Genomic DNA, 57,671 nt, shown 5'->3' on the forward strand with positions numbered 1-57,671 from the left:
CTGCTGACGGAAGAAACCAGCTTCAAAGCTGGGATCAAAAGAAAGCAGAAAAAAGCGAACCGTAGCAACAGCTACCTTTCGCAAGTCCTTGCAGGGCAAGGGGTTTCGTAATCTTTCCCTGAGTAGATGGGTTAGTTGATTCGGAGTTACAGCCCAAAATAAGAAGAGTTGACGCGCTAAACAGTACAGTTTTTAAGTACATAGTGAGTATTCAAAGTTAATTATTTAGTGGCATTATCATTTAAAACAATATCATGGGCAATAAAATCATACTTTAATACCTCAATAGTTATTCTATTTCGAAGTTAATATTTTTGATTAGCTACATTGCTAGGTTAATAACAGAGAACGATGCCAGAATGAATTACGTGTTCTAACTCTATACTTAATCATACAAATCCGGCAGTGCGAAACGAATAAAGTGAACGTGTCAAAAGCCCGAATAGCGTTACCCAACAAAAACGCCCTTCACATAAGTAAAGGGCGTTTGTTATTTGAGATTTTGATTAGCGAGCTATAACACCAACCCACCATCAATCTTGAGCACTTGTCCGGTTATAAACGCACTTTTATCAGACGCTAGAAACGCAACGCCATTGGCAATGTCTTGCGCCGAGCCCATGCGTCCCAGAGGCGTTTTACTTTCCATCATTTGAATGACTTTTTCAGGCAAGCTCTTTGTCATGTCGGTAGCGATAAAACCTGGAGCAACACAGTTGACTCGGATTTGAGCGCCTTTTCTTGCGAACTCTTTCGCCCAGCCTTTGCTCATCGCTATCACGCCACCTTTACTCGCGCCATAATTACTTTGACCAATATTGCCATCCGTTCCCACGATAGACGAAATACTGACAATACTGCCTGCGCCTTGCTCTAGCATGACAGGTGCAACGCGCTGGGTGAGTAAAAACACCGCTTTTAGGTTCACTTCGATAACGATGTCCCAGTCTTGCTCTAACATGTCTGGCAGCAGTGCATCTCTCGTTATCCCGGCGTTGTTGACCAGAACATCAATGCGTTGATGTTTCGCGACGATGCGGTCGACCACTTCACTTACCGCTGCGGCCTCACAGAGATTCACTTGATAACTTGAAAGGTTTGGCGACTGACTCCACTCCACAGGCGAGATATCTAGCCCCACGACGTGAAATCCATCTTCGAGTAATTGTTCGCAAATGGCCTGCCCTATACCGCGAGCAGCCCCTGTAACGACGGCGACTTTTTCGTCTTTCATCTTGGTCTTCCTTAAATGTTGAGAGTACAAATCTTGCTTGCTCCTAAGCGCTTATCGTTATGTGGCTCTGTGCTTCTCATACGCAAAGGGGTTTATTTAGATAATGAAACTATAGGAATATTCTGGAAGTAGGGTGTGAATGAATCAAGACAACTTGATGATGTTTCAGCCCGTATTATTCCTAGAATCAAGATAGAAATACGATGGAAAGCCCTAAGCCTTTGAAGAAAAAAGCACCAACAATGCCAGTGGTGCTTTGAGTAAATGCCGTGTTAATGCCTTGTCTCTAACAAGACGTGCCTTTTGAAAGGTGGGAGCAGGTTAAATATCATTCCGATGATAAACAACGTAATAACAATCGTCGCACCGCTCGGTAAATCATACTTTGCAGAAGCTGCTATCCCCAGCAGAATACCAATTGTTCCGATACCTAAACTGGCGATTAAAAAACGTCTACCTTTAAGACTTGCGGCACACAAACCTGGAATCACAAGCAAGGCAAACTCCAAGTAAATCCCTGTCAGTTTGACAGTGATAGGCATCAAAATAGCGAAGATGAGGTAAAAACCACTACCATGCATAAACTCTGGTTTTAGCGTTAGCAACAATAACATTGCCCCCGTAATGACAGCCAAAGGCCAAACATCTTGCCATGTTGACCACAGTAGCTGGCCATTCAAGATCCCTTGAATAAAATCGGCACCGTGTGGGTCTTTGCTAACCAGTAATACTGCCAATGAAGCGGACACAACAAACAAGCTGCCGATCGTCGGTTCTAGGTGAGGATGTTTACGCTTTTCAAGCGCAGCAATAACACCACAAAGCACCAAAGACATCATCCAAGGACCAAGCATGCTGCCAAGCCATGATTCGGATAGCCAAGTAGAACCAGCATACCAAGAAGAAGAGTTCAGCCAATAGTGACTTAGCGCTGCTCCCAATGCTGCGACCTGAGCAACCGCCAGATCGATAAAAATGATCTGCCGCTGTAAGACTTGTTGCCCCAGAACGATGTTGCCAACTAACGCAATTAAGCCACACAAAACCGCTGGCGCTAACCAAAGGTATTCACCCATAATTAAAATTTCACTGAACTGGGTGATACCAACGTGGCGAGCAGATCAGTAATCACTTCATCATAGAGCTCATCTAAGCTTTGCTGTTTTGAGACCGTCAAAGGTAACTGCGCTACAGGCTTATCCGTTTGTTGCTTTAACCACATAGCCGGACGTTGATCTTGATGAGATGAAAACACAATAGCGTCAAACTGTTTGGCATCCAATTGAGTTAAAGATTGCAGATGCGACGTCGTTGGCGATATCCCCGGTTTCGGTTCAAGATCCGCGACTTGAACCATACCTAGCCAATCAAATAGGTATCGGTAAGTGGAGTGATATCCAACGACCCGTTTCCCCTGTAATGGTTGAGCTTTTTGTTCCCATTCATTGAGCTTTTTTTGCCACTTCGCGCGAAACTTCATACCATTAACTTGGTAACTTTGTGCGTTGTCGGGATCAATCGCTTTTAAGCGCTCCGTTACTTTGCGAGACAACGGAATCATGTCATTTGCCGCAAATTGAACATGTGGGTTTCCGTGCGCATGGATATCCCCCATGCTGCGGTCAACATGATCATGAGAGTCCAACATACGCACGAAATCGGTCGCATAAATCATGCTTTGAGCACCATTTTGAACAGCACTATTGCCACTTCTATTTTGAAGCATCGGCAACCAACCTACCTCCAACTCAGCGCCAGAGCACATCGCCATGTCAGCTTGGCGCATCTTGGCAATTAAAGACGGACGAGCTTGAACATAATGCGGATCTTGCTTAGCCGTGGTTGCTGAGTAAATGGTGGCGTTTGGGGCATGACTTTCAAGAAAAGCTTTCCATTCAGGCTCACAAACGAAAATGTTAAGAGCCAAAGCAGGCGAAGAGATGATGGCAGATCCCGCCGCCATCATCACTAAACTGCATTTACTTATCGCAAGTTTAGAACGCATGTGCACCGTGCGCTCCAAATGTCATTACGTATTGCAGAGTAAACACGTTGTCTGTTTCGCTGTCTTGGTTATCAATGCGAGTGAATTGCGCACGGATCGTACCGAAATGAGAAGAATCCCATGCGATCATCGCATCCATCTCTTTATCATTCAGTGCTGTGAAATGCATATGATCGCCGTGTGCGTGGCCATCATAGCTTTCTGCTTCGCCGTAACGTAGGCCTGCAGACCAACTTGGGTTGAAGCGGTAAACGCCCGAAACATAGTATGCGCTTAGGTTGTCTGGTGACTCTGCATCGTTCTTGTATTTGCTGTCTACTACACCGTCTAACAACATGTATTCCGCAGATAGCGTGAAGTTGCTGTACTTGTAGTTACCATCTGGTGCCCACTTCCACACAAAATCTGCGCCGTATAGGTTCGCACCCGTTACAGCCGCAGCGTGGCTGTGGTCATGTTCTTCTTCGTGACCATGGTCGTGATCTTCGAATTCTTTAACTTTGCCATTTTCGTTACGCAGGTAACTTAAACCAAACTGCCAACTTGAAGATTCAGAGAAATCATTACCAAGCTTCATCGTTGTCGTGTAAACACCAACTTTAGAGCCATCTTCAACAGAAGACATCTTGTTGCCGCTTAATGCTTCTACACCAAACTTCACGTAAAGATCGGTTGGCAGAACGATGTTTGCGCGTACACCGTCATCATAGTAATGCGAACCAAGGAAAGTACGGTAAGCAATTGGGCGTTCAACGAAACTGTCAGTGTGCATATGTTGATTGTTGAGGTAACCGAAGTCAGATAGGAATCGGCCTGCGCGCACGTTTACACCGTAAGGCAATGCCAAAGTTTCGATGAATGCTTCTTCAAGCTCTAATTCTGTCTCATCGCCATGACTTTCAAGAACAGCGGTCAACGCACCGTGAAACTTGTCGTCAATATTTGATGATAAGTTCAATTCCGTATGGCCTAGACCAAAACCTTCTTCGCGCTCAGAATTATGACGTTGACCATCTTGGTAGTAGCCATCAACAACAACACCAATCTGTGGGTTCGATAATGTATCGGCAAAAACAGGGGACGCAAAAATGCTGCCGATCGCGAGAGAAACCAATTTCTTATTCACTACTTCTTTTGTTATGTTATAACATTTAATTTTGCGATGTTATAATATAACAATTATCATTACACAAGCAGAAGTTTAACTCGGTTCCGACTGCTAGCTCGTATTCAATCCCTGATTTCGACTATCAACAAGTGAATCAATTGATGTTTTTTATACGTATACTATTGAGAGTCAATCATTAGATAAGTAACGGAATTTCAGTATGTTGAATATGGATTTCTCGAAAAGAATCGTGATAGAAACAGGTGAACAGGAGTGGATCGCCAGCCCTTCCAAAGGCGTGTGGCGTAAACCTTTGGAAAGAGAAGCCAAAGAATCAGGGCACACCACCAGCGTAGTGAAGTATGAGCCAAACTCGCACTTTTCGACTCATCCTCATCCTCACGGAGAAGAAATATTAGTGCTCGAAGGAGTGTTCTCTGACGAACATGGTGACTACCCTGCTGGAACCTACTTGCGTAACCCTCCTGGAAGTCAACATGCGCCCTATAGCAAAGAAGGCTGTGTGATTTTAGTTAAACTAAATCAATTCAATTCTGATGATCTTGAAGCAGTTCGCATCAATACGAACGAAGCGAATTGGTTACCTAGCATTGGTGGGCTGGAAGTCATGCCATTGCATGATTTTCAGCATGAACATGTCGCATTGGTTAAATGGCCGAAAGGCGAGAAGTTTCAAGCACACCGTCACTTTGGTGGTGAAGAAATTTTTGTGTTATCGGGAGAGTTTAAAGACGAGCTAGGAACCTATCCTCCCTACTCTTGGATACGCAGTCCACATATGAGTGAGCACTTTCCTTTTGTAGAGCAAGAAACGGTCATTTGGGTAAAAACAGGCCACCTTCCACTCCAAGCTCCTGCTCAGCAATCCTAATGTTGGAATACTTGGCATCATCCCTTGAAACTAAAATCGGCTCGTAGATTACGAGCCGATGATCATTGCGTCGCTAAGAGCCCATAATTCTCGAGTGGAGCCAATCTTTGAGCTCAGCTCGATTATGTTTTAACACGTTCATTTCGTGATCATCAATCGGGCTTCCTTGCAGTTCTAGTACGCGGATTTCCTTATCTAAAGCATTGTAGTTTTTAACGGTTTCAGCAAATGATGCATCGTTTTCGGCAAGCTGAGTAATGGTATCCAAATGTTCTGGGAATTCATGAGTTAATGAGTGATTTTCACCTAACATAGAGACCTCTTGGCTAGAGTTATTGATGTATATCTCCGCTCATTTTTTGAGCGACACATTCTTAACCATAGCACTTCATTGAGCACAATATCGTCGATTTGAGCACACTTTTACTGAACGTCTTAATGATGGTTCGTCGCTGTTTTCGACCCGGTAACTCCGCTCGTTGTTATTCTGTACTTTGCCAATAATCGGCTACATTTAATACACTTCTCATAAAAAGGTACATCTAATGAACAGCATGAAAATTGGCCTAATCAGTGCATCAATAGCCGTTGCACTTATTGGCTGTAATTCAGACAGTGACTCTGTCAGTACAATGACTCCTGTTACTTTGTCTGTATCAGATGCCCCTATTGATGACGTATCAGAAGTGGTGATCACATATAACAAAGTTGCATTTCTTCCTCTTGATGGTGGCACACCACAAGTATTCGATGTGTATAAAACAAACGAAGAAGGCAATTTGGTCGACGAAGATGGTAACCCCCTTCCCGATGGTGAAGATCCACTCCCCCTAAGTGTTAACTTACTCAACTTCCAAGGCAGTGACGCACAAGAATTGGTGGATGATGAACTGATACCAACTGGTAATTATAAACTCTGCGTGTTTGCTAATGATGGCGATCATCCAAACTACCCATCGTATGTGATTGACGAAGCGACAGGAAATCAAATCCCACTGACCGTCAAAGGTGATGGGGCTTGCCCACAAGGTGTCGGAAAGGATCCTGATTCTGGAGTACTGTTCTTTAACAACACCTTTGCAGTCAACCCTGACAATAATGAGTTCGTAGTTGAATTTGATCTGCGCCGTGGCTTAAAAGACGGAACAGGCCAAAACGAAGGCTACAGCATTCAACGCACCTCCGTCACTTTAATTAACACGGTTACAACGGGGGAGATTCAGGGTGATGTCGCAACATTGACCTATCAAAGCTGCGAAACGGATACCCCAAGTGCAAATGGATATTCGCACGCGGTCTACTTATATCAAGGAAATATCGCCGAAGAAAACATGGGGCCATTTGCCGGCGCAGAAGGCCAAGCAATGCCAATCGCAGCAGCGAACGTGGTTCAAGACGTTGATGATGCAAATTACGAGTACGAATTCGGTTTTGTAGAACCTGGTACTTACTCGGTCGGTTATACCTGTACGGCAAATGACGATTCTGAAGAAGGTATTGTCGCTGGCGAAACTTTCAGCATTTATCAATCAACTAGCGGACTTAACGTATCCGTTGGTACTAATACAGACGCAAACTTTTAAGATCCCCTAGAAATGGCAGAGTCAGCACAAGCTCTGCCTTTTCTTCATGGCGTTCTTGGTCAGCTCTTTGCTCACCACAAATCGACTCACAAGATAATACGTTCGTTTTCATCCTTAGAAGAAGCTAATGGGTAGATAGAAATCCAGCTCAAACGCCTCATCATGGCTGAGAAAGTGATTTTTATGATAATGGACATAAGCGGGCGTAGAACGCTGTTTAAAGCCAGAGTTAGGCAACCACTTCTCTAATACCATACTCAGTTGAGGAAGAAGCTCACCATATACTCCCGTTAAGCGAAAGACGGCATGTAAACCGCCTGGGATAGTCATTTGATTCACGACGCCACGCACTTTGAGCGGCGTATCAATCTCCATACAAGCCACATAGCGACACTTGTCGAGTTCGACCCAAGCAGGGTTGGAGTGATGCAAACCGTATTGAACTGAAAAGTCCCGATTCTCAGAACTTGCCCACGCTTTCAAAATCAGCCACGCATTGCGAATGGAACGGTTATAGCCCTCATGTCGAACATACGCTGCAAAGCGTTGTGGGACCTCCATAATTTTAGGTTCTGGCAACTCGCGTTTCGCAACCCGATGATAACCCGCAGCCACTTCCGGATCCTTCAAATACGGCTTTTCTGCGACTTGTAAATCATGCTTTCGCCACGCACCGGGAGACATAGCGAACGTCGCTTTAAACGCTCGGCTAAAAGAAGATACCGAGCTAAAGCCGCACTTGTTAGCAATATCTAACACCGATGAGCTGGTATCAAACATCAGTTGGTTGGCGGCGTATTCCATTCTTGTACGGCGGATATATTGATGGATGGACTCCCCCACTACATCTTTAAAAATACGATGGAAGTGTTGTTCAGAATAGGCTGCTACATCTGCTAGCTCTTTAGCCGATAACTCTCTGCTAATGTCCTGATGAATGTAAAACAGCACGTCATTGATTCTGGAAACTTGTTGATGGCTCACGGAGTAAACTTTCGCTCAAATAGCATAAATGGACATGTTTAACAGCATAAATGGACACACTAAGCTTGGCAATTTACCTATACTATTTCTGACATAAAAAAAGACAATTACGAGAAGCACAGCACATGGAAATCGCACAGTCATTACAACAAACTAAGTCATCCTACATCCGAGAAATCCTCGCAGCAGCGAGCGATAAGAACGTCATTTCTCTTGCGGGTGGCTTACCGGACGAAAAAACCTTCCCGATCGACTTAATGAAACCGACGCTCGAAAACCTCGCGAACATGCCAGAGGTGTTTCAATATGGCGCAACAGCAGGCTACGCACCGCTACTTAACTTTTTGACCGATTATTACCAGCTACCAGAATCTCATTTGGCGATGATCACAACGGGTTCTCAGCAAGGGCTAGATTTGATTGCGCGTGCGTACGTGAATCCGGGCGATAAAGTGGTGATGGAAGCGCCAAGCTACCTTGGTGCTATGCAAGTATTCGGTTTAGTGCAAGCCAACATCGTGACCGTTTCGCAAACCGAGTGTGGCCCAAACCTTGAAGAACTCGAGCAATGTTTTGCCACGCAGCAACCAAAAATGTTCTACGCCGTGCCCGATTTTCACAACCCAACGGGCGTATGCTGGGCGCTAGAGACTCGCCAAAAAGTTGCCGAGCTTTGTATCCAATACGACGTTGCATTCATTGAAGACGCACCATACCGAGAGCTGCGTTTTTCTGGTGAAGCACTACCGCTGGTTTCGGATTTCTGCCCGCAGCACTCCATCGTGTTGCGTTCATTCTCCAAAATCGCCTCTCCAGGCTTGCGTATTGGTGTGGTAACGGGCAAACGCAGTTACCTTGAGCCACTCATCAAAATCAAACAAGGTGCCGATCTGCACTCTAGTATTCCTATGCAAGCTTTGCTGCATGGTCTACTGCAACATGACAACTTCGAAACGCACATTTCAACCATCTGTGCGCTTTACAAATCGCGTTACGATGTCATGTTTGCTGAGCTGCAAAAACAGCTGCCAGAAAGTTGCGTACTCAAACCTGTCGATGGTGGCATGTTTGTATGGGTCGAAATTCCAGAATGCGACACCTTCGAACTTGCGAAGACTCTTCTCGCAAACTGGGTTGCTGTGGTGCCTAGCCCGGTATTTTATCCGGAAGGTTCAAAGGTAAAAGCCGCTCTGCGTCTTAACTTTACCAATGCCACACCAGAAGAACTGACGACTGCTGTCACTCGACTTGCGGATGTACTCAACGCTTTGTAATTAAGCGCATGCGTTAGAATTTGCCTTTGAGATTCGAAAAAGTCTCAAAGGCAGCATCAAAAAAGTTCCCCAAAAAATTTTATATTTTTCTCTCAAATCAACTCTCTACAGTAAGTGCCTGTTTTCTCTTGATCCTCTCACTCATATAAAAATGAGAACCTAATCACGTATTTGATGGTTAGAAAAGTTACGTCTATCTTTCAAACAAAAGACATCAACTTCGCAGCATTAATGTTCTCAATTTCAGACACTTTACTCAGTCGTGGCTTAGCGATTGAGAAAACGACTAGAAAGCATCTGCGGGCATACCCACTACGAAGGATTGACCAGAACCATTCTGAATGTCGCGAGCCAATCTTTTGATTGGCAATTACGTCAGTGAATCGCACCAAATGACAGAGGGGTTATCAGGATGAACACTCGAACCACGACAGGACTCGTCGCCACTGGCTGGTCCGTTATCTTTTCACTTTTTACCGCATTCGCCGCGTATGCGAATACGTCTCCAAACTGTAGTGATGTTTTAGCGGGCAACACAACCGCCGTATCGCAAAAAATGATGGTTTTACTGGGCGAAGACATCACTAAATCCAACCGCATCACCACAGTGATTCCAGCCGAAAACAATCCATTTGTAACCGAAGAATTGGTCTCGGTTTCCAATGACGTATCGCCCAATGGACGTTTGCCACAAAAGACATTGGAAGAGATCCGAAAAGTACGCTCAGATTTAGAAAAAGCCGCACAGGAAGTAAGCCGATTACAAGGTACTTTTGAAGTCGCATTTGTTAGCTTGATTGATGGCTACTGCCAGTTCTCGAATCACGAACTTACTCAGCATGCCAAAATCGACTTTGACCATTTGGAAGGTCTAACGCTGTATTCAATCCCAGCGCTGTTGGCAATGGTGGATCAATCGTACGCGATGGCTGAAAACCGCCTAGCAAACGAGCAAAACCAATTGAGCAACATTGAAAAAGAAAAACAGAGGCAGAAACAGCAAGCAAGTGCTGCGGCAGCCGCTCGTTACCAAGACGGTAACGTGTTGGTGAAAGTCGAGAATTTTGATGGCTCTAATGTGACGTTTTCCGTCACTAACGTCGGTTCACAAGGTTCATTACAGCCAAACTTCAACACGTTTAATGCCTATCGCACCGAAAGCGGAGAGCTAGTGTATAAATCGGAGTCTTTGTTGAACTTAGCAGATACTGCGGGTAACACACTTGAAACCATGGGGATCGCAGAGCTCTCATCACGAGGGGGAAATAACTTGTCAATCTCTCCGGGTGAAACCCGAAAATTCGTCACCAGTATCGCTTCAGAAGTCGCACCACACGCACAGTTAAGCTTGGAGTTCCCAGCCAAAGTATTAAATACCGAACAAGACTTCACGCTGTCGTTTTCTGACACGACGGCTGTGGCTACAGCGAATGTAAATTAGCTGAAAAGTGCTCATCACAACGCGCACAGACGTAAACTTGTTGTTTGGCAGCAAGATCAAAGACAGGCACATTTCGCCTGTCTTTGCTTTCGGAAAAGTAAAATTATCACTGTTTGCACTTATAAGCATTAGCAAACATAGTAACCGATGTGGAGAAGTCCAACGGCTCATATAAATACAATGTATCTGCGCCCAAATCTGCCGCTTTGATGCGCATTTGGTTTAACGTACCCCAAACCATGTCTTTATCTGCGTGCAGCCAATAATCATAAAAGTGCCCTTCCGAGCCAATTACCGTTCCCATTAGCTCGCAGTTTTCAATCGCATTCACGTTGTCCCAAAGCACTTGGACTTGCTCAGATTCTTGGGTCGGGAACATCACACATCCCGTCAATGATGCCGCTAACGCAAGACACATCACTCGCTTTTTCATAGTCATATCGCCTAAAAATTATTTAGATGGCGGATTTTATGAATTGCTTATGTGATGACCAACAAAATATTTCTATCGCCCCTTTAAATAGAAATAATGGAAGCGAAGAAAACTCTAAAGGCAGCGTATACCGCTAGTAATCACATGGCATCTAAGATAAAACAGTAGCGATAATATACGGATGAGGGATAGAGTTTGGTTTCTAAAAATAAGCTAATTCGCTATACGGCTACGGAAGTCGCTGATGCATTTGAAAAAGAAGATGAGCTCATTAAACAAGTTCAGTCCAACCAACTCTCGCAAGTGCTATTACTTTGGCAAGTAAAAAGCCCGACGCTCGTGCTTCCCGCGGGTAAGAAATGGCCAGTGTCTAATGAGTTAGAACATGCGTTAAATGCGTCTGGCTGGAAACTCTTTTCTCGTAAAACTGGCGGTGCCCCCGTCCCTCAAGTACCGGGTATTATTAATCTATCCCACATCTATCACTGGCCAGACGGTGAGCCTTACGACATCAAGAAAGCGTATCTCGATTTGTGTGCGATTTTGACAGTTTTCTTTGAGCAACTGGGCGTGAAAGTAGATGTCCATGCTACGCCTTATTCCTACTGTGATGGCGAGTACAACCTCAATATTGGTGGTCAAAAAGTTGTGGGAACCGCGCAGCGCGTTTTACTGAAAAAAGGCGGTGGGCAAGTGGTGTTATCACAAGCATGCATTCTGATTGATGCCGACGTTGAAAAGATTGTCGCACCGGTAAAATTGTGTAATCAACTTTGCGGTTACAACGATGATATTCGTGGTGATGTCCACACACCGCTCTTCAATCATATATCCGACCGCCCCTCGATAGATTCACTCTTTCAGCAACTGACTAGCGCGTTTTTAATGCATGCTAAAGGCGACTAAAGGCGCGTTAACAACCAAAAAAGAAAAGGAGCTTTCGCTCCTTTCCTACTCAATCAACCAACGTTAAAAGCGAACTTCCACTTCGACCCCTTCAATCCATCGACTTTTTTCCAACGGCTCATCAAAGCTCAGTGTGACTTTTAAATAGGCTGGCTGCCCTTCAAATGGGCTTTGAAGTTCTGAAGGCAATTTGTTCACAACCTCAACTGGCTTCGATACCGTCGCTCTAAACTTTCGACCATCAGGAAATACGACTTTTGCTTTGGTTTCCATATTACTGTATTCGAGGTATTTAGGATTTAGAAAAGCCGTAATTTCAGGTGTCACGTTGCGAGCAATCGTGAGCAATGGCGTATTTTCCGATACATTTTGCCCCTCATGCACATGAATATCGAGTACACGACCGTTCATCGGGGAACGGAAGGTGAGATCTTCTTGTTGAGCACGCTTTACTACCAGCTCACGCATTAAAGAACGATACTCTTGTGTCACTGGACCAGCTAACTCTAACTCTTCCAAGTTACGCATCGCATCCACATAAGCAATTTTCTGACTGCTTAACTGATTGCTCAGTGAGTTATTCACACTCACAATAGCGGCGTAATCCACCTCAGACACTTGCCCTTTCTTTCTGTAAAGGTCGTATTTTTTCTGAATATCACGGACCTTCTTCAAGCCTTCGGCTGAGCTTTCAATAGCACTTTTGTATAGCTCATCAGTACTTTGCACCTGATTTTTAGACAGTTTCACCAGCTCATCTTTAATGAAATCAATCTCTTTATTCAACGCGTTATCTTTTAACAACAGCAGCGCTTGATCCTGAGTCACTTCCGTACCGACATTCACAGGCACTGGCCCAACAATGGCAGAGCGAGTTGCCGTCACCGTAAGTGGATGTGACGTGATAATGGCAGGCGCCGTCACTAACACTTGCGTTCTAAACAAGTAATAAGCCATAAACAAAAGCGGACTGATTACAATCGCTAAAATCAAGTACCAACGGAGACGATAACCGCCACGCTTTGCCTGTCCGTAGACGACTTTCATCCCGTTCTCAGACTGCGGTTTGTTTTTCTTATCTAAGTGAAAGTTAACTTTCATACTAAAACTTTTTACCTCGCTTCAATACCCACCAAGGTGCCATACTCGACTCTTCATGACTTCTCCTCACAACTTCATTAACCATTGAGAAAGCGGTAATCAAACGCATGAAAAACTGGTAGACAGGGTAAAGAAATAACCATTTCGCTGACTTCAAATCCTCTTTTTTTCTCTCTGATACAAGCCCAATGTAGACAACAAAAATCAGAGCAGATAAAAAGAGGTAGACAAAATAGAGCATTAGCATCAACGCCAATACAAATTTAAGTGGATAGACAATCACCATGTACACGCTAAATATCACCACAAGCAGCGGCAATAAAACGTTTTGAATCACGCCATAAGCCAAAGTGAATAAAAAGTTCCCCCAACCGAGTAGCCGTGGAGACAACCCTTCATTGTGTTTACGCAAAAACAAAAACAATAAATCGCCATCCCAACGCAGCCGCTGCAATACCAAACCTTTCAACGTATCTGGCACATCAGTATGGCCGATGGAGTGCGTCGAAAAGGCCAACTTATTATCAGGGTAACGACGTTTGTATTGCTTCAAGCGCATGGTTAAGTCGAGATCTTCTGCAGTATGCGTATCCCAGCCCCCCACTTGCTTAAGCAGGTTCTTCCGAAACGCTCCGAATGCGCCAGAAATGTTATTGAGAACACCCCATGTCGCCATCCCCGTTTTACCAGCTTGCATCGACAGCATGTACTCCAAGGATTGCATTTTGGTCAACAAGTTGGCGTTATGGTTGCGAACTCTTAACGCACCACCGCTCGCAATCACATTTTTATCCGAAAACTGTTTCATCATGGTGAAGACCATGTCGTTATCGAATGACGTATCTCCATCCACGTTAATGACGATTTCACCACTAGCCATTGATAAGCCAGCATTCAGTGTTGAAACCCGGCCTCCTCGTTGCCATTTTGGCAACACTCGCACTTTACGATTACGAACGCCTGCATGCCTTTTCTCACCATTTAACGCGGCTTGATAGGTATCTTGGTTTTGCACCGCCCCATCAACCACAGCAAGTACTTCAATATGACCTGGGTAAACTTGCTCAACTAACGTATCGATAGTGATCCCAATCGCATCACCTTCACCATAACAAGTAATAACGAAACTCACTGAAGGAAACCGCTTTAATTCTCGGTCTTCTTGCGCATATGACCAACGAAATATCCCTGTTAGCACCAGCAAATATAGAGGTAGCTCGATAATGATCATGACGGGAAACAGCAATAGCCATAACTCTTCGTTGTGAAGTAGCATACCTCGAAGATAGTCGAGCAGAACGAGACTATCTTGCAGCATAAATCTCCCCCATCAGCGATTCCATCCAAACAGAAACACCGTCTTCAATGATCGGATCGGGCAGGTCCCAAGCAAAGACATCCAACTCAAACTCTTCGTCTTCAACAAGTTCACCCAGATCCGATAATTTTTGCTGTAAAATGGACAGGCTCGCGTTGGTCGTATTTGGCATTAGGACAAGCAAAACATCCTGTTTGTACTGACAACAGATATCGGTATCTCTAAACAAGCCGCTAAGACGACGCGTCAGTTGATCCATCAATGAGAATAATTTTGCATCGCCATATTGCTTACCGTATTCATCGATCGTCGGTAAATGCAGTCCAAGTAAAAGGTGCTGTTCTTTGTGTCTCAGCGCGACTTTATTTAACCATGCAAGCAAATTTTGGAAAAAGCTGACTTCCACTTTGCCTTTGATCGATAGTTCAGGAGCTTGAATGGACTTACCGTGTTGGAAAATGTATTCACCCACTTCACCAAGTCGATATTGGTAAATTTTACGGACAACAAGCTCTTCAACTTTGATCTTTGAGTCACAACTTAAACATTGACTGATCGTCGCCGCTTCAACAAATAAACTGGAGCAACTATTACAAACGTGGTTTTCAAGCGGGCGGTCATAATCAACGCCGATATGGCGCAGCTGGGTCAAACATTTAGGGCACTCGAGCTTTCCACGGCGCTGAAAGCTGTGTTGTTCACCAACATGGCCACAAGTGAAACAGTGCAAAGAGCTTTGAGAGTCGATATCGATGCTGCTGCAATCCGGGCACACCTCTACATAATTCAAGTGTCTGCTGTTGCAATGAGAACAAACACGAATTCTATCGATCAGCACTTCCGCTTCTAATACTCCGCGACCTTGCTCTGAGAGCACGTATCGATAAGTCGAATAAATATCAGGAAACAACATATCGATGATTGGATACGAATAAACCGACATAGACTCTAAACTTTTTAAAGCAGTCACTCTTCGCTGACGATTGACCCCAAGCCAACCAATCAAAGGATCTAACACTTCCGGTTCATCAATGGCATCGAGCTTGCTCTGAATGGATCGCCAAATTTTTATTGATTCTCTAGCTTCAAAGACACCGTCGGTAACGCATCGAGAATAAGGGGTTTCCACGGTGACATAAACCGCCCAAGACCAACGCCCTTTCTCCTGATAAAACGCTTTCAGCGCGGTTCTATTTGGTGTGGATCTTGATAAGCAATACACACCATGCCACCGAGTCCCGTTGCCACCTCATCAATATGATTAACCAAAACCATATCTTCAGCTAACTCACTGACAGGCTGTTCACCAACCCAGTAGAAATTGTTATTTATTGACGACATTTTATTAGTTCTCACAACCACAAAATTAATTCATAACATCAGAAATATAGAACTTGCAGTAACAAAGCACTCTAGGTAGACAAGCCTTGTCACCGTTAAATACAACAATAGAACAAATATTTAGAGAGCTTTAACTCAGGCAGTAAAAGCAGAAAGATCTCTGAATAAAGTGTGAGGGAGGCCGTGAGTAGAGAAATCGGATAGCAAAGCGCATAGTACAACCTTTTGTTAGCAAGCTGGGATAATAGTGCGATTTGATGCCGAATGAGATCCTTGCATTCACATCAAGCTCATTGTTTTATATCAGTCGATTCCTTTCTGCTCAGCATTTAACCATACCGTCATGTATCAAATCTGAGACTTGGTAATACTTTACTAACTAATTCCCATTAAAATTGAGTGGCAAAACACTGAATAACATTCAATCATTCTGATTATTTATCAAACAAGTATTTTTAAGCCGTTTGAGTGATTAATAATCACCATTTGTCTCGCTGTTTTTTCCGAAAGAACACGTAACACATTCAAACTACAGAATGAATCTACGTCACTTTTCTATGCTCTTTTTTGTTCAAAAAAGAAATGAGATCCAGTTCAAATATTTATCCACAACAGAATTAGTTGAAGCCAGCGCGTAAAAGCCTCAGAATGTCGCACTTTTCGTACCGATTTGTTTTCGGCGCGTTGTTATCTAACTCTACAATTGAGAATCATACATATGGGTTTTACCTCTTTAGGTCTATCTGCTCCAATCCTTAAAGCTATTCAAGAAAAAGGCTACGACACCCCCTCGCCAATTCAGGCAAAAGCAATTCCTGCTATTTTGGAAGGGAAAGACGTAATGGCAGCAGCGCAGACTGGTACAGGTAAAACTGCAGGCTTTACGCTACCGATTCTTGAGCGTTTATCGAACGGCTCTCGCGTTCGTGCTAACCAAGTTCGTGCACTTATCCTGACGCCAACGCGTGAACTTGCAGCTCAGGTGCAAGAAAACGTGTTTATGTACAGCCGTCACCTTCCACTAAGCAGTGCGGTTGTTTTTGGTGGTGTGAAGATCAACCCGCAAATGCAGCGTCTTCGCAAAGGTGCGGATGTGTTGGTCGCGACACCAGGCCGCCTGATGGATTTGTACAACCAAAATGCAGTGAAGTTCGACCAACTGGAAGTGCTAGTACTGGACGAAGCAGACCGCATGCTGGATATGGGCTTTATCCGCGACATTCGCAAAATCCTAGCCCTGCTACCAAAACAGCGTCAGAACCTACTTTTCTCTGCAACTTTCTCGGATGAAATCCGCGACCTTGCGAAAGGCTTGGTGAACAATCCGGTTGAGATTTCCGTTAACCCGGCAAACTCGACGGCGAGAACGGTTGAGCAAAGCATCTACCCAGCAGACGTGAAGAAGAAAGCACCGATGTTGGTTAAATTGATCAAAGACGGCGATTGGAAGCAAGTGCTGGTGTTTACGAAAACGAAACACGGAGCAAACCGTCTGGCGAAGTTCCTGATCGAACAAAATCTACCTGCTGCTGCCATCCACGGTAACAAGAGCCAAGGCGCGCGTACCAAAGCACTGGCGGATTTTAAATCGGGTGAAATTCGTGTGTTGGTCGCGACGGACATTGCTGCACGCGGTATCGATATTCCTCAATTACCGCAAGTGGTGAACTTTGAGCTACCTAAAGTGGCAGAAGACTACGTTCACCGCATTGGTCGTACTGGCCGCGCGGGCGAAGTAGGTAAAGCGATTTCACTCGTGTGCGCGCTAGAAGCATCTGAGTTGTTTGCGATTGAACGTTTGATTCAAGAAGTACTACCACGTAAAGAGTTGGAAGGTTTTGCGCCAACCAATGTGGTGCCAGAATCTAAACTGGATACTCGCCCAATCAAACCGAAAAAACCTAAGAAGCCGAAAAAACCAAAAGCGCCAAATGCTTCGGGTGAAAACGCTCCAGCAACCGAAAAGAAAGCAGGCAATGGTGCAAACAAACCTAAACGTCGCTTCAACGGCGGTAACAACGGCAACAAAAACAGCACCAACCAAGGCGGTGCGGGTAAGCCTAAAGGTAACCGTGAAGGCCAAGGTCGTGCACACAGCAAACCAGATGACCGTAAACCTAACGGCAATAAACCGAATGGAAATAAACCAAACGGTAATAAGAGTGGCAACGCTGGTAAACCGTCTGGTAACCGCAAGCCAAACAATGCTAAGCCTGCAGGAAACAAACCATCAGGTCAACGCCGTAAGCCTCGTCCGCAGGCTGCAAACTAATCTGTAAACGGCCACCGATAGCAAATACAACAAAGCCGCTGATAATCTCAGCGGCTTTTTTTTCTTAGAACACAGTTTTTAGAACGCAGCTTTGTTAAAACAGCCTACATTAAAGGTGTGATTCGAATATCTGCGATTTGCGCTTCGTTCTTTTCACCCTCAATACCACCAGCGTAGATGTAGGTTTCATTCGATTTGAGGTAACTCATATTGAAGTGGTCCTTCAGCGCGATCTGATAGGTTTTTCCCTGCTCCAACGCTACTTCAATTGGCGTTGAGTAACGCATACCTTGGTTTTCACCAATATGGCCCATCTGCAAGTAACCTTGGCCAACCACCTTACCTGCATCATCCAATACCTCTAACAATTTCACGGTGTTCGTGATGCCGGTATTAAGTTGTCCTAGGTTATTGTTGTACCAAGCATCGAACTGGTAAGTGCCCGTTACAGGAGCTGTAAACGACTCTGCACCTTTTACGAGGCCACTGTCTTTGCTCACCGTAACCACTGAGACATTGTCTTTGAGTGGCTGATATTCGCCATCAAGTTTGATGCGGATCTCTTCACCGACACAAACCGGTTGGCTTGGGTTAGAACGGAAGCCTTTATCGTTAATGCTTTCAGCCAAATAACAAGCAAAACCTGTTGGCGTATCGGAATAAGATTGAGCAATCACGTTCTTTTGAATCAGCTCGCCATTGCGATACAAGTTCACGTTGTACTTGCTCGTCACGTCAATCGAAACCGAATTATCAACGCTTTTTACCACCAATGTTGGCTCTTGCGGAGAATAAACGCGACTGTCTTCACTCACATACGGTTTCACCCCAGAAACTAAAGTAATGCTGCTATCTACATTCACAAGCGCGCCCAGTGTCACGTGGAAATGCCCCTCTTCGTCCATCGTGACATTTTCAACTGGGTAGTAACCTGTTTCATCTTTGCTTACTTCAGGCAAATCAATGGTTACCGAGTAGTTCTTTCCTTTAAAGGCAAAGTTTTCCAACGTGATTTGTTCAGACTGAGCCAACAACTTATTGCGCACCCAACTTGTGATAAATGGCTTCACTTCCAACTTACCTGTTTCGGTATGGATGCCAAATAGGGTCTCTACCACCATGTTCAAGTAGCCACCCACAGACCAAAGCTGACGCTGAGAGTTAATCACTGGGCCATCCAAGCTCGGATCTTCGCCATGATCACTATGGATGATGAATGACTTACCAGAAAGCCACTCTAAGTTTTCCATGTTGGATAAATTGGTTGCTGTACCACGAACCAACGATTGAATGGCATTGTTCGCTGCTGCCACGTTTTGTGTTTGATGCGCGGCGCGCAAGCTGTACGCGGTAACAAATGGCCAAATTGCGCGGTTATGGTACACAGGCACGTCCGGTTGTTGAGGGAAGTAAACCGGCACGCCAAACTCACTGTGTGGGTAATTGGCCATGATTTGTTTCGCCTGTGCATCGCTTGCCACACCACTGATGATCGCAAGTGATTCGCCCAACATATCGTATTTGTCGACCGCGATGTCTTTGCCATTATCAAACAAATAACTTACGTACATACCGCGTTCGGCATTCCAAAACTGCTCGTTGATAGCGGTTTTTAACTTCTCAGCCCACTCGGTGTATTTGACCGCGTTGGTTGAATCGTACTTCTCTGCCAACTTAGCCGCGAGCTGAATCGCGCGGTAGTGAACCACGTTTGTCGATAACGCTTTGCTGCTACCAATCGCATTGACATCGTTTGGCGTCCACGTTGAATACGTTTGCTCACGCCAATCAAGGAATGATTGCTCACCAGTGTATAAACCAGATTTCGCATCAAAAGCCGCCAGGCGATCGGCTTCAAGTGTATTACTGATAGCTTTATATGCGCGCTCAGCAAACTGGTTGTACTCTTCCCCATCCAATGCCGAAAGTAAGCGTTCTGCACCAAGCGCCCAAGTCGTGCGGTCGGTACTAATTGGCCAGCTGCCGCCAGTGCCCGTATCTTGCACAATCTGCTCGCCATCGTATTGCTGATCGGTCGTATCGCGGAAAGCGGACAATTTGAAATTCAAACCATTTTGCACGCGAGTTGGATTCATCAATGCAAGCGAAAGGTCTGCTGCGTACGCCAAATCACGCGTCCATACGTAATGCCACTTCGCGCCCGTCTCAAAAACTTCCGCTTTGATTGGGTTGTTGTAGTTGTAATTGCCGTCTTTGATTTCAGAAACGGCAAGCTGGTCTAGCTCTTTCATCGTCAACGCAAACAACGCATCAAACGCGACATCGCCCGACACCACTCGCGGCCCTGTTTGTTCATTAATCACTAAGCCTTGGTCGAGCGCATCACGCAATTCTGTCGTCGTTGAAATACCAAATTCACGCAGTTCAGCTTTAGGATCTTTCACCGAAAAAATCACGGTATCACTCGAGTCATCGTAATTGGCGAACAGTTTCACTTCTTTATTCTGATGCCCTTCATGCACCATTGCAGGGTCGAGAATCGCATCAGAGTAGTATTTTTCCGCTTCTTCTTGCGTTGCTTTCGTCACAGTCATTGTCGCGCGGCTTTCATCGGCAAAGCTCACAGAAAACTTGTAATACCCTTTGTCTTCAAACGTGATCTCAGAGTTGCAATCATCGTTCATACACGCTTCATTCGTGTCTGGTTTTGGCAGGTACTCTTGAGCTTTATCGAACGCCGCGGGCTCCTCAAAATAGGTGTATTGGATCTGCCAACCCGGATCAGCAATCTTGAACTGATTGCTACCTCGAGCGACGCGCAGTACGGTTTCGTACTCGTTATTACCCAAATAGTTTAGCTTGGCATGCTCTGCCGTGCCCCAATCCCCATTTAAACCACGTAAATATAAGTCGGCTGAAATAATTGGTTTGTCGACCGGCACAGGCGCATCAGAAGAATCTGACCCACATCCAGCAAGACCAATACAAGACGCGACAGCAAGCGCAATAAAACTCGGTTTCATGTTCATCCCTTAGATTGTTGTTTTGGCGACAGTCTAAAGAACACCTTTTTGAGGGGAAAATAGGAAGTCAGGAGCGAGCTATAGATAACATCTATACGTCAAACCCCAACAGTGATGTAGATCTATGAAATGCGCATAATTTCAATCAAATGAGATTACAGATTTGTGATTTATAAATGAAATTGTGCAAAATACCCCTCGTTCTTAGAGGGGAAAGAAAATGGACAAATCTCTGCAGCAATTTTTACTGGTTGCACGCTGCCAAAGCATCAGTGCTGCGGCAAGAATGGCAGGGTTAAGCCAGCCAACGGTAACAAGCAATTTAAAGAAGCTGGAAGAGAATCTCGGCGTAACGCTGTTTGAACGTCATCCTAATGGCATGGTGTTGACCGAATACGGACGCATCCTCTATCGCCATAGCAACGCGATGCAGCATGAATACAACCAAATGATGCAAAGCATTGATGAACGGAAACAGTATCAAGTCGGAAAAATTAAAATGGGTACTGGCGATGCGTGGTGGCCGCTGTTCGTCAAACAAGCACTCAATGACCATCTGACCAAGCAGCCTTCGGCATCTACGCACGTCGAATTTGGCAACCACTTAGGCTTGATGGATTCATTAATCAACGAACAGATTGAATTCTTCATCGGCCACGAGATTGTCGGATTGTCGTCTAAATGCGATGTTACGTTTATTCCGCTATTTCAAACGGTTGATGCCTATTTTGTTTCCCCAAACCACCCACTGCTAGGGAAAACCGTCACCGAAGAGATGCTGCACGAATACCCCGCTCTTTCGGTCACTTATGACGCTAAGAAATTCGCTCACGTCATCGATAACCCAATCCCGAAGCAAAATGAACGCGAAAGGCAGCAACTGGATGACAGACCGACTTACGAAGTGGATTCTCTGCTCGCCAGTATTGATGTACTGAAAGAAAGCGTCGCGGTGATGTCTTATACCCGCCATCTGCAATCGTATTTGGAATCCTTCGGCTTACGATGCTTAACCATGAAAAGCGAACCAAACCCTGGCACCGTCGGGATTTATCGCCACCGCCGAGAAACCTCGGAATCGCATCTAGATCTGATTGCTGGTATCACTCAGCGCGCTAAATTGCTCAACTAGAAAGTCCAAAAACAGGCGAACTCTTTTCGGTTGATATTGGCGGCTCTGATAAATGACATGCAGATCCGCTTCAGCGCCTTGCGAAAAGGCGCTGAAGTTTTTCATATACCCATCCAAAACCGTTACTAAACGTTGTTGTTTGAGGTCTTGCTGAATATCTAAAATCGATTTCAGCGCAATCCCCGCACCGTCCAACGCCCATTGTCGGATCACTTCACCATCATCAGAAAATCGCTTCGGCGTGACCGTGATCGATTGGTGAGATTCTTCATCTTTAAAGTGCCACGTTTTTAATTCTTCATTGCTGCGGACCATGGCTAAGCAGCGATGGTCCGCGAGATCTTGTGGACAGTTTGGGACACCTTGCTTCGACAAATAATCAGGTGACGCGCACAGCACACGTTGACTCGACGCCAGCTTGCGCGAAATGAGATTGCTGTCCGCTAACTCGCCGTAACGAATCACCAAATCGAGCCCCGATTCAGCCAAGTTCGACAAATTGTCATTAAGATAAAGATAAGGCGTCACATCCGGATATTGCTCAGAAAAAGCCGACACCATCGGCGAAATAATTTGTTTGCCAATATCTCGTGGAGCTGAAATTTTCAACGTTCCGCGCACTTCCGAAATACCCGTTTGAAGTAAGTTTTCCGTCTCTTTCACGCTATCAATGATGTTCAGACAAGCTTGATGGTACATTGCCCCTGCGTCCGTGAGTGATACATGGCGTGTGCTTCGGTTGAGCAGCTTTACGCCATAGCGTTCTTCTATCGCTTGCAGCCTTGCCGTTACCGTCGCCGGAGACAAACCTAACTCCCTTCCCGCCGCCGCCAGACCTTGATGTTTAACGATGCTGACAAACAACGTCATATCCGAAAACTTATCCATCTTCGCGCCCTTATTATTTGGAAAAACTGAATAATCAATTCAGATATTACCCAATTATCAAATTAAGTCGAATCCATATACTGACCCTATCGACATTGTTTAGACCCAGAACGTTATGTGACAGGGAAAAGTTAAACGCCGTAACGCTGTTCAACGCACAACAACACGCCCTGCCCAGCCAAGAGATAGGAAACAAAAAATGAAACTGTACATTTATGAACATTGCCCCTTCAGCGCCCGCGTCCGTTTTGTTGCAGGCATGCTGAATATTCAGCTCGACGTCATCAACATTGCTTATGACGACGAGATCACCACCACAAACCTCATCGGCGCAAAACAAGTTCCTCTTTTGATCAAAGACGATGGTGAAGCCATGGCGGAAAGCTTAGACATCATCAACTACTTCCTTGAATTGGCATCTTCCAGCGAAAACAGCCAACCCTCAACACCGGTTTTAGACTGGCAAAAACAAGCGTTTTTACCGCTACAAAAAGTCGGATATCCGCGTTGGTCAAACATGACGTTACCGGAATTTGCAACAGAAACCGCTAAACAAGCATGGCGTGCAAAAAAAGAAACCGAAGCGTTAAATTTTGAAGCTTTGATTAACGATACACCTGCGATTGCGAAAGAAGTCGCCGCTTTGATAGAACAAACCAAACCCTTGCTCAACCTAAGTTCAGAAAAGCAAACGTCACTGGTTGATCAAGCCATTATGTTTTCCATTCTACGCGGTTTTTTCAGTGCGCCCGAAGTGCAATGGGATCCAGCCGTACTTCACTGGATGGCAACCGCTCGGAAAGCGACCAACGTGCCAGTACTTATCTAAGGAGCGCAACATGCAACAAAGAACAAATAAGCTGTTTGAACCAGCTCAACTAAAAGCGTTGTCACTACAAAACCGTATTGTCATGGCACCAATGACTCGCGCACGCACCACTCAGCCGGGCAACATCCCGAATGAGATGATGGCAACGTATTATCAACAGCGCGCTTCTGCCGGACTGATCATTTCCGAAGCCACACAAATTTCGGACGATTCTCAAGGCTACTCGTTCACCCCTGGCGTTTACACCGATGCGCAAGTGGCGGGCTGGCAGGGTGTGACCCAAGCGGTCAAATCACAAGGCGCAGCGATGTTTTGTCAGCTATGGCATGTGGGCAGAGTGTCTCACCCAACATTCCAAAATGGTGAACAGCCTATCGCGCCATCTGCGCTCGCTCCTGTAGAGACGCAAGTTTGGATTGCAGATGAACAAGGCAACGGCAATATGGTCGATTGTGTTGAGCCTCGCGCCATGACACAAGCGGATATCAACCGAGTTGTCGGTGATTTCGCGAACGCAGCCAAACGCGCCATTGAATCGGGTTTTGATGGTGTAGAAATCCACGGCGGGAATGGGTATCTGATCGATCAGTTCTTAAGAACCAACTCAAACCATCGAACAGACAACTACAGCGGTTCACGAGAAAATCGTATCCGTTTTCTTATCGAAGTAGTGGATGCCGTTATCGCCGCTATTGGTGCGCATCGAGTTGGAGTGAGATTGGCACCATTCATTACGTTTAAAGATATGGACTGCCCAGATATCGTGCCAACAATCTTGGAAGCATCAAAACAGCTACAGGAGCGCGACATTGCCTACTTGCACTTGTCTGAGGCCGATTGGGCCGATGCACCAACGATTCCCGAGACGTTTCGAATCGAACTTAGAAAGCGCTTTCGCAACGCTATCATTGTCGCAGGTCGCTACGATCCTCAACGAGCAAACGAAGTGTTAGAGAAAGGCTACGCGGATCTTGTCGCATTCGGACGACCATTCGTAGCAAACCCAGACTTAGTCTCTCGCTTGCAACATCACCATCCGTTGGCAGAACTCGATGGCTCAACGTTGTTTGGCGGAAACGAACGAGGCTACACCGATTACCCTGCTCTGCAACAGGAATGCGCAGAACAGGCCTAACAAAAAAAAGCCCCAACCTAGCTGCTACGGTTGGGGCTGTCACCAAACTAAAATTGGTTTTGGCTGGCTTAAGCTGGCTAAGAGTTAAATCACTTCTAACGCGCCGCTGCGCCAAGGTTCGATCACCACTTTGATGTGATCATTTGGCGTCATTAACTGTCTAAACGCATCTTCCACACCATCGATTCCCACTTTGGCGGTGAGCATTTTCTGCCAAGGCAACTTATGTTCGGCAATCGCTTGTAGGCATTGCTCAAACTCGTGCGGTTGGTAGTAGTAAGAGAATCTCAAATCGAGCTCTTTTACCGTCGCGTACGCGTAGTTAATGGTTGCTGGAGTCGTATGAATGCCTGATACAACGATTCGCGCTCGGGCAGGAGCGCGGCGCAGAAAATCGTCAATCAATGTATGCTTGCCAACACACTCATAAATGACCAGACGTGAGTTCATCGCGTACTGCTCACCAACGGCGATCTCGTCTTCCTTGGTCGGGTTGATCAATCGATTTGCGCCAAACTCGCTGGCAAGTCGCAGCTTCTCTTCCTGAAGATCGACAGCAAGAATATTGCTCACGCCGCGTTGTTTCAGTGCAGCAATCACCGCCAGCCCTATAGGACCGCAACCGACAACCAGCGCTGTTTCTTCCGTTTCGATTTCACTGCGATTGACCGCGTGCAAACCGACCGCCAGTGGTTCGGTCAATGCCGCCGCCTCAGACGGCATTCCGTCTGGGACAGGTAGCAATAACGCTTCATCAAGCAGGAAGTACTCAGAGTAAGCGCCATAAGTACCCGGAGTAACACCAACGCCCGCGCCATTTTGACTGAGCAACATCGGCACAGAGGTGACTCGGCTACCGACAGGCAACGTTTGCTGCGTATCGGCACCGTATTCGACAATTTCCGCACAGAATTCATGTCCCAACATCACTTGAGCGTGCTCACCTACTTCATCAGGCATCAACCCGAGCTGGTAGAATACATCAAACACCTCATCCGCGTGTCGAGTAATGTGTAGGTCGGAGCCACAAATCCCACAGGCGAGACTACGAACCAAGACTTGTCCCGCTGCGGGTTTGGGGATTTCGACTTGCTTCAGGCGGACACTACCATCCTGCATTACGATACTGTTCATCTGTTGCATGGGGTTACTCCGCTAGCTCATCACTCAGGGCAGCAATCGCACCCGGTTTGATATAGCGCGCAGTGAAGCCTTGCGCTTTGGCAGCGGCAACCACCACTTGCTCAATCCAACCTGCATCCATGATGTTGATAAAGTTACCCTCTTCGTCAAAGTTAATGTTCGCACCTTGGATCACCATAAAGCCATCTGCGCCACCCGACTCTTCTGGACAGTGAAAGGTATGAATCGAACCGCCCGGCTCATATAAGTAGCTACCAGCGGTTTGGACTTGGTCTGGATACTCGATGTAGTGCCACGCGCCACTCAGTGTATAGAAATGCACCACACCAGTATGGAAGTGCTTAGGCAGAGTGATACCCGGTTTGAACTTGGCGCGAATCACCCACGTACCATTTTCTGGGTCAAGAAACAGCGGGTAAACATCAACACCCGGTAGCGCGTCTTTAATGATCGACTCTTCATTAGTATTAAGAGTTAATAGGAAATCTTGATGCTGAATAACTTCTGGTAATGACATAACTTACATCCTCACTATTGCTGTAATTTGGCGTGCTCGCCTATTCCATCTATCCCATGAGCGGGTACTTAAAATTCTCGAAACCGTCAGATGCGCTAATGGTGCAGCCGTTGATACAGTTGGCTTTCTCGCTGACAAGAAACGCTACCACGTTGGCAATCTCTTCTGGTTGCGTGAAGTTTTGGCGCATCTGTTCTTTGCGGATGTGGTTCCACAAGCCGATCTCTTCGTATTGCCTTAACATCGGAGTATCGACACGTCCCGGAGCGACGGCACACACACGAATATCCAGAGGCGCTAACTCTAGAGCGGCGCATTTGGTCATCATATCGACTGCGGCTTTACTGACGTTGTAGGTAAACGTCATCTCGGAGGCCATTTGGGCGTAAACGGAAGAGGTATTGAGGATCACGCCCGGTGTCCCTTGCGCTTGGAATTGTCGTCCAGCGGCGAGAATGCCATAGTAAACGCCGTTTTGGTTGACTTTAGAGATAGGCTCAAAGTCGGCGATAGGATCATGTTCAAGCAGAGGTTTCGGTGCGCCGATACCTGCATTGTTGACCATGATGTCAAGTGAGCCAAATTGTTCGACCGCGTACCTCACCATGGCTTCGACTTGTTGGTAATCGGTGACGTCCGCAACAAAGGTTTCCAACTGCTTAGAGCCAAAACTTGCGTACATTTGCAGTGATTGCTCTGAAATATCGACAGCAAGCACTTTGGCTCCTTGCTCTCTTAGCTTTGCAATAATAGCTTGCCCAATTCCACCCGCAGCGCCAGTCACGATGGCAGTTTTATTGATAAGTTCCATACAGCTTCTCATCCATGCGTTGTTGTTATCGAAATGTAACTTAGATCAACTCACTGGCACTCACTTGACCTTTTACGAAGTAAATTTGATATATTGCGATTTACAACCTGTTAACATTTAAAAATCGAGACATGTATATCGTACGAAGTGGCGCTGCCGATAAATTTGATAGCTTGGTTTCAGAATTAGGTCAGAATCCGCAAGAGATAATGGCCGCTGTTGGCCTGTCTGCCGCGCAGTTTCGTGATCCCGATACCTATCTCGCCTACCCTAGGTTGGCTGAATTACTGGAAGAAGCGGCTGCTCGTTGTAAGCAACCGTTGTTTGGTGCGTTACTCGCCGAGCGCCAAAACCTGCAAAGTTTAGGCGATTTGCCGATGCTGGTTTCTCGTGCTGAAACGGTCGGTGATGCATTGGCGCGGGTGAATGATTATCTCTATTTGCATTCGTCAGGGGTCACTCTCAACATGACGCCACAAGATGATTGGGTACGGTTGTCGCTCAATATTGATGTGCACAGCGAGCGAGGTATCGCGCAGTTGATGCAGCTCAGTGTGTCGCACTTAGCCATGTTTGTTGCGAGCTTACTTGATATTGAAGCAAGCCACTTCGCGCTACATTTGACTCAACACGCAACCTTGGAAGTAGAGCAAAGCAAGTTTGCCCAACAGAACAAACTGCGTTTTGGTGATAAGTTTGACGGTGTATTGCTCAAAGCCAACCTGCTCAACGCTAAGAATCACCAAGACGAAGACGCACTGGATCGCCACTTTCAACAGCACCTCAAGTATTTGCAAACCCGCTATCCTAACAATCTGAGTGATCAAGCAGCGAATATGATTGGTCGTTTGTTGTCGACGGGAGAATGCAGCGTGGAGCGCGTTGCAAGAGCATTAGACCTGCACCCAAGAATGCTGCAAAGCAAGTTAAAACAACAGGAAACAAGTTATCGACAGTTGTTACAACAAGTACGACAGGATTTTGCCGAGCAGCGTTTAAGTGAAAATATTCAGAGTATTACCGATATCGCGTTACAACTGGGCTATGCAGAAACTGCGGTATTCAGCCGCCACTTTCGCAGTTGGACAGGAAAGTCACCTAGCCAATGGAGACTGGAGAACAGAATAAGTTGAACCAGTTTGAGAGCATAGATTAAAAAGCCGCCGATATTCAGCGGCTTTGAGCGTTTAGTCGATACTATCGAAACGCTAAATCACGTAAGAAAAGTGAAATCGAAGGGAAGAAAATCAGCATCACAGAGACCAAAAGCAAGATGAACACAAACGGTGGTGTCCCGCGAATCACTTCTACATAAGGGCGTTTAAACACGGCAATCGCGGTAAAAATATCACAACCGAATGGCGGCGTTGCAGAACCTATCGCTGCTTGCAAGGTCACGATGGTGCCGACAAGTACTGGGTCAATGCCAGAGGACTTAATCACAGGTGCAAAGATAGGGATCAAAATCAGCATCACTACGATTGGATCAACGAACATACAACCAATAAAGAACGCAATTGAAATAACGACCAGTAACTCGGTCTGCGAAAGATCATTAATCCCGATCATACCCAACAATTCTTGCGGGATCTGGGCAAATGAAATTACCCAAGAAAAAGCAGCCCCTGCTGCGACTAAGATAAATACCACCGCGGTAACCATGCCCGTAGAAAGCGCGATTTCGCCAAGCTCCTTCCATTTCACTTTACGGAAGATAACCATTTCTAATAACACAGCGTACAACACCGAAACCGACGCCGCTTCGGTAGGGCTAAATACTCCAGCATAAATACCGCCAACAGTAATGATCGGAAAACCAAATGGTAAAACCGCTTTACGTATTGTGGTCCAACGTTCTTTCCAGCTGGCTCGCGGGGCATTTTCTACAGAGCTTTTGCCTGCATAAAAATAACAGTAGGCAGAAAACATCAATAAAATCACGATCGCCGGTCCAATACCAGCAATAAACAGCTCAGCAACCGATGTTCCAGACACCACACCATAGATGATCATACCGATACTCGGTGGAATAAGGAGCGCTAAGTCAGAGGCGTTAATAATCAAAGCCAGAGCAAAGCTGTCTTTGTAACCATACTCCAACATTTTCGGTCGCATAATAGAGCCAACAGAAACAACGGTGGCTTGTGTAGACCCCGATACCGCACCAAACATCGCACAGCTAAGCGATGAGGTGATCGCCAGACCGCCACGAACGTGCCCAACAAACGCCATTGCGACATCTAGCAAGCGCGTTGCTGCCACGCCTCGGGTAATAATTTCTGCCGCGAGAATAAACATAGGCACAGCGATCAACGCAGCGGGTTTGATGCCAGCAAGCATTTGCTGGATCATAAAATCTGGTCCCAAGCCAAGAAAAACAATAAATCCCAACATGGTCGCCGCTAATAGCGGTACCAACATCGGAAAGCCAAAAGCCAACAACGTGATCATCGTTGCAACAAGAGCGGTCGTCATAGCGCTTTCTCCTGCTTAGTGGCAGAGCCGATGCCATCTGGTCGAGATGAGCGTGAAAGCTTTGTCAGCGTTATGAAACGTTTGATATGGCGACCACCCACACGCGCGAACTGAACCGTGCTAAAGAAAAGGCCAATCGGTGCGATGAAGTACACCCAGCTCAGAGGTACTTGCATTGCAGGAGAAAGACGCCCCATTTGGCTCACCTTGCCAATGTATTGCCACGAATACCAAGTTAGCACCGCCACCAATGCGGCGGTGAGTAAATAAATAATGCCGTTTGCTAAAGTTTGTATACGCTTTGGAAGCATATCGGTAAATGCCGTCATACGGATATGGCGAGATTGGCGGGCAGCATAACTGCAACCAATAAACGTGACGGCGATAATGAGGAAATAATTGAGTTCTTCCGAAAAGTAGATGCTTTGGCTAAAGAGGTAGCGCCCTAACACGTTAGCAATTGAGTTCAACGCAATAAGAAGCACCGAGCCAATGAGCAGTGCCGCCTCCGCTTTCTGTATATATTTATCTAGCCACTGAAAAATCCCTTTCATCCGCGCTGCTCCTGATCAACAAAAATGTTAATGAAACGTTATCTTTTTCATGACAATCAAGTCAATCAGGTGAATAAGAAAGATTTTCTGAACTTGGCGCTTTCGCAGAAAAAATTGGTCAGAGCATACTGCTCAGACCAAAAAGTGAGAGGTTGGAGGGTTTGTATCGAGAATTTCTGCAATCACAGATAACCCATGCTTGATGTAGCCTCGATTAGTCTCTGCTCCCAAACTGATTCGCACGTAAGGCATTGGCTGATTAGTATCGAGAACAAAAGGTTTATACCCCGTGATCTGCACCCCAGAACGCTTAGCCGAAGCGACCAGATCATCACTGCTCCACTGCTCGGGTAACCTCAACCAAATGTGCTGACCATTAGGGTGTGAGCTATAAACATGCCCTTCTAAGGTGGCTTTTGCTATTCGCTGGCGCTTGGCAAATTCATTGACTTGAAATCGAACAAGTCGATTTAATGTACCGTTTTCGATCCACAAATGAGCGACTTCAAACGGTAACGGGGTCGCAGACCAACTCGTCGCAGCTAAACGGCCAATCGCATGCTGCAAAAAATGACGTGGGACCGTTAAATAGCCCGTACGCATACCTGGCGCTACGACTTTGGTTAAACTGGTGACATAAAAAGCCTGCTCGGGTAACAGTGCGGCGAGAGGTGGGACACGATTGGGCTCTAGTGCCCCATACACGTCATCTTCAATCACGTAGATCTCATACTGCTTCGCAATATTTGCTATCGCCTCTCGGCGCGAAATATCCATATGCGCACTATTCGGATTGGCCATACTCGGTGTGCAACACAGCGCCTTGATTGGTTTGTGTTTACATGCCCATTCAAATGCATCCGGCGTGATACCAAACTCATCCATCTCAAGCGGCTGTAACTTAAATCCAAGCATTCTCGAGCGAGAGATCAAGCCATGATCGACTAAGTGGCCACAAGCGACTAAATCACTGTGTTCAACAACGGTGCTTAAAGCCAAGGTCAAGCCATGGCATGCACCGTTTGTGAGTAATATTTGATCGGTACCAACGTCTAACCCTTGGCTACTGAGAAATCGCGCTCCGGACTCAATATGATGAGGCTGACCTGTTACTGGCTTTGCTTTACTGATCAAACTGCGATTGTTTGTTTGCCCAGCAATTTCCATTAACGCCTGATTAAAAAGCGTAATGTGGCGATCGGTTACTACCGGATGAGCGATCGACATATCAATTTCATCCGGCGTTTCTTTCATCTCTTGCGTCAGCATGAACTCCGTGTCCGTGCTTTCATCCACAAAGCCTGATTTTACAAACGTACCGTTTCCCCACCCAAGACTCGAGCGCACCTTTTTTCTCTGCATAACCATATGCATGGCTGACGGTTTGTACGCTCACGCCAATTTGCTCCGCAAACTCACGATGTGTGGGTAGTCGAGTACCGGGTTTTAGGTAACCACTGCGGACACATTCGACAAGATAATTGCCAATGGAGATGTACTTAGCGGTGCCTGGGCGAATGATCGGGTTCAAAGAAATTGTCATGACACAATATTTTAATTGATTCATTTTTAATGCTCATTGTAACTTCAATTTAACAAATGGCGAGTTTTTAGCCATCAAATGCGGTGTAATGCACAAAAATGAGCCACAATTGTAATGATTGACATGAGAAATATAGATTCAACAAACATGTTAAATGGCATCGTTTAATCCAAACCCAGCCGCAGTGGTGAGTTGCAATAGTTTTTAAACGCAGGTCTGGCTGACCTGGTAGAAGGTAGAAATACCTCAACGTCTCCGAAGGCCCATAAAGCGTCGGATTTTTAACAAGGAGAAAATATGAGAGGCGTTGCTTTGCATTTTACACTGGATGAATTCCAGGACCGATTAACAAAAGTTCGGCAGTCGATGGAAGAACGAGAGTTGGATGTCCTTATCATTCACGATCCTTCTAACATGGCATGGCTGACTGGTTATGACGGTTGGTCTTTTTATGTCCCACAATGTGTCGTTGTAGGATCATCTGGCGAGCCTGTTTGGTTTGGGCGCTGCCAAGATGCCAATGGGGCATACAGAACTGCGTATATGTCGGCAGAAAATATCACCTACTACCCAGACCATTATGTAATGAACCCACCATTACACCCAATGGATTTTCTGGTAGAAGCGGTACTCACCCCGCGTCTTTGGGATCGCGGCCGTATCGGGGTGGAAAAAGATAACTATTACTTTAGTGCCACCGCTTACGAGTCACTCACCACGCACTTACCGAATGCTCAACTTCTCGATGCAACCGGGCTAGTCAATTGGTGTCGCGCCGTTAAATCTGATCAAGAACTGGCTTATATGTACCGCGCAGCTCGCATTGTTGAAAACATGCATCGCGTCGCGTTCGATATGATCGAGCCAGGATTGCCGAAACATCACCTTGTCGCCGAGATTAACCGCCAAGCAGTACTTGGGCATGAAGATCACTTTGGCGATTACACCGCGATCGTACCGCTTTTGCCATCTGGTTCTGATGCTTCTGCTCCTCACCTAACGTGGGATGATAGGCCTTTCAAAAAAGGCGAAGGTACTTTTTTCGAAATCGCTGGCGCGCATCGCCGTTACCATTGCCCACTCTCTCGCACTATTTTTCTTGGAGAACCGGACGACAAATTCAAACGTGCAGATGAAGCATTAACTTTAGGTCTCGAAGCAGGCTTAGAAGTCGCAAGACCAGGCAATACTTGCGCCGACATCGCCAACGCATTGAACCAAGTTCTGGATAAAGCAGGATTCTCACGTGAAGGCGCCCGCTGTGGTTACCCAATTGGTCTGAGCTACCCACCTGATTGGGGGGAACGAACCATGAGCTTGCGAGACACTGATAAAACCGTATTAAAAGAAGGCATGACATTCCACTTTATGCCAGGGCTATGGTTTGAAGATTGGGGGTTAGAAACCACCGAAAGCATTGTGATCACCCGTGATGGTGCAAAAACACTGTGTGATTTCCCACGCCACTTATTTGTTAAACACTAATTTTTCAAACCGTAAGTTCTGTTGAACTAGGCTTAAGAACAAAAAGGACTCGATATGCAAAAGAGCTCGATCACAGCCACCGTAGACTTTGACCGAGAAGGCGTGCAGCACGGCTTTTTAGCGCTGCCCTATTCCCATGATGACTCCGCTTGGGGAAGCATCATGATACCTATCACCGTGATCAAAAATGGTCACGGGCCAACGGCGCTGCTTACTGGCGGTAATCACGGTGATGAATACGAAGGTATTACCAGCCTGCTTAAATTGGCAAACTCGCTGCAAGCAGAGCAAATCCAAGGTCGCGTCATTATTGTGCCAATGATGAACTTACCTGCGGTACAAAATGCCTCGCGCACATCGTCTATCGATAAAGGGAATTTAAATCGCAGCTTTCCCGGAAACCCTGTAGGTTCAGTGACCGAAAAAATCGCGGATTACTTTACTCGTTACTTGGTACCCATGTGCGATTTTGCGTTAGACATTCATTCAGGTGGTAAAACGTTAGACATCGTGCCTTTCGCCGCCGCCCATCGCCTCGACAACCTCGATCAAGAAGAAGCATGCATCTTAGGTGCGAAACTGTTTGGCGCGCCTTACACCATGATCTTGCTCGAAATGGACGCCACCAGCCTGTACGACACCGCAGTGGAATCTCAAGGCAAAATCTTCGTCACCACAGAGCTCAGAGGTGGCGGAACCAGCACTCCAGAAACCATCGCTTATGCCGACCGAGGTATTCGTAACTTCTTGCGTTTTTCGGGCAACTTATCAGGTGATTACGAAAAACCACCCCTGCTAACTAGGTTGCTTGATATGCCCGATGCAAGTTGCTACGTGCAAAGCCAGCACAACGGTATCACCGAATACTTATTTGAGCTTGGCGATACCATCAAACAAGACGATGTACTGGCAAGAATCTATTCAACCGAGCGTACAGGGAGCGACCCTATCGAATACAAAGCGCAGCGCAGTGGGATTTTTGCTGCACGTCGTTTCCCTGCCATGGTCAACATTGGTGACACGGTCGCCGTAATTGCCGAAGACTGTGGCGAATTAAACTAACTCTTACTAGGGCGTATTGACCTTTCGCGGTTAAATTTTGTTCGAGGTAAAATCGTTTTAGGCGCGGCGAAGACTATGCAGCCTAGTCATTCTAAGCAAATGGTCTTCAACAAAGCATAAAACGATTTTTGCGGGGGCGCCTAGCTCGAACCCTTCGGGCAGCCTTTGTGGTTCATTTCTACTGCGTTATCGGCTTTTTATGCAGGCCACCCACAAATCGCTGCAAAAATCAGCTCGAAAGGTCAACACGCCCTAAACACGACACAACATCGGGTCTGGTGTATCACCTGCCGTTGGTGAATTGACTCACAAACTGATTAAGGAAGAAATGGATGAATCCGATGAAACACAGCTACCTAACGAGTGCCGTACTGATCGCTGCCAGCTTTGCCACCAGCAATGTTTATGCAGAGACGTGGAAATTCGCTCTAGAAGAAGTCAAAGGCTCGGTGCAAGATGCTTATGCGCAAGAGTTTAAAAAGCGCATCGAAAATGCAACCGATGGCGACGTCACAGTGGAAGTCTATCCATACGGTACATTGGGTCAGTCAGAAGATCTTACCGAGCTTACTGCGAACGGTATTATCCAATTTACCAACGCATCGCCAGGTATTTTTGGTTCATTCGTGCCCGAAATGCAGGTTTTCTCCATCCCTTACCTTTTGTCGCAAGACAATGATGTGAATAAAAAAGTGCTAAGTTCAAGCCCTACTATCTATGACACACTCGGCGGAAAGCTAGAACAGAAAAACCTCAAACTTCTCACTATGTATCCAGAAGGTGAAATGGTGTGGACGACCAACCGTGAGATTCGTTCTCCAAAAGATTTTGATAACTTCAAAATACGCGTGATGGCATCGCCAATGCTGGTTGAGGCTTATAAATCGTTTGGAGCCGACCCTACGCCTTTGCCCTACTCAGAAGTCTATGGTGCTCTGCAACTTAAAATGATCGATGGTCAAGTAAACCCCGTTTTTGCTATCGAAGAAATGAAGTTCTACGAAGTGAATGACTACATGATCTGGGCAGGACAACAACAATTTACTACTACTGTCATTACCAACAACAGCTGGTTCGAAACCCTCCCACAAGACCGCCAAGATCAGGTCAATAAAGTCATCGCTGGTATGACTGACTTTATATTTGAAAAACAGGATGAGTTTAACCAAAAACGTCTTGATCAAATTAAGCAAGCAAAACCAGATATGCAGATGATCAAACTCGACAGTGACGAACGTGCAGCATTTAAACAAGCCTCTATGCCAATGCGGGACAAATACATCGAGCTTACAGGCGACAGCGGTAAAGCAGTGCTGAGATCACTGGAACAAGAGTTCAATCAATAACAGAAAAAGGAGTGGCCTTCGGGCCACCTTATAGCGGTTGACCAGTCATCAACTATTCTGAACTGATTGGTATTTTACAGGGAGACCAATTATGCGCCTCGATCGCTACGACGTAAAAATTCTACAAATACTTCATGACAATGGCCGTATTACCAAATCTCACCTTGCCGAGGCCATTAACCTATCCGTGAGCCCTTGCTGGGAGCGTGTCAAAAAACTGGAAGAAGCAGGCATCATTGAAGGCTACGGGGCAAAAGTAAATACCGATGTTTTGTTCAAACGAACGTCGGTCATGGTTGAAGTTACGCTCAAAGAGCACAGCGCCCAAGCGTTCAAACGTTTCGAGCAACTGGTTCAACACTCACCAGAAGTCACTGATTGTTATGCCACAGGCGGCGGTGTCGATTACATCCTCAAAATTCAGTCGGAAGATATTGATCAATATCAGCGGCTTATCGACAACTGGTTAGAGTCAGAAGTGGGCATTGAGCGCTACTTTACTTACATCGTGACGAAAACAATCAAACGTGATGCAGGCACATTAGAAGTGAACCAAAACGCCTTGTTCTAAAAGGGAAAACACGCTTAAAAGACAACCAGAAAAATCACCATATCTAACGGTGTGGAAAAGAAAGTTTTGATGGTTTAAACCTCGGCATCAGAAATTATTTCGGTCACTTCTCCATTACAGTTTAACTATGGACAACGACGCTGGGAGAAGGACTCATGACAGCACTGCACAGCTTACATGCTGAGGAATTAAAAGCCTCGCACGACATGATGGCGATAATGAAAGACGTACGTTTGGTGAGAGGTTTAGCGTACGTAAATGGCAAATGGATAAGTGGTGACCAATTTCATCCGGTGGATAATCCAGCGGATGGTACGGTCATCGGCTACATTACCAAGCTATCTCAGCAACAACTCTATCAAGCGATTGATGAAGCCGACCAAGCCTTTCGTCAATGGCGAAAAATGCAAGCAGAAGAACGCGCTGAAATTCTCATGCGTTGGCACGATCTGATTTTAGAATCAAAACAAGATCTTGCTCGTTTGATGGTTATGGAGCAAGGCAAAACATTAGGTGATGCTTTGGGTGAAATCGACTACGGCGCATCCTTTGTTCGTTGGTTTGCAGAGGAAGCACGCCGCAGCTATGGCGAAACCATCCCAAGTCATATTCCGAATGCGCAGCTATCGACGGTACGCGAGCCGATTGGTGTCGCAGCTCTGATTACACCATGGAATTTTCCTAATGCAATGGTCACCCGTAAAGCCGCCGCAGCATTAGCGATAGGCTGTCCGGTGCTAATCAAACCTGCCAGTGAAACGCCTTTCTCCGCATTGGCCTTGGCAGAATTAGCAGACCGAGCTGGCTTTCCACCTGGTGTATTTAACGTGATCACTGGCGATGCGGTGATGGTGTCACAAACCTTGTGTCACTCCGATAAAGTCAAAGCACTCTCGTTCACAGGTTCAACTCGAGTGGGTAAGTTGCTGCTGCGCGACGCGGCACAAACCGTGAAGAAGTGCAGTATGGAGCTCGGCGGTAATGCCCCTTTCATCGTGCTGCCAGATATGGATGTCGAGCAAGCAGCCAAAGCCGCCGTGGATGCCAAGTTTCAAACCGCAGGACAAGACTGCTTGGCCGCAAACCGTATTTTCGTCCCTGAAGATAAGTACGAAGCGTTTTTGGAAGCGTTTGCCAAAGAAATGAGCCACATCGTTTTAGGCAATGGTTTAGATAAAAAAACCACCATGGGGCCGCTGATCAATCGCGCTGCGGTGGATAAAGCGCATGATTTGGTGCGTGACGCACTCGACAAAGGCGCGCGATTGGTAGCGGGATACCACCAGCCCGTACCAGGCGAAAACTTCTTCGCGCCGACATTGCTGGCCGATGTCACCCCTGATATGGCGGTGTATCGCGAAGAGAATTTTTGTCCTGTGGCAGGCGTGTTGCCTTACCAAGACTTAGATACCGTGATTGAAATGAGCAACGACACTGAGTACGGCTTAGCTGCCTATGTTTATGGCCACGATATTCACCAAATTTGGCGCTGCATGCGTGGTTTGGAATTTGGCATGGTGAGCGTGAACTCCGTCAAGATGACTGGCCACCCTATCCCATTCGGCGGCGTGAAACAGTCAGGGCTTGGACGAGAAGGCAGTCGCCACGGCTTTGAAGAATACAGTGAAATCAAATACTGCTGCTTAGGCGCTTTACCAACCGTCAGTGGCAGTTAAGGCACGAAATATGGATATCCAATTATTCGAGGAGAAGGATCATGAGCAACAAAACCCAACAACTTTTAGAGATCGACCGTCAGAGAGTATTTCATGCCTCAACCCACCTGAAGCAGTATGCGGCTGGGGAGCTTTCGGGAAGAATTATCTCGAGCGGAAGCGGAATACGCATCACCGATTCAGAAGGCATCGAGCTGATAGACGGCTTTGCCGGGTTGTATTGTGTGAACATTGGCTATGGTAGGACTGAAATGGCCGATGCCATTTATGAACAAGCCAAAGAGCTGGCGTACTACCATACTTACGTCGGTCATACCAACGAAGCACTAGTGACACTGTCAGATCGCATCATCAAAATGGCGCCTGAAGGCATGAGTAAAGTCTACTACGGCATGTCAGGCAGTGATGCGAACGAAACTCAACTTAAGTTGGTCTGGTATTACAACAATGCTCGTGGTCTACCAGAGAAGAAAAAAATTATCTCCCGTGATCGCGGCTACCATGGTTCAAGTATCGCTTCGGGTTCAATGACAGGGTTGCCTCTGTTCCACGCACATTTTGATTTACCGCTTGAGCGCATCAAGCACACCATGGCGCCGTATTACTATCGCCGTGAAGACGAGAGTATGTCTGAGCTTGAATTCTCTCAATATTGTGCGGATCAACTCGAAGCGATGCTCTTGGAAGAAGGCCCAGAAACGGTAGCAGCGATGATTGCGGAACCAGTGCTCGGTACAGGAGGTATTGTGCCACCACCAGAAGGGTACTGGCAGGCGATTCGTAAAGTACTCGACAAATACGATGTACTCTTGATTGCGGATGAAGTGGTCTGTGGCTTTGGTCGCCTCGGCTCCGATTTTGGTTCGCTGCACTACGACATGAAACCGGATCTCATCACGGTAGCGAAAGGGTTAACCTCAGCGTATCAACCGCTGTCTGGCGTGATCGTCGGTGAACGAGTTTGGAGTGTGCTAGAAAACGGCACCGACCAATGGGGTGCTATCGGACATGGTTATACCTACTCCGGTCACCCAATGGGAGCGGCAGCCGCGAACTGTAACCTCGATATCATTGAACGTGAAGGCTTGGTGCAAAACGCAGCCGAAGTCGGCGCTTACTTGCAGCAACGCATGGCGGAGACGTTTAACGATCATCCATTGGTCGGTGATACTCGTGGCGTTGGCTTGTTGCATGCGTTGGAGTTTTCTTCAGACAAACTCCGCCGAGCACACTTTGATCCAAACTTGAAAGTGGGTCCGCAAATCGCGGCAGCCTGTTTAGAGCAAGGCTTAATCGCTCGTGCCATGCCACATGGTGACATCCTCGGCTTTGCTCCACCGCTTATCGCGAACCGTAATGACATCGACACTATTGTCGACAAAGCGCACCAAGCGGTCAATAAAGTGATGGATAACCTCGTCACGTCTAAACAGTGGCAGCCAAAATAGCCGCGAATTAACCAACTCACAAACCTACCAATGATTACCGCCCCCTCTAACCAAATTAGAGGGGGCGGTCCTAAGAGACGTACTACATGGAAACACAAGCAATCTTTGCCGCAAAGAAAGCGATTAACGGATTAGTCAGTCGCACACCATTACTTCACTCACCACTGTTATCGCAACAATATCAATGTGAAATTTGGTTAAAACTGGAAACACTACAACCTATTGGTGCTTTTAAATTGCGTGGAGCGACTCATGCCATGAACAAACTGAGTGAGGAACAAAAACGACATGGCGTCGTCACTTGCTCTACTGGTAACCACGGCCGTGCCGTGGCTTATGCTGGGCAACGACTAGGAGTCCGCACCGTGATTTGTATGTCCAATTTAGTGCCACAAAACAAAGTCGACGCAATTAAAGCATTAGGCGCAGAAGTTCGAATTGTTGGGCAAGCTCAAGACGACGCGGAGCGAGAAGCATTGAGGCTAACAGAAGAAGAGTCGATGACCTATCTCTCACCATTCGAACACCCAGACATCATCGCCGGACAAGGGACCATTGGACTAGAAATCATTGAAGATCTTCCTGATGTCGACGTCATTTTCGCCGGGCTATCTGGCGGCGGATTGATTGGTGGTATTGGCTTAGCCGCAAAATCAAACAGCAGCAAAGTGAACGTGTATGGCGTTTCCATGGACAAAGGCGCAGCGATGGTAGAAAGCATTAAAGCAGGAAAACCAGTACAAGTTGAAGAGCACGAATCGTTTGCTGACAGCTTAGGTGGCGGCATAGGTTTAGACAATCGCTATACCTTCAAACTCGTGCAAGAAGTCATGGATAAAGCGTTTTTAGTCAGTGAACACAACATCGCCAAAGGCATGGCAGATATTTTCGATGCAGAAAAATTTGCCGTAGAAGGCGCGGCCGCAGTGGGGCTTGCCGCCATTCACCAGCATCAACTGGACTTACGCGGTAAGAAAGTCGTTTTGGTGCTCAGTGGAAAAAACGTCTCTTCAGACACTTTTGAGACGGCATTAAAAATTGGCCGCCAAGTCAAAGAATAACCGAGGTCGTGCGAATGAAAATCTATAATAAATCTCAGATAGAGCAAGTAACTCAGTTAGATCTTAATGCGTTAGCGGCCGTGGAAAATGGCTTCAAAGCGCTTGGGCAAGGCAACGTCACCATGCCTCCGGTTCTTAGTATGGCAATCGAAGAGCATAACGGCGAAGTGGATGTAAAAACGGCGCATATCAAAGGTAATGAGCGCTTCGCGATAAAAATCAGCCCAGGATTTTTTGATAACCCAAAACTGGGACTACCCAGCCTAAATGGTTTGATGGTGCTCTTTAGCGCGAAAACAGGGCTGGTTGATAGCGTATTGTTTGACGAAGGGTATCTAACCGACATTCGTACTGCTCTCGCCGGCGCTATCTCCGCGAAATACCTGTCGAACTCAGAAGCATCCAAAATTACGGTTATTGGCAGTGGGCTTCAAGCAGAACTCCAAGTCGCTGCGATAAAATTAGTTAGGCCAATCTCCCAAGTGAACATCTGGGCAAGAGACAACACAAAATCGCAGGCTTACAAACAACGCATGGAGCAACGATACGATCTATCCGTATCTGTACACCCCTCTATCCAGCAAGCATGCCAAGAAGCCGACATTATTGTCACGACAACGCCATCAAAAGAACCTTTGCTGAATTGGGAAGATATCCCATCAGGAGCACACGTGATCGCTATGGGTTCAGACAGTCCTCATAAACGTGAGCTTGCCACCTCAGTCATCCTAAATGCTGAGCATCTGGTGGTTGATCGAATCAGTCAGTCAGAATCACTTGGCGAATTACGCAGTGTAGACAAACCGCTCACCCGTAGCCTAGTCGAACTTGGCGACATCATTTGCGGCAAACACCCCTACTCAAGGCGTGTTGACGATGTTTCGGTATGTGATTTAACAGGGACTGGCGTTCAAGACACCGCAATCGCTGACTATACCGCTCAACAACTCACCAGAATTCAATCCACGATGTAACTTATTCCCTGTGATTTTGGCGGTGGGCAACCACCGCACTTTTTGAGGGCCGTAACATGCCAGAGCTCTGTACGTTTCAATCTTTAACCACTCAGTTTGATTTTTCGGCGGATGTATCCGCTTATCAACGTTCAATCGGACTCATTCAACTCGCGACCGACTATGTGCTAGAAAACGAATGGCGCGAGCATTTACCCGCAGATGTCCGCTTATACACTTCACGCTTTCTCACCACAGGTACTGTCGATCCTCTGCACTTAACAGACATGCAAAACAGTATCCGCGAGTGTGTACGCACCATCGTGCCAATGTGGCCAATCAACGTCATGGCGTTTGGCTGTACGTCAGCTAGTGTGCTCATTGGCTCCGATCAAATCACTGATTTAATTCGTCAAGAGAGACCCGAAGCCATAACAACTAACCCTTGGCAAGCCGCACTGAGAGCACTTGAACACCATCAAGCTCAAAGAATCGTTATGCTGACGCCGTATACTAATGACGTCAATCACCCACTTTATGAGTCCATGACCGAACATGGCATTGACGTTCTGGCCTTTGGGTATTTCAATCTCGACTACGATCCCCATATCCCAACCATTGGAGGACAAGACGTAGAAAATGCCTTAGCGCAGCTGCTTGAGTCGATTGATTGCACTGTGGACGCGGTATTTATTTCATGCACGAACATGCGAGTCATGCATCTACTGCCTTATTTCTCAAGCCGCTTTGGTATTCCTGTACTAAGCTCCAACCAAGTGATGCTTTGGGACGCATTGCGTTTGCTTGAGTCTGATAATTTCTCCGACGTGTCATCATCGCCCTTTCCTTGCTGATAAGGACTCGCTAAAATGCACAAAATTGCGCACTAACTGGATGAAACATGGCAAAACTTACCCTTCAAGAACAAATGCTGAAAGCTGGCTTAGTTAATGAAAAGAAACTAAAGAAAGCGAAGAAAGGCTCTAAAAAATCACGCGTTCAAGCACGCGAAGTAAAAGCGGCGGTTGAAGAGAATAAACGCCAACAGTTAGAGCGTGATAAACAATTGAGCGAACAGCAAAATGCCGAGCGTTTGAATAAAGAGATCAAAGCGCAAATCAATCAATTGATTGAGATGAACAAGATCGACTTAAAAGATGGCGATATTAAGTACAACTTCACCCATGGCACCTTGGTTAAGTCACTGTATGTTGATGCTCTCATCCGTGAACAGTTGATTAAAGGCATTCTAGCCATTGCTATTGTCGGTGAAAGCTACGTTGTCATTCCACGCGGAGTAGCAAATAAAATTGCTCAACGTGATGAATCCGTCATCATCGAACAGAAAGAACCTGAATCGGACATTCCAGCAGAAGACGACCCATACGCAGATTTCGTCGTGCCAGATGACTTGATGTGGTAACAACAAACAATAGATGCATCAACGAAAAGAGCCGCTGATATAACATCAGCGGCTCTTTTTTAATAGAAAAATACGCTACAAAAATGATATGCGTTATTGCTTACTTAGTAGCAAATTCACACCAGATGCTGCTAAAAACAGCGAACATCCGCGATTAAAACGTTTCGCCATTTTTGGATTTGAAAACCAGTGTCTCAAGTACAAACCAAAGATGGCATAGATTGAAATGGCGACCATTTCTAATATCAAAAACGTGGAGCCAAGGGCAAAAAACTGCTCTTGAACGTTAGCGTTCACATCTACAAACTGCGGCAAAAATGCAGTAAAAATAAGAATCGCCTTCGGGTTGCCGGCGGCAAGCGTAAACTCTTGTTTCGCAAGCCCTGCATAGTTGCGTGTGTTAGTTAACTCAGAGAGCGGGCTCGATTCCGAACGCCAAAGGTTGAATGCAATCCACAATAGGTACAACGCACCCACCAGCTTTAACGCTAAAAACAGCATTTCTGATGTGTACAAAATCACTGCGAGCCCAGAGGCAGACAACGCGATCATGCCAGAAAATGCCGTAATACGCCCTAAACTAGCGACAAACGCGGCACGAAAACCGTAACAACGCGCATTATTCATTGCCAATAAGTTGTTTGGGCCTGGAGTCATATTCAGAGCAAAGCAAGCGGGAATAAAAAGGAGGAGCTTCCAAATATCCATGATAAAAAATGGCCTTAATTTTTAGTAATAGCCCGCACCGTAACATTGGCTGCTAGAATGAGTAAATAAAAATTCTACGCTAGAGCATTTCCGCTTCAAACCGAGCTGCTCTGGCTTGTGCAATCGTACAGTGCGTTTCTGTCATTAACTCAGCCAAGGTGATATTTGGGTTTTGCACCACCAACCGAATCAGTTTTTCTTCCAACGGTTCCAGTTTGTCCTGATGAACGGATAACCCTTTCTCCAACTTATTCATCACAAACCTTAGCTCTTCACACTGCCCTGCTTTTAGCTGATCAAGTAACGCTTTTAAGTTCAAAGCTTCTCCAGAAACTTGCCAATGACGTGAGCGCCTAACTCGCTTAACGTCACACCCGCAATCCGCCGCAATGACTTTAATGCGTTTAGCATTCTCACCGCCAATGCGATGAATCAGAGAGGGCAGCGAAACAATAATGTCGTCATCTTTCATCCGTTACTCTCCCACCACTGACACATTCTCTCCAACCCAAGTGAGTAGCTGTTTGGCGGCTTTGGAGAGCACCTGATTTTGGCGCACAATGTAGCCGAAATCGGTGTTTGGAAAACTAGGCAAAGGCGTGATCTCTCGGGAAAGCGTTAACCTCGGATCAAGAGAGAAATCCGGCACAATGGCGGTCCCAAATCCTGCTTCTGCCCAATCGATTTGTGCTTCCACACTGCCCACTTCCATCACACGATGCTTAGGCAGATTTAACTCAGGTAAAGATGCATCTATCAGCTCACGGGTTCGCGTGTCGTGCCCTAGTAGAATCAGCGTCTGGCTCTCTTTTCGATTGTCCTGCCACTCAAAAATGTTATCGCCAAACGCACACCAGTGAATTTGAGTGAGAGGCGTAAAATGCAGCGGTTGACTCTCTTTTTGTGCGATAACAAAGCCGATATCGGCACGCGCACTTTTCACCAAATCCACCGCTTGAGAAGACGTGGTATTGAACAATGCCAAATCGATACCCGGGTATTCACTTTTGAATTGCTGAAATGGTTTGATAAGCAGTAAACGTGAAACGATATCGCTCGCCGCAATAGAAAGCGTCCCCTGCGTAAGATCGTTGATGGCATTGAGATCCGACTGACAAATTTGCAGCTCATTAAGCATCCGCTGCGCCGTAGCTAACAAACGCTTCCCCGCTTGCGTCAACTGCACAGGATTTCGCTCAATCAGTTTAGTGCGCGTAGCCTGCTCCAACTGCTTGATATGCAAACTTACGTTCGGTTGCGTCATGTGCAGTTCCGTCGCTGTTTTGCCGAAATGTTTTACCTCTGCAAGAGTTACGAAGGTTCGCAGCCAGTTCAAATCTAACATTGCCAATTCCGATATGAGATTCTTATCAAGTTAATGAGTATAATTAATTTCTCTTATTATGGCGAACACCTTAAGATTTTTGCATCTGTTTTTGGAGATTAAATTATGTCGTCTATCGTTGTTGTGGGTGCAAACTGGGGTGATGAAGGCAAAGGCCGCATCGTTGACTTTTTGGCAGAGCAAGCTTCTGCGAGCATTCGTTTCCAAGGTGGTAACAACGCGGGTCACACCGTGGTTAACGACCTAGGTACGTTCAAGCTGCACCAGCTACCAAGTGGCGTTTTCAACCCAGACTGTTTGGCAGTATTAGGTCCGGGTATGGTTATCAGCCCTGCATTGCTGTCTCAGGAGATTGCGGAAGTTGAAGAAGCGGGCGTAAAAGTGAATATGTGCATCTCTGATCGCGCAACACTGTGTCTACCTCTACACGCACTAGAAGATACGCTAGAAGAACAACGTTTAGGCGACAAAGCATACGGTTCAACTCGTCAAGGTATTGCACCTGCGTACGGTGACCGCGTAATGAAGAAAGGCATTCTTGTTGGTTGGTTGAAGCAACCAGAAGTATTGGTTGAACGCCTTCAATTCATGATGGATTGGAAACTGCCGCAACTGCGTGCGCTTTACCCGACGTTCGAGTTCGAGCAAACCGCGGAAGAAATGGCGAACTGGTTGCTAGAGGTGTCTGCACCTTGGCGCGATTCAATTTGCAACGTAACGCTTCCTTTAAAAGAGCTACAAGCAAAAGACAAAACACTATTGTTCGAAGCGCAGCTTGGCGCGGGTCGTGACCTTGTTTACGGTGAGTACCCTTGGACAACATCTTCTAACGTTGTATCAATGTATGCGGGTATCGGCAGTGGTCTTCCGGCACTTCGTCCTGAACGCGTGATTGCGGTTGCAAAAGCATTCAGCTCATCAGTAGGTACTGGTACGTTGATCACGGCAATGGAAGAGCAAGACGCTTTCCGTGAACTTGCAGGCGAGTTCGGTGCAACTACAGGTCGTCCGCGCGATATGGGTTACTTCGACGCAGTCGCTACGAAGAATGGCGTTGAACTGCAAGCCGCAACTGAAATTGCACTAACGAAAGTAGACTGTTTGACTGGTCTTAACGATCTGAAAATCTGTGTTGGCTACGAAGGCGACCACAGCGAAAACCCAATCTGGCCTCAAACTGCATCTCTTGCGCCAATCTACGAGAAGATGGAAAGCTGGAGCGAAGACATCACAGGTTGTCGTAAGTTTGAAGAGCTACCAGTAGCAGCACAGAAATACGTTCTACGCATTGAGGAACTCATGGGCGTACCAGTAAAAATGGTGTCTGTGGGTCCTGGTCGTGAACAAATGATTATGCGATAAGATGTGAATTAACACATCATTGGCAAGCGGCTTTTATCTGTTCCGGGGTAAAGCCGCTTTTTTTTACACTGTAAACTTTGAAGAAATTGCACTTCTCAATTCGTGTTTAGTGACCTAATCGCGCCTCCCTTCCCTCTTTATTTATCAATCAATAGATTAGAGCATATAACGCATTGTGCACGTTATTAGTACATCTCACTTGTTAAAGAAGCACGTTATTTAAGTTAATTGTTTGAATTAATGTTCTTTAACTGATTGCTTGATCACGATCTTCATCTGCAATTTGTTGAACTAGTGCTCAAAAAATCTAACCCGCTGTTTTTAGGATAGATGAGTTCCCCAACATCCAACCTAACAGCAGGTGATTCCCATGACGAAAAATCTTTTCCGCCTCAGTACAATAACTCTCGGTTTATGCATAAGTTCGTTCTCTTTTGCGCAATCCGATCTTCCGAACATTAAAATCCTTGCCACTGGTGGCACGATAGCTGGAGCAGGTCAATCTGCGACAGAGTCAAACTACACCGCAGGTAAAGTCGGTGTCGAATCATTGATTTCTGCCGTTCCGAGCATGACCAACATTGCCGATATTTCCGGAGAGCAAGTGGTCAGTATTGGTTCACAAGATATGAATGATGAGGTATGGCTTAAATTAGCCAAACGAGTCAACGAACTGCTCGCTCAAGATGATGTTGACGGTATCGTCATTACTCATGGTACCGATACATTAGAGGAAACCGCTTACTTCCTTGATCTGACCGTCAAGAGCAAAAAGCCAGTCGTGATTGTCGGTGCAATGCGTCCTTCCACCGCAATGAGTGCTGATGGCCCAGTTAATTTATACAACGCCGTCGTGACAGCAACCGATGAAGATTCTGAAGGGCGCGGCGTGTTAGTCGCGATGAATGACACTATATTCGATGCGCGAGACGTAACTAAAACAAACACCACTTCCGTCAGTACTTTCCAGTCACCTAACTTTGGCCCTATCGGCTACATTCATAATAGCGATGCCAAATATCAACGAAGCCCAGAGCGTAAACACACCACAGAAACACCATTCGATGTATCAAAACTCAACACACTACCTAAAGTAGGCATTGTTTATAACTATGCAAATGCGTCGAGCTTACCAGTCAAAGCCTTTGTGGATGCGAAGTTTGACGGTATTGTAAGTGCTGGTGTGGGTAATGGTAACTTGTACCACACGGTCTTTGATGAGCTAGAAAAAGCGAGCAAAAATGGTGTTGTTGTTGTAAGGAGCTCTCGCACACCAACCGGCTCAACCACTTTGGATGCTGAAATTGATGACGACAAATATGGCTTTGTTGCCTCAGGCACACTAAACCCACAAAAAGCACGTATCTTACTGATGCTGTCACTTACTCAAACCAAAAACTATCAAGACATCCAAAAGATGTTCCAATACTATTAAATCATTCTGTGTAAGGCATCTTTAGATGCACAAGAGGAGGAGTTACTCGCCTCCTCTTGCACACGACGATGTTGGTGCCCCTTGTTAACCAAACAAACGGCGCTTCATGCCTGCTTTTTCAAGAATACGCGTGGTGATCTCTTCCACAGAGAGAGAGGACGTATTGATATATGGGATCGCCTCTCTTCTAAACAACGCCTCTACGGTGTCTAGCTCCAGCTTACACTGCTCAGTACTGGCGTAATCACTTCCAGACAAACGATTCTCACGGATTTCAGTCAAACGTTCAGGGTCGATAGTAAGCCCGAATAATTTATGACGATGGATCTCAAACTCAGGCAACAAACGCATCATCTTCACATCTTCCGCAATGAACGGATAGTTCACGACACGTAAACCAAACTGCATCGCCATATATAGGCTGGTGGGGGTTTTCCCGCTGCGCGATACTCCAAGTAAGATGATATCGGCTTGTTCCAGCCCTTTTAGCGTGATGCCATCATCATGCGCCAATGTATATTCAATGGCCGCGATACGATCGAAATAGGTATCGGAATCTTTCCCCACACTGCGAGAACGTTGCAACTTGGGTTTTGGCGCCATCTGAATGTCGTCTTGCACTTTCTGTACAATGCTTTCCAACACATCGTAGCTGTATGCAGGCGCTTCCAGCAGCATTTCACGTACGTCTGGCACCACGATAGAGAAAAACACCAGAGGTTTGACGCCATTGCGTTGGTAGGAAGTTTCAATTTCTTTTACAACGTCAGCAACTTTGTCCTGGCTTTCTACGAACGGAAAGGTTTTTTCGTTAGGAATGAACGGAAATTGACCGAGAACAACATGCCCTAATGTCTCACATGTTATCGCCGTACCGTCAGAAACATAGAACACATCACGACTTTGGTTATTTATTTGCATTTCTGTTTAATTTTTCAAAATCTTTTGAGTAGGATGGTAAACATAATATTAATAAATCAGTTTGGCTTTCAGTTAGGTTCACCACAGCTTTAAAAATTCTTTTGAATTTTTTTCAGCCAGAACGTAATCGTTTGCCTTTGATATCAATCTAAATGAAGCAATGTATGGTCAACGTGTAATAACAGCCAACATGCGATTGTTTAGAGCGATTTAAGTCCCCCTACTAAGCTGCAATGTTTCTGGAGAAAGACATGCAAAAGAACACCCTCTGGTTCAATGGCCTATCCATGGATGATGTCGACAAAGTCGGCGGTAAGAATGCTTCACTTGGCGAAATGGTTTCTAACCTAGCGAACGCAGGCGTTTCTGTACCAAATGGTTTTGCGACAACCTCATACGCGTTTAACCAATTCCTTGACCACGAAGGTTTGGATGAGCGTATTCACCAATTACTTGATGAACTAGACGTTGAGGATGTGGAAGCTCTGCGTAAGACAGGTGCAACCATCCGTCAATGGGTATTAGAGGCCCCTTTCCCTGCGGACCTTGAACAAGAAATCCGTGAAAACTACCAAGAACTGATTGAAGGCAACCCTGAGCTTTCAGTCGCAGTTCGTTCATCTGCTACGGCAGAAGACCTGCCTGATGCTTCTTTTGCTGGTCAGCAAGAAACGTTTTTGAACGTGAAAGGCATCGACGCAGTACTAGAAGCAACTAAGCACGTTTACGCTTCTCTATTTAACGACCGTGCGATCTCTTACCGTGTACACCAAGGTTTCGACCACCGTGGTATCTCGCTATCGGCGGGTATCCAACGTATGGTGCGTTCAGACAAAGCTTCTTCGGGTGTAATGTTTACGCTTGATACTGAGTCTGGTTTCGACCAAGTTGTCTTCATCACCTCTTCATGGGGCCTAGGTGAAATGGTCGTTCAAGGTGCAGTAAACCCTGACGAGTTCTACGTTCACAAGCCAATGCTTGAAGCAGGCGAACACCCAATCGTTAAGAAAACATTTGGTTCTAAGTTGATCAAAATGATCTACTCAGATAACCAAGAAATCGGCAAACAAGTTGATATCGTTGATACTTCTGATGAAGAGCGCAACACGTTCTCATTGAACGACGACGAGATCAAAGAGCTCGCAAAACAAGCAATGATCATCGAAAAGCACTATCAGCGTCCAATGGACATTGAATGGGCAAAAGATGGCATTGATGGCAAGCTGTACATTGTTCAAGCGCGTCCTGAAACCGTATGTTCACAAACGGAACAAAACGTGATTGAGCGCTACGAGTTACAAAACAAAGCGGATGTTTTGGTTGAAGGTCGTGCAATCGGTCAGCGCATCGGTAAAGGCGTGGTTCGCTTGGTTGACTCTCTGGACCAAATGTCTTTAGTCCAAGAAGGTGACGTGCTAGTTACAGACATGACTGATCCAGACTGGGAACCAGTGATGAAGAAAGCTTCTGCTATTGTTACCAACCGTGGCGGACGTACTTGTCACGCAGCAATCATTGCTCGTGAACTTGGTATTCCTGCAATCGTTGGCTGTGGCGATGCGACAAGCAAACTGACTGATGGCGCAACAGTGACCGTATCTTGTGCAGAAGGCGAAACGGGTTACGTTTACCAAGGTGAACTTGAGTTTGATGTAAAACGCTCTTCTGTTGATGAACTGCCACTACTGCCGACCAAAGTGATGATGAATGTGGGCAACCCAGATCGCGCATTCGACTTTGCTCAGATTCCAAACGAAGGTGTTGGTCTTGCTCGTCTAGAGTTCATCATCAACAAGATGATCGGTATTCACCCGAAAGCATTACTTAACTTTGATGCGCAAAGCGATGAGCTAAAAGCAGAAATTAAACAGCGCATTCGTGGTTACAAAGATCCTATCGATTTCTACGTGAGCAAGCTGACTGAAGGCATCGCGACTATCGCTTCTGCTTTCTGGCCAAAACGCGTCATCGTTCGTATGTCTGACTTTAAGTCTAACGAATACAGCAACTTGGTTGGTGGTAAAGCCTACGAACCGCATGAAGAAAACCCAATGCTCGGCTTCCGTGGTGCGTCTCGTTACATTTCTCCAGTGTTTGAAGATTGCTTCGAGTTAGAAACTCAAGCTATCAAGCGCGTTCGTAACGAAATGGGTCTGAAAAACGTTGAAATCATGATCCCATTCGTGCGTACACCAAGCGAAGCAGCATCAGTGATTGATTTACTAGCGAAGTTTGATCTGCGCCGTGGCGACCAAGGTCTGAAAGTCATCATGATGTGTGAGCTGCCATCCAACGCCGTGCTTGCTGACGAGTTCTTGAAGTACTTCGATGGTTTCTCTATCGGTTCAAACGACATGACTCAGCTAACGCTTGGTCTGGACCGTGATTCTGGCGACGTGGCACATCTGTTTGATGAGCGTAACGCAGCAGTGAAAATCATGCTGAAAATGGCAATAGACGCAGCAACCAAAGCTGGCAAGTACGTGGGTATTTGTGGTCAGGGCCCATCAGATCATGAAGATTTGGCGGAATGGTTGATGGAGCAAGGCATCAGCTCTGTTTCACTAAACCCAGACACCGTTATCGATACTTGGTTACAGCTCGGTAAAGTTAGCAGCAAGTAACGCGCTAAAAACTCAAGCCCTCACACTCCTCTTGTGAGGGCTTTGTTATTCATACGTCATTTCGCAATCAGTTCGTGATTCCTCTCTCAAGATCGCCATTTAGTCAATTTCATTATCAAAGTCTGATGACCTAGAATGAATGATGTATCGACAACTCCAGAGAGAATTTGATGAAAAAGTCTATCGCACTCATTACCACATTGATGCTCCTAGCATCTCCCGCTTACGCAGATTGGGATGATATTTCCAACAAAATGTCTGAGCTAGGCGAAGCGGTTTCTGATACTGCGCAAGATGCTTGGGACGATACCAAAGCCTTTTCAAAACAAGCGTGGCAAGATTTCACGAACTGGTCCGAGGAAGCAATCAATACCGCGGGCGAGTGGACAGAAGCCAGTATTGAGAAAAGCAAAGAATGGATAGATGCAGCCGACAAGAAAATTGATGAACTGATGGAAGGCGACACGCCAGAAGAAGCTCGCCAAGCCGTAGACTTAATGGCGGATAGTGCTTTACTCAAGTTGTTTAATGAAAAGCCGGAGGCCAAAGCCATTTACGACAACGCTTACGGCTACGCGGTCTTTGATTCTCGTAAATTGTCTTTGTTGTTTCACACCAACTCAGGGTCAGGTGTCGCAGTCAATAAGGAAACAGAAAAACGCACTTATATGAATATGTTTGGTTTGGGCGTCGCACTTGGGGCTGGCGGCAAGTTTTACCAACAAGTGATTCTGTTTGAGAGCAAAGAAGACTTTGATACGTTCGTCAACGAAGGATGGGAAGCTACCAGTGAAGCCTCTGCTGTAGCTGGCGAAGACTCAGAGCAACTTTCAAAACAATTTAACAGTGGCGTCGCCGTTTATCAGTTGAATGCAAAAGGCTTGCTCATCGATGCCAACGTGTCTGGTTCTAAATATTGGGTTAACGAAGAGCTCACCAACTCGCAGTAACGCATAGCAACTAATCGCTTAAACAGAACGGTTGTTATGCACCCTTATCAATAAGTTAACGCAGCTATGGCTCCTCAAAACTGAGTACTTGTGCAACTTTCTCATGGGAAGTCACCAGAAGATGGTGACTTCCCTTTCTCGTTGGATGGCTTTTCGTTATGCTTGCGCAAAACCATCTGCGATTCGGTATCCCATGCCTGACAATAACTTTAATAATCTGCTGGCAGAAGCAATTTCTGCTCTTAATACGCCTAACTTTACTCCTAAGCTTATGCGTGTCATTCGCACTCTTTTTCATTTTGATTGCGCGGTTATTTTAGGTTATCGAGAAGGTAAACATCCTATCTATCTCTACGACTCGATTGAGAACGAGCGAGAGTTACTTTTTCAACGCTACCTTACTGACTCATTTCAAAATGACCCTTTTTTTCTCAAACTAAACGAGACAAAGCAACAAGGCGTATTTACGCTCAAAGACGTGGCGCGTAAAGGCGTTGACTTCACCTCATACTGCGAGCAGTTCTATCATCAAACAGGGTGGAAAGACGAGCTTAGCATGCTAGTCGAAGTCGAACCTGGCCGTTGGGTCATGCTTTACTTCGGATATATGACTGATGGAAAATACTTTTCTCAGCAACAAATCAATAAGCTAAAGCCCTATTTCCCGATAATTCAGTCGCTTTGTCAGCAGCATTGGAAACAAACGGAATTTACCTTTTCTGAGCCTGTTTTTGCACAGAGTGCTTATTCTGGCAGTATGCGATTAGCCATTGAGCAAGCTTTAGCAACGTTTGGCGTAGAATCACTCACCCGTCGCGAGCAAGAGGTGGCTTCGCTTCTCGCTCAAGGGTTTGACACCAAAGAAATTGCCGCGCGGTTACACTTAGTTCAAGGCACGGTCAAAAATCATCGAAAGCGAATTTACTCGCAATTAAATGTGTCTTCATTGAGTGAGTTATTCCAGCTTTTCCTCAATCACCTCATTCTCCATTCAAGATAAAAAACTGTCCCTTAAGGGATATATCGACAAAAGGTGTCGCGTTTTAGTCTGAATGTAACAACCACCAAGACAGACAAAAAGAATGACGACACCATTACTGCAAGATTTACAAGATCGTGGCTTGATTGCACAAGCCAGCGATTTGGAAGAAATTCAGACACTTCTCTCACAGCCACAAACCGTTTACTGCGGCTTCGATCCTACAGCAGGCAGCTTGCACATCGGCCACCTTGTGCCTTTGATTATGCTTAAGCGCTTTCAAGATGCCGGACACCAGGCTATAGCCTTGATTGGCGGCGCAACGGGCATGATTGGCGACCCAAGCTTTAAAGCGACCGAGCGCAGTCTGAATTCTTCAGAAATCGTCTCAGGTTGGGTTAACGATCTTTCTAATCAAATTCAGCAGTTGATGAATCACCAACTGACCAAGCCAATGATCATGGTGAACAATGCTGACTGGATGAAAGCGATCAACGTCATCGACTTCTTCCGCGATGTAGGTAAGCACTTCTCGATCAATACTATGATCAACCGAGAGTCGGTAAAGCAACGCTTGCAACGCCCTGATCAAGGCATCTCTTTTACCGAATTTAGCTACGCCCTGCTGCAATCGTACGATTTTTCCGAGCTAAACCGTCAATACGGTTGCCGTCTGCAAATCGGTGGCAATGACCAATGGGGAAACATCGTAAGCGGGATCGATTTAACTCGTCGTCAAAATGGTGAGCAAGTATTTGGCTTAACTCTGCCGCTGATCACCAAATCCGATGGCACCAAATTTGGCAAAACCGAAGGCGGCGCAGTATGGCTAGATCCTAGCAAAACCTCACCTTACGCCTTCTACCAGTTCTGGCTTGGCGCAGAAGACGCCGACGTTTACCACTTCTTGCGTTACTACACGTTCTTGAGCTGCGAAGAAATTGCCAGCATTCAAGCGCAAGACCAAGCAAGCCAAGGCAAGCCACAAGCACAACGTATTCTCGCTGAAGAAATGACGCGATTTGTTCATGGCGAAGACGGCCTATCTAGTGCCGAGCGCATCACTCAAGCACTGTTCAGCGGTAATGTGCAACAACTGAGTTTGGGTGAATTAAAACAGTTGGAGTTAGATGGTTTACCAAGCATTGAGAGCACACAACAAGATTTGGTTGAGCTATTGATTGAGTCGGGCTTAGCAAGCTCGAAACGTGTTGCACGCGAACACATCAGCAACAACGCCATCAGTGTAAACGGTGAAAAAGTGTCGGCTGATAACCCGAGTTTAAGCTTCCCACTGTTTGACCAATACTGGTTACTGCAACGCGGTAAAAAGCACTTCTGCCTCGTAAAGCGTGCCGCTTAACAAAGCATCGGAATGACACCTCACAAGGCAAAGTGATATAGCGAGTTAACTGACAAGACTTTATAAGGTTAGCTCGCTCTAGTATCGGCTGTGCATACCAAAATGATGAGACATTCCATCTTCCATTCGGCCGCCTTTCCAGCCACCAGCACCGAATAAATTAAGCACATCTTGAGCGGTATAATCGGCACCAGCAAAGAAGTCATTCGCCACATCAGAGCGGATGGCTTGCAACTCTGGTTGATTTTCCAAATCAAGATCTTGCGGATTCGCGTACAACGCCAACGCAATTTTTTGTTGGCACGTGCTTAACTCACTGGTGCTCGTCTTTACCTGACCGACGGAAAAGTACTCACGACTGCCGTATCCCACCACCAATCTGGTACTCATTAGCTTAATCACTTTCTTAATGCGGCGACGTTGTATAAATCTCAACATGTTGAAGCCCTTATTTATATTTCGATAATTAATAATAAGTTTTGTATACCACACATCAATACTCTAGAGTGTCAGGGTTTAGCACGGCGCTCAAAGAGTATGGAGTTCAAGAGTGAAAATTGACGATCTAAAACTGTTCACCAAAGTCGTCCAACTTGGCAGCTTTACAGCGGCAGCCAATGCTTTGGATTTACCACGAGCAAATGTTAGCCGACGCATTGGAGAACTGGAACGTTACCTCGGAACGCAACTTTTTCACCGCACCACTCGCAGTCTTTCGCTGACAAACAAAGGCGATGCCTACTACCAAGATCTGCAAAAAGTGCTCACCTTGCTTGATTCGGCAAACCAGCAAGCCAGTAACGAAAGCATCGAAGTCAGAGGCAAAATCAAACTTGGCCTTCTGCCAGAAACCTATGAACCTCTTCAACCCATTTTGTTTGAATTTCAGGATCAATATCCGCAGGTTGAGCTCGACATTCGCAATATCAACAATGGCTTTATTGATATGTTTCAGCAGGGGTTGGACATCGCGCTGCACGGCGGCATGCTGTTTGATTCAGATATTGTCGCGAGAAAGATCTTAACACTAGACCGATGTGTCGTTGCCTCACCGAGCTATCTTCAAACTCACGGTACGCCCGCCACATTAGAAGCGTTGAGCGATCATCAGTGCATTTGTTTTCGTTGGCCAAATGGCAATGTCGACAACCTTTGGCATTTTCAGGAACAAAACGTAGCGCTCAAACCAAAACTCATTTCCAACAACATCGGCTTTATTAAAAGCTCCACAGTGCTTGACCGCGGCATCAGCTATATCCCAAAACTGTTGGTAAAAAATGAGCTCGAATCCGGTGCATTGGTGCAAGTATTGTCTCAATATGCTGTCACAGAAGAAACGGGGTGGTTGCTCTATCCTCAACCGAAAACGCTGAACCAAGCAAGCCGGTTACTTATTGAACATTTGTGCAATAAAATCCCAAAACTTTTGTAGTTTGCATTTATTGTCATAAAATTTGTGACATTGAATCATGCGCACGCATGATTATCTGAACATCTGTGAATTATAAGATGGCGTCGAAATTATGGAGCCATCTTATGAATCATCAAATCAAAACCGCTGCGCTGAGCACTATCGCGCTCTCTCTACTCGGCTGTAATCAAGCTCAACCTCAGGTTGAGGAGCCAAGCGCATCCAGACCCGTTCAAGTGATTGAAGTCAATGAAAGGAATGAAGAACTCAACAAATCATTCAGCGGGATCGTAAAAGCAAAAGAAACCGCCTCACTCTCTTTTCGTGTACCCGGCACCGTGGAAAGCGTGTTCGTAAATAAAGGCAGCGTGGTGGAAAAAGGCCAAGTCATTGCCACGCTGGACAAGCACGACTACCAAGTCTCACTAGAAGAATTACAAGCACGCATGTTAGAAGCGCAATCAGCCCACAAACTCGCGAAAGCCGAGTTAAAGCGCGTAAAACAAGCGACTTCTGATGATGCCATTGCCAGCGTAAACTTAGACCGAGCCATCAGCAGCTACGAACGTAGCCTCTCTGCCGTCAAAGTGGTTGAGAAAAACATCCAACGTGCAAAAGATGCCCTGCGTTACACCACTCTACGTGCACCATTCACTGGCATTGTTGCCGACGTTTCTGTTGATCCACATGAACAAACCTTGCCGGGCGGCAGTGTTGTATCAATTCAGCAAGAAGGCAGCTGGGAAGTCGACATCGACGTACCGGAAAATATGATTGCGCAATTCGCACTAGGTCAGCCGGCATCGTTAACTTGGTATGATTCGGAGCAATCCTACCAAGCAACCGTGGCAGAAATCGCGCCGAAGAAACACTTGCTCAAACAAACCTATACCGTCACGCTAGACATCGATTCGATTTCCAGTGCGCTATTCAACGGTAAAGCAGTCACGGTTAATACCGCGCTCAACACCAGTCACTCAAGCCATTGCTTTCCTTACTCTGCAATTTTGGGTGAGAAACAAACTCTGCACGTGAATGTGGTTCGTGATGCGGTTATTCATTCAGAGCCGGTCAACCTTGACTCTATCGACGCATACCAAGCGTGTGTGACCGGAAGTTTTGAGCAAGGCGATTATGTGGTGATCAGCGGTAGCCATTATCTGAGCGAGGGCGATGCCGCCCCAAACCTGACCATCAAGACGTTGTAGGTGCGAATCCATGATCAATTTAGCTGAATTCGCGATTCGCCAACGTAAGTTCGTTCTGTTCTTTATCGTATTGAGCGTGATCGCTGGCATCTATTCTTACTTCGACTTAGGCAAGTTGGAAGACCCGAGCTTTACGGTAAAAACTGCGGTAGTCGTGACCCTTTATCCGGGTGCATCTGCCGAAGAAGTCGAGCACCAAGTCACCGATACCGTGGAAACCAAATTGCAGGAAATGGCAGAGTTGGATCGCTTGCGCTCATTGTCTCGCCCAGGTTTGTCTATGGTCTTTGTTGACCTCAAAGAGAGCCTTAATTCCAAAGCACTTCCGCAGGAATGGGACTTATTGAGACGCAAAGTGGACGATGTAAAACTGCAGCTGCCTTCTAACGCGCAGATCAGCGTAGTGCAAGACGAGTTCTCTGAAGTCTACGGTATGC

Annotated in this window: 52 protein-coding genes and 1 pseudogene (1 of these 53 running past the window's edge); 29 read left to right on the top strand and 24 right to left on the bottom strand. The window is 46.2% G+C overall.

Going from position 1 to position 57,671, the window contains the following annotated elements; all coding sequences use genetic code 11:
* Positions 1 to 514: 514 nt before the first annotated feature.
* The 4 genes from NL643_RS12575 to NL643_RS12590 all read right to left on the bottom strand — a co-directional run bounded on the left by NL643_RS12575 (position 515) and on the right by NL643_RS12590 (position 4,365).
* The gene (locus tag NL643_RS12575) at positions 515 to 1,234 is read right to left on the bottom strand and encodes a beta-ketoacyl-ACP reductase (RefSeq protein WP_253644513.1); all 720 of its coding nucleotides are present in this window, start codon (positions 1,232 to 1,234) and stop codon (positions 515 to 517) included.
* A gap of 272 nt (positions 1,235 to 1,506) precedes the next feature.
* Complete coding sequence (locus NL643_RS12580; protein WP_253644514.1) at positions 1,507 to 2,310, bottom strand: metal ABC transporter permease; 804 nt, start codon at positions 2,308 to 2,310, stop codon at positions 1,507 to 1,509.
* 2 nt (positions 2,311 to 2,312) lie between these two features.
* Entirely contained in the window at positions 2,313 to 3,239 is a 927-nt protein-coding gene (locus NL643_RS12585) for a zinc ABC transporter substrate-binding protein (RefSeq protein ID WP_253644515.1), read from the bottom strand.
* Complete coding sequence (locus tag NL643_RS12590) at positions 3,229 to 4,365, bottom strand: hypothetical protein (protein WP_104972329.1); 1,137 nt, start codon at positions 4,363 to 4,365, stop codon at positions 3,229 to 3,231. Before NL643_RS12590 ends, NL643_RS12585 begins: the two co-directional genes overlap by 11 nt.
* Before the next feature lie 202 nt (positions 4,366 to 4,567).
* Here NL643_RS12590 and NL643_RS12595 point away from each other — a divergent pair, with 202 nt between their 5' ends.
* On the top strand, positions 4,568 to 5,239 hold the full coding sequence (locus NL643_RS12595; RefSeq protein WP_253644516.1) for a cupin domain-containing protein: 672 nt from the start codon (positions 4,568 to 4,570) through the stop codon (positions 5,237 to 5,239).
* Between the two features lie 73 nt (positions 5,240 to 5,312).
* On the opposite strand, the gene NL643_RS12600 is transcribed toward NL643_RS12595, so the two are convergent.
* The gene (locus tag NL643_RS12600) at positions 5,313 to 5,552 is read right to left on the bottom strand and encodes a YdcH family protein (RefSeq protein ID WP_005392770.1); all 240 of its coding nucleotides are present in this window, start codon (positions 5,550 to 5,552) and stop codon (positions 5,313 to 5,315) included.
* A 232-nt stretch (positions 5,553 to 5,784) separates the two neighbouring features.
* On the opposite strand from NL643_RS12600, the gene NL643_RS12605 reads away from it, so the two are divergent.
* A complete protein-coding gene (locus NL643_RS12605) occupies positions 5,785 to 6,822 on the top strand; it encodes a DUF4382 domain-containing protein (RefSeq protein WP_243328024.1) in 1,038 nt (345 codons plus the stop codon).
* Between the two features lie 114 nt (positions 6,823 to 6,936).
* On the opposite strand, the gene NL643_RS12610 is transcribed toward NL643_RS12605, so the two are convergent.
* Complete coding sequence (locus NL643_RS12610; protein ID WP_045606594.1) at positions 6,937 to 7,806, bottom strand: GyrI-like domain-containing protein; 870 nt, start codon at positions 7,804 to 7,806, stop codon at positions 6,937 to 6,939.
* A 125-nt stretch (positions 7,807 to 7,931) separates the two neighbouring features.
* On the opposite strand from NL643_RS12610, the gene NL643_RS12615 reads away from it, so the two are divergent.
* Positions 7,932 to 9,080, top strand: coding sequence for a PLP-dependent aminotransferase family protein (locus tag NL643_RS12615; RefSeq protein ID WP_006741414.1), 1,149 nt, complete (start codon positions 7,932 to 7,934; stop codon positions 9,078 to 9,080).
* 412 nt (positions 9,081 to 9,492) lie between these two features.
* A complete protein-coding gene (locus NL643_RS12620) occupies positions 9,493 to 10,521 on the top strand; it encodes a hypothetical protein (protein ID WP_253644517.1) in 1,029 nt (342 codons plus the stop codon).
* Between the two features lie 106 nt (positions 10,522 to 10,627).
* Here NL643_RS12620 and NL643_RS12625 read toward each other — a convergent pair whose 3' ends face one another.
* Positions 10,628 to 10,954, bottom strand: a complete 327-nt coding sequence (locus NL643_RS12625) for a DUF4156 domain-containing protein (RefSeq protein WP_253644518.1) — start codon at positions 10,952 to 10,954, stop codon at positions 10,628 to 10,630.
* A 195-nt stretch (positions 10,955 to 11,149) separates the two neighbouring features.
* Between NL643_RS12625 and NL643_RS12630 the strand changes: the two genes are divergently transcribed.
* The gene (locus NL643_RS12630) at positions 11,150 to 11,860 is read left to right on the top strand and encodes a lipoate--protein ligase (protein ID WP_048624784.1); all 711 of its coding nucleotides are present in this window, start codon (positions 11,150 to 11,152) and stop codon (positions 11,858 to 11,860) included.
* Between the two features lie 63 nt (positions 11,861 to 11,923).
* On the opposite strand, the gene NL643_RS12635 is transcribed toward NL643_RS12630, so the two are convergent.
* The 3 genes and pseudogenes from NL643_RS12635 to NL643_RS12645 form a co-directional block, all read right to left on the bottom strand.
* Positions 11,924 to 12,961, bottom strand: coding sequence for an HlyD family secretion protein (locus NL643_RS12635; RefSeq protein WP_048624783.1), 1,038 nt, complete (start codon positions 12,959 to 12,961; stop codon positions 11,924 to 11,926).
* A 1-nt stretch (position 12,962) separates the two neighbouring features.
* Positions 12,963 to 14,279, bottom strand: coding sequence for a glycosyltransferase (locus NL643_RS12640; RefSeq protein WP_164665438.1), 1,317 nt, complete (start codon positions 14,277 to 14,279; stop codon positions 12,963 to 12,965).
* A pseudogene (locus NL643_RS12645) lies at positions 14,266 to 15,620 on the bottom strand (diguanylate cyclase). The gene NL643_RS12640 and the pseudogene NL643_RS12645 overlap by 14 nt, the downstream one beginning before the upstream one ends.
* Before the next feature lie 718 nt (positions 15,621 to 16,338).
* Here NL643_RS12645 and NL643_RS12655 point away from each other — a divergent pair.
* Positions 16,339 to 17,892, top strand: coding sequence for a DEAD/DEAH box helicase (locus NL643_RS12655; protein WP_253644521.1), 1,554 nt, complete (start codon positions 16,339 to 16,341; stop codon positions 17,890 to 17,892).
* 104 nt (positions 17,893 to 17,996) lie between these two features.
* Here the strand turns inward: NL643_RS12655 and NL643_RS12660 are convergent, their stop codons facing one another.
* Positions 17,997 to 20,876, bottom strand: a complete 2,880-nt coding sequence (locus tag NL643_RS12660) for an amylo-alpha-1,6-glucosidase (RefSeq protein ID WP_193447405.1) — start codon at positions 20,874 to 20,876, stop codon at positions 17,997 to 17,999.
* 220 nt (positions 20,877 to 21,096) lie between these two features.
* Here NL643_RS12660 and NL643_RS12665 point away from each other — a divergent pair, with 220 nt between their 5' ends.
* The gene (locus NL643_RS12665; protein ID WP_193287438.1) at positions 21,097 to 22,008 is read left to right on the top strand and encodes a LysR family transcriptional regulator; all 912 of its coding nucleotides are present in this window, start codon (positions 21,097 to 21,099) and stop codon (positions 22,006 to 22,008) included.
* Here NL643_RS12665 and NL643_RS12670 read toward each other — a convergent pair.
* Positions 21,961 to 22,896 (bottom strand): LysR family transcriptional regulator, encoded by a 936-nt coding sequence (locus NL643_RS12670; protein WP_193447406.1) that lies wholly within the window; start codon positions 22,894 to 22,896, stop codon positions 21,961 to 21,963. The genes NL643_RS12665 and NL643_RS12670 overlap by 48 nt on opposite strands.
* A gap of 199 nt (positions 22,897 to 23,095) precedes the next feature.
* On the opposite strand from NL643_RS12670, the gene grxB reads away from it, so the two are divergent.
* Both grxB and NL643_RS12680 read left to right on the top strand, forming a co-directional pair.
* Positions 23,096 to 23,725: a glutaredoxin 2 gene (grxB, locus tag NL643_RS12675; RefSeq protein ID WP_169601179.1), complete on the top strand. Its 630-nt coding sequence runs from the start codon at positions 23,096 to 23,098 to the stop codon at positions 23,723 to 23,725.
* Positions 23,726 to 23,735: 10 nt separating this feature from the next.
* Complete coding sequence (locus NL643_RS12680; RefSeq protein WP_193447407.1) at positions 23,736 to 24,860, top strand: alkene reductase; 1,125 nt, start codon at positions 23,736 to 23,738, stop codon at positions 24,858 to 24,860.
* A gap of 84 nt (positions 24,861 to 24,944) precedes the next feature.
* Here the strand turns inward: NL643_RS12680 and NL643_RS12685 are convergent, their stop codons facing one another.
* The 3 genes from NL643_RS12685 to NL643_RS12695 are packed head-to-tail and all read right to left on the bottom strand — an operon-like array spanning position 24,945 to position 27,331.
* Positions 24,945 to 26,003 carry a zinc-binding dehydrogenase gene (locus tag NL643_RS12685; protein WP_253644522.1) on the bottom strand — a complete coding sequence of 353 codons (1,059 nt, stop codon included), beginning with the start codon at positions 26,001 to 26,003 and terminating at the stop codon, positions 24,945 to 24,947.
* A gap of 4 nt (positions 26,004 to 26,007) precedes the next feature.
* On the bottom strand, positions 26,008 to 26,520 hold the full coding sequence (locus tag NL643_RS12690; protein ID WP_025633388.1) for a 2,4'-dihydroxyacetophenone dioxygenase family protein: 513 nt from the start codon (positions 26,518 to 26,520) through the stop codon (positions 26,008 to 26,010).
* A 49-nt stretch (positions 26,521 to 26,569) separates the two neighbouring features.
* Positions 26,570 to 27,331 carry an SDR family NAD(P)-dependent oxidoreductase gene (locus NL643_RS12695; protein ID WP_047008061.1) on the bottom strand — a complete coding sequence of 254 codons (762 nt, stop codon included), beginning with the start codon at positions 27,329 to 27,331 and terminating at the stop codon, positions 26,570 to 26,572.
* 131 nt (positions 27,332 to 27,462) lie between these two features.
* Between NL643_RS12695 and NL643_RS12700 the strand changes: the two genes are divergently transcribed.
* Positions 27,463 to 28,464 (top strand): AraC family transcriptional regulator, encoded by a 1,002-nt coding sequence (locus NL643_RS12700; RefSeq protein ID WP_253644523.1) that lies wholly within the window; start codon positions 27,463 to 27,465, stop codon positions 28,462 to 28,464.
* 64 nt (positions 28,465 to 28,528) lie between these two features.
* Here the strand turns inward: NL643_RS12700 and NL643_RS12705 are convergent, their stop codons facing one another.
* The 4 genes from NL643_RS12705 to NL643_RS12720 all read right to left on the bottom strand — a co-directional run bounded on the left by NL643_RS12705 (position 28,529) and on the right by NL643_RS12720 (position 31,927).
* Positions 28,529 to 29,806: a TRAP transporter large permease gene (locus tag NL643_RS12705; protein ID WP_005392736.1), complete on the bottom strand. Its 1,278-nt coding sequence runs from the start codon at positions 29,804 to 29,806 to the stop codon at positions 28,529 to 28,531.
* Positions 29,803 to 30,360, bottom strand: coding sequence for a TRAP transporter small permease (locus tag NL643_RS12710; protein WP_253644524.1), 558 nt, complete (start codon positions 30,358 to 30,360; stop codon positions 29,803 to 29,805). The genes NL643_RS12705 and NL643_RS12710 overlap by 4 nt, the downstream gene beginning before the upstream one ends.
* A 132-nt stretch (positions 30,361 to 30,492) precedes the next feature.
* Positions 30,493 to 31,707, bottom strand: a complete 1,215-nt coding sequence (locus NL643_RS12715; protein ID WP_253644525.1) for a PLP-dependent aminotransferase family protein — start codon at positions 31,705 to 31,707, stop codon at positions 30,493 to 30,495.
* A complete protein-coding gene (locus tag NL643_RS12720; protein ID WP_253644526.1) occupies positions 31,649 to 31,927 on the bottom strand; it encodes a GntR family transcriptional regulator in 279 nt (92 codons plus the stop codon). The genes NL643_RS12715 and NL643_RS12720 overlap by 59 nt, the downstream gene beginning before the upstream one ends.
* Before the next feature lie 273 nt (positions 31,928 to 32,200).
* Here NL643_RS12720 and doeA point away from each other — a divergent pair, with 273 nt between their 5' ends.
* The 10 genes from doeA (at position 32,201) to NL643_RS12770 (ending at position 42,928) form a co-directional block, all read left to right on the top strand.
* Positions 32,201 to 33,388 carry an ectoine hydrolase DoeA gene (gene doeA, locus NL643_RS12725; RefSeq protein ID WP_253644527.1) on the top strand — a complete coding sequence of 396 codons (1,188 nt, stop codon included), beginning with the start codon at positions 32,201 to 32,203 and terminating at the stop codon, positions 33,386 to 33,388.
* A gap of 54 nt (positions 33,389 to 33,442) precedes the next feature.
* Positions 33,443 to 34,450 (top strand): N(2)-acetyl-L-2,4-diaminobutanoate deacetylase DoeB, encoded by a 1,008-nt coding sequence (doeB, locus tag NL643_RS12730; protein ID WP_253644528.1) that lies wholly within the window; start codon positions 33,443 to 33,445, stop codon positions 34,448 to 34,450.
* 332 nt (positions 34,451 to 34,782) lie between these two features.
* The gene (gene dctP / locus NL643_RS12735) at positions 34,783 to 35,796 is read left to right on the top strand and encodes a TRAP transporter substrate-binding protein DctP (protein WP_253644529.1); all 1,014 of its coding nucleotides are present in this window, start codon (positions 34,783 to 34,785) and stop codon (positions 35,794 to 35,796) included.
* Between the two features lie 91 nt (positions 35,797 to 35,887).
* On the top strand, positions 35,888 to 36,367 hold the full coding sequence (locus NL643_RS12740) for an Lrp/AsnC family transcriptional regulator (RefSeq protein ID WP_006741393.1): 480 nt from the start codon (positions 35,888 to 35,890) through the stop codon (positions 36,365 to 36,367).
* A gap of 155 nt (positions 36,368 to 36,522) precedes the next feature.
* On the top strand, positions 36,523 to 38,043 hold the full coding sequence (locus NL643_RS12745; RefSeq protein WP_253644530.1) for an NAD-dependent succinate-semialdehyde dehydrogenase: 1,521 nt from the start codon (positions 36,523 to 36,525) through the stop codon (positions 38,041 to 38,043).
* Positions 38,044 to 38,084: 41 nt separating this feature from the next.
* Complete coding sequence (locus NL643_RS12750) at positions 38,085 to 39,491, top strand: aspartate aminotransferase family protein (protein WP_253644531.1); 1,407 nt, start codon at positions 38,085 to 38,087, stop codon at positions 39,489 to 39,491.
* An 86-nt stretch (positions 39,492 to 39,577) separates the two neighbouring features.
* Positions 39,578 to 40,552, top strand: a complete 975-nt coding sequence (gene eutB / locus NL643_RS12755; protein WP_114323416.1) for a hydroxyectoine utilization dehydratase EutB — start codon at positions 39,578 to 39,580, stop codon at positions 40,550 to 40,552.
* A 14-nt stretch (positions 40,553 to 40,566) separates the two neighbouring features.
* Positions 40,567 to 41,526, top strand: a complete 960-nt coding sequence (locus NL643_RS12760) for a cyclodeaminase (protein ID WP_253644532.1) — start codon at positions 40,567 to 40,569, stop codon at positions 41,524 to 41,526.
* A 56-nt stretch (positions 41,527 to 41,582) separates the two neighbouring features.
* Positions 41,583 to 42,359: an Asp/Glu racemase gene (locus NL643_RS12765; protein ID WP_134645445.1), complete on the top strand. Its 777-nt coding sequence runs from the start codon at positions 41,583 to 41,585 to the stop codon at positions 42,357 to 42,359.
* Between the two features lie 47 nt (positions 42,360 to 42,406).
* Positions 42,407 to 42,928: a DUF2058 domain-containing protein gene (locus NL643_RS12770; protein WP_006741387.1), complete on the top strand. Its 522-nt coding sequence runs from the start codon at positions 42,407 to 42,409 to the stop codon at positions 42,926 to 42,928.
* Positions 42,929 to 43,021: 93 nt separating this feature from the next.
* Here NL643_RS12770 and NL643_RS12775 read toward each other — a convergent pair whose 3' ends face one another.
* The 3 genes from NL643_RS12775 to NL643_RS12785 all read right to left on the bottom strand — a co-directional run bounded on the left by NL643_RS12775 (position 43,022) and on the right by NL643_RS12785 (position 44,981).
* Entirely contained in the window at positions 43,022 to 43,636 is a 615-nt protein-coding gene (locus tag NL643_RS12775) for a LysE family translocator (RefSeq protein WP_253644533.1), read from the bottom strand.
* A gap of 79 nt (positions 43,637 to 43,715) precedes the next feature.
* Positions 43,716 to 44,108 (bottom strand): ribosome recycling factor family protein, encoded by a 393-nt coding sequence (locus tag NL643_RS12780; RefSeq protein WP_048624767.1) that lies wholly within the window; start codon positions 44,106 to 44,108, stop codon positions 43,716 to 43,718.
* A 3-nt stretch (positions 44,109 to 44,111) separates the two neighbouring features.
* Positions 44,112 to 44,981: a LysR family transcriptional regulator gene (locus tag NL643_RS12785; protein WP_253644534.1), complete on the bottom strand. Its 870-nt coding sequence runs from the start codon at positions 44,979 to 44,981 to the stop codon at positions 44,112 to 44,114.
* A 105-nt stretch (positions 44,982 to 45,086) separates the two neighbouring features.
* On the opposite strand from NL643_RS12785, the gene NL643_RS12790 reads away from it, so the two are divergent.
* Both NL643_RS12790 and ansB read left to right on the top strand, forming a co-directional pair.
* Entirely contained in the window at positions 45,087 to 46,343 is a 1,257-nt protein-coding gene (locus NL643_RS12790; protein WP_104973443.1) for an adenylosuccinate synthase, read from the top strand.
* Between the two features lie 370 nt (positions 46,344 to 46,713).
* Entirely contained in the window at positions 46,714 to 47,778 is a 1,065-nt protein-coding gene (gene ansB / locus NL643_RS12795; RefSeq protein WP_150917035.1) for an L-asparaginase 2, read from the top strand.
* A gap of 84 nt (positions 47,779 to 47,862) precedes the next feature.
* On the opposite strand, the gene NL643_RS12800 is transcribed toward ansB, so the two are convergent.
* The gene (locus NL643_RS12800; RefSeq protein WP_005392709.1) at positions 47,863 to 48,699 is read right to left on the bottom strand and encodes a pyruvate, water dikinase regulatory protein; all 837 of its coding nucleotides are present in this window, start codon (positions 48,697 to 48,699) and stop codon (positions 47,863 to 47,865) included.
* Positions 48,700 to 48,950: 251 nt separating this feature from the next.
* On the opposite strand from NL643_RS12800, the gene ppsA reads away from it, so the two are divergent.
* The 4 genes from ppsA to tyrS all read left to right on the top strand — a co-directional run bounded on the left by ppsA (position 48,951) and on the right by tyrS (position 54,615).
* Complete coding sequence (gene ppsA, locus NL643_RS12805) at positions 48,951 to 51,323, top strand: phosphoenolpyruvate synthase (protein WP_253644535.1); 2,373 nt, start codon at positions 48,951 to 48,953, stop codon at positions 51,321 to 51,323.
* A gap of 170 nt (positions 51,324 to 51,493) precedes the next feature.
* The gene (locus tag NL643_RS12810) at positions 51,494 to 52,273 is read left to right on the top strand and encodes a hypothetical protein (RefSeq protein ID WP_006741381.1); all 780 of its coding nucleotides are present in this window, start codon (positions 51,494 to 51,496) and stop codon (positions 52,271 to 52,273) included.
* A gap of 193 nt (positions 52,274 to 52,466) precedes the next feature.
* Positions 52,467 to 53,273, top strand: coding sequence for a response regulator transcription factor (locus tag NL643_RS12815; protein WP_203343499.1), 807 nt, complete (start codon positions 52,467 to 52,469; stop codon positions 53,271 to 53,273).
* A gap of 82 nt (positions 53,274 to 53,355) precedes the next feature.
* Positions 53,356 to 54,615 (top strand): tyrosine--tRNA ligase, encoded by a 1,260-nt coding sequence (gene tyrS / locus NL643_RS12820; RefSeq protein WP_253644536.1) that lies wholly within the window; start codon positions 53,356 to 53,358, stop codon positions 54,613 to 54,615.
* Between the two features lie 78 nt (positions 54,616 to 54,693).
* Here tyrS and NL643_RS12825 read toward each other — a convergent pair whose 3' ends face one another.
* Positions 54,694 to 55,053 carry a DUF6559 family protein gene (locus NL643_RS12825; RefSeq protein WP_047008049.1) on the bottom strand — a complete coding sequence of 120 codons (360 nt, stop codon included), beginning with the start codon at positions 55,051 to 55,053 and terminating at the stop codon, positions 54,694 to 54,696.
* A gap of 112 nt (positions 55,054 to 55,165) precedes the next feature.
* On the opposite strand from NL643_RS12825, the gene NL643_RS12830 reads away from it, so the two are divergent.
* From NL643_RS12830 to NL643_RS12840, 3 genes are all read left to right on the top strand, one after another.
* Positions 55,166 to 56,047, top strand: a complete 882-nt coding sequence (locus tag NL643_RS12830; RefSeq protein ID WP_046268484.1) for a LysR family transcriptional regulator — start codon at positions 55,166 to 55,168, stop codon at positions 56,045 to 56,047.
* Between the two features lie 104 nt (positions 56,048 to 56,151).
* Positions 56,152 to 57,234, top strand: coding sequence for an efflux RND transporter periplasmic adaptor subunit (locus NL643_RS12835; protein ID WP_017447945.1), 1,083 nt, complete (start codon positions 56,152 to 56,154; stop codon positions 57,232 to 57,234).
* Between the two features lie 10 nt (positions 57,235 to 57,244).
* On the top strand, positions 57,245 to 57,671 hold the start of the coding sequence (locus NL643_RS12840) for an efflux RND transporter permease subunit (RefSeq protein WP_253644537.1). The gene runs 2,636 nt beyond the window's last position; the window shows 427 of its 3,063 coding nt (coding positions 1-427); its start codon is at positions 57,245 to 57,247; its stop codon lies beyond the right edge, outside the window.

The organism is Vibrio sp. Y42_MX_L11 (genome assembly GCF_024181785.1).
In the GTDB taxonomy this organism is placed as follows: Bacteria; Pseudomonadota; Gammaproteobacteria; order Enterobacterales; family Vibrionaceae; genus Vibrio; species Vibrio diabolicus.

Coding starts and splice junctions, on each gene's coding strand:
- NL643_RS12575 (WP_253644513.1), bottom strand. CDS start 1,234: ATGAAAGACGAAAAAGTCGCCGTCGTTACAGGGGCTGCTCGCGGTATA.
- NL643_RS12580 (WP_253644514.1), bottom strand. CDS start 2,310: ATGGGTGAATACCTTTGGTTAGCGCCAGCGGTTTTGTGTGGCTTAATT.
- NL643_RS12585 (WP_253644515.1), bottom strand. CDS start 3,239: ATGCGTTCTAAACTTGCGATAAGTAAATGCAGTTTAGTGATGATGGCG.
- NL643_RS12595 (WP_253644516.1), top strand. CDS start 4,568: ATGTTGAATATGGATTTCTCGAAAAGAATCGTGATAGAAACAGGTGAA.
- NL643_RS12600 (WP_005392770.1), bottom strand. CDS start 5,552: ATGTTAGGTGAAAATCACTCATTAACTCATGAATTCCCAGAACATTTG.
- NL643_RS12605 (WP_243328024.1), top strand. CDS start 5,785: ATGAACAGCATGAAAATTGGCCTAATCAGTGCATCAATAGCCGTTGCA.
- NL643_RS12615 (WP_006741414.1), top strand. CDS start 7,932: ATGGAAATCGCACAGTCATTACAACAAACTAAGTCATCCTACATCCGA.
- NL643_RS12620 (WP_253644517.1), top strand. CDS start 9,493: ATGAACACTCGAACCACGACAGGACTCGTCGCCACTGGCTGGTCCGTT.
- NL643_RS12625 (WP_253644518.1), bottom strand. CDS start 10,954: ATGAAAAAGCGAGTGATGTGTCTTGCGTTAGCGGCATCATTGACGGGA.
- NL643_RS12635 (WP_048624783.1), bottom strand. CDS start 12,961: ATGAAAGTTAACTTTCACTTAGATAAGAAAAACAAACCGCAGTCTGAG.
- NL643_RS12640 (WP_164665438.1), bottom strand. CDS start 14,279: ATGCTGCAAGATAGTCTCGTTCTGCTCGACTATCTTCGAGGTATGCTA.
- NL643_RS12655 (WP_253644521.1), top strand. CDS start 16,339: ATGGGTTTTACCTCTTTAGGTCTATCTGCTCCAATCCTTAAAGCTATT.
- NL643_RS12660 (WP_193447405.1), bottom strand. CDS start 20,876: ATGAAACCGAGTTTTATTGCGCTTGCTGTCGCGTCTTGTATTGGTCTT.
- NL643_RS12665 (WP_193287438.1), top strand. CDS start 21,097: ATGGACAAATCTCTGCAGCAATTTTTACTGGTTGCACGCTGCCAAAGC.
- NL643_RS12670 (WP_193447406.1), bottom strand. CDS start 22,896: ATGGATAAGTTTTCGGATATGACGTTGTTTGTCAGCATCGTTAAACAT.
- grxB (WP_169601179.1), top strand. CDS start 23,096: ATGAAACTGTACATTTATGAACATTGCCCCTTCAGCGCCCGCGTCCGT.
- NL643_RS12680 (WP_193447407.1), top strand. CDS start 23,736: ATGCAACAAAGAACAAATAAGCTGTTTGAACCAGCTCAACTAAAAGCG.
- NL643_RS12685 (WP_253644522.1), bottom strand. CDS start 26,003: ATGCAACAGATGAACAGTATCGTAATGCAGGATGGTAGTGTCCGCCTG.
- NL643_RS12690 (WP_025633388.1), bottom strand. CDS start 26,520: ATGTCATTACCAGAAGTTATTCAGCATCAAGATTTCCTATTAACTCTT.
- NL643_RS12695 (WP_047008061.1), bottom strand. CDS start 27,331: ATGGAACTTATCAATAAAACTGCCATCGTGACTGGCGCTGCGGGTGGA.
- NL643_RS12700 (WP_253644523.1), top strand. CDS start 27,463: ATGTATATCGTACGAAGTGGCGCTGCCGATAAATTTGATAGCTTGGTT.
- NL643_RS12705 (WP_005392736.1), bottom strand. CDS start 29,806: ATGACGACCGCTCTTGTTGCAACGATGATCACGTTGTTGGCTTTTGGC.
- NL643_RS12710 (WP_253644524.1), bottom strand. CDS start 30,360: ATGAAAGGGATTTTTCAGTGGCTAGATAAATATATACAGAAAGCGGAG.
- NL643_RS12720 (WP_253644526.1), bottom strand. CDS start 31,927: ATGAATCAATTAAAATATTGTGTCATGACAATTTCTTTGAACCCGATC.
- doeA (WP_253644527.1), top strand. CDS start 32,201: ATGAGAGGCGTTGCTTTGCATTTTACACTGGATGAATTCCAGGACCGA.
- doeB (WP_253644528.1), top strand. CDS start 33,443: ATGCAAAAGAGCTCGATCACAGCCACCGTAGACTTTGACCGAGAAGGC.
- dctP (WP_253644529.1), top strand. CDS start 34,783: ATGAATCCGATGAAACACAGCTACCTAACGAGTGCCGTACTGATCGCT.
- NL643_RS12740 (WP_006741393.1), top strand. CDS start 35,888: ATGCGCCTCGATCGCTACGACGTAAAAATTCTACAAATACTTCATGAC.
- NL643_RS12745 (WP_253644530.1), top strand. CDS start 36,523: ATGACAGCACTGCACAGCTTACATGCTGAGGAATTAAAAGCCTCGCAC.
- NL643_RS12750 (WP_253644531.1), top strand. CDS start 38,085: ATGAGCAACAAAACCCAACAACTTTTAGAGATCGACCGTCAGAGAGTA.
- eutB (WP_114323416.1), top strand. CDS start 39,578: ATGGAAACACAAGCAATCTTTGCCGCAAAGAAAGCGATTAACGGATTA.
- NL643_RS12760 (WP_253644532.1), top strand. CDS start 40,567: ATGAAAATCTATAATAAATCTCAGATAGAGCAAGTAACTCAGTTAGAT.
- NL643_RS12765 (WP_134645445.1), top strand. CDS start 41,583: ATGCCAGAGCTCTGTACGTTTCAATCTTTAACCACTCAGTTTGATTTT.
- NL643_RS12770 (WP_006741387.1), top strand. CDS start 42,407: ATGGCAAAACTTACCCTTCAAGAACAAATGCTGAAAGCTGGCTTAGTT.
- NL643_RS12775 (WP_253644533.1), bottom strand. CDS start 43,636: ATGGATATTTGGAAGCTCCTCCTTTTTATTCCCGCTTGCTTTGCTCTG.
- NL643_RS12780 (WP_048624767.1), bottom strand. CDS start 44,108: ATGAAAGATGACGACATTATTGTTTCGCTGCCCTCTCTGATTCATCGC.
- NL643_RS12785 (WP_253644534.1), bottom strand. CDS start 44,981: ATGTTAGATTTGAACTGGCTGCGAACCTTCGTAACTCTTGCAGAGGTA.
- NL643_RS12790 (WP_104973443.1), top strand. CDS start 45,087: ATGTCGTCTATCGTTGTTGTGGGTGCAAACTGGGGTGATGAAGGCAAA.
- ansB (WP_150917035.1), top strand. CDS start 46,714: ATGACGAAAAATCTTTTCCGCCTCAGTACAATAACTCTCGGTTTATGC.
- NL643_RS12800 (WP_005392709.1), bottom strand. CDS start 48,699: ATGCAAATAAATAACCAAAGTCGTGATGTGTTCTATGTTTCTGACGGT.
- ppsA (WP_253644535.1), top strand. CDS start 48,951: ATGCAAAAGAACACCCTCTGGTTCAATGGCCTATCCATGGATGATGTC.
- NL643_RS12810 (WP_006741381.1), top strand. CDS start 51,494: ATGAAAAAGTCTATCGCACTCATTACCACATTGATGCTCCTAGCATCT.
- NL643_RS12815 (WP_203343499.1), top strand. CDS start 52,467: ATGCCTGACAATAACTTTAATAATCTGCTGGCAGAAGCAATTTCTGCT.
- tyrS (WP_253644536.1), top strand. CDS start 53,356: ATGACGACACCATTACTGCAAGATTTACAAGATCGTGGCTTGATTGCA.
- NL643_RS12825 (WP_047008049.1), bottom strand. CDS start 55,053: ATGTTGAGATTTATACAACGTCGCCGCATTAAGAAAGTGATTAAGCTA.
- NL643_RS12835 (WP_017447945.1), top strand. CDS start 56,152: ATGAATCATCAAATCAAAACCGCTGCGCTGAGCACTATCGCGCTCTCT.